The 43,956-nt window shown below is 54.3% G+C and carries 39 protein-coding genes and 3 pseudogenes; 26 read left to right on the top strand and 16 right to left on the bottom strand.

The window, feature by feature from the left end; translation table 11 throughout:
- Nucleotides 1-73: 73 nt before the first annotated feature.
- A pseudogene (locus AC2FHW_RS19195) lies at nucleotides 74-364 on the bottom strand (transposase); the annotation flags it as partial.
- Between the two features lie 466 nt (nucleotides 365-830).
- Nucleotides 831-1,412 carry a TetR-like C-terminal domain-containing protein gene (locus AC2FHW_RS19190; protein WP_142636060.1) on the bottom strand — a complete coding sequence of 194 codons (582 nt, stop codon included), beginning with the start codon at nucleotides 1,410-1,412 and terminating at the stop codon, nucleotides 831-833.
- A gap of 123 nt (nucleotides 1,413-1,535) precedes the next feature.
- Here AC2FHW_RS19190 and AC2FHW_RS19185 point away from each other — a divergent pair, with 123 nt between their 5' ends.
- Entirely contained in the window at nucleotides 1,536-2,126 is a 591-nt protein-coding gene (locus AC2FHW_RS19185) for a YceI family protein (protein ID WP_142636058.1), read from the top strand.
- A gap of 66 nt (nucleotides 2,127-2,192) precedes the next feature.
- Nucleotides 2,193-2,729 (top strand): luciferase domain-containing protein, encoded by a 537-nt coding sequence (locus tag AC2FHW_RS19180; protein WP_142636056.1) that lies wholly within the window; start codon nucleotides 2,193-2,195, stop codon nucleotides 2,727-2,729.
- A gap of 299 nt (nucleotides 2,730-3,028) precedes the next feature.
- Here the strand turns inward: AC2FHW_RS19180 and AC2FHW_RS19175 are convergent, their stop codons facing one another.
- From AC2FHW_RS19175 to AC2FHW_RS19160, 4 genes are all read right to left on the bottom strand, one after another.
- Complete coding sequence (locus AC2FHW_RS19175; protein WP_496822467.1) at nucleotides 3,029-3,976, bottom strand: ornithine cyclodeaminase family protein; 948 nt, start codon at nucleotides 3,974-3,976, stop codon at nucleotides 3,029-3,031.
- A 315-nt stretch (nucleotides 3,977-4,291) separates the two neighbouring features.
- Nucleotides 4,292-5,563, bottom strand: coding sequence for a sensor histidine kinase (locus AC2FHW_RS19170; protein ID WP_496822465.1), 1,272 nt, complete (start codon nucleotides 5,561-5,563; stop codon nucleotides 4,292-4,294).
- Nucleotides 5,564-5,619: 56 nt separating this feature from the next.
- On the bottom strand, nucleotides 5,620-6,279 hold the full coding sequence (locus AC2FHW_RS19165; protein ID WP_142636050.1) for a response regulator transcription factor: 660 nt from the start codon (nucleotides 6,277-6,279) through the stop codon (nucleotides 5,620-5,622).
- A 38-nt stretch (nucleotides 6,280-6,317) separates the two neighbouring features.
- Entirely contained in the window at nucleotides 6,318-6,845 is a 528-nt protein-coding gene (locus AC2FHW_RS19160) for a PepSY domain-containing protein (protein WP_271952518.1), read from the bottom strand.
- Between the two features lie 205 nt (nucleotides 6,846-7,050).
- Here AC2FHW_RS19160 and AC2FHW_RS19155 point away from each other — a divergent pair, with 205 nt between their 5' ends.
- Entirely contained in the window at nucleotides 7,051-8,049 is a 999-nt protein-coding gene (locus tag AC2FHW_RS19155) for a hypothetical protein (protein ID WP_271952517.1), read from the top strand.
- Between the two features lie 165 nt (nucleotides 8,050-8,214).
- Here the strand turns inward: AC2FHW_RS19155 and AC2FHW_RS19150 are convergent, their stop codons facing one another.
- Nucleotides 8,215-8,400, bottom strand: coding sequence for a hypothetical protein (locus tag AC2FHW_RS19150; RefSeq protein WP_142636042.1), 186 nt, complete (start codon nucleotides 8,398-8,400; stop codon nucleotides 8,215-8,217).
- Nucleotides 8,401-9,042: 642 nt separating this feature from the next.
- Here AC2FHW_RS19150 and AC2FHW_RS19145 point away from each other — a divergent pair.
- Nucleotides 9,043-9,281, top strand: a pseudogene (locus tag AC2FHW_RS19145) (transposase); the annotation flags it as partial.
- Here AC2FHW_RS19145 and AC2FHW_RS19140 read toward each other — a convergent pair.
- Nucleotides 9,234-9,386, bottom strand: coding sequence for a hypothetical protein (locus AC2FHW_RS19140; protein ID WP_185956674.1), 153 nt, complete (start codon nucleotides 9,384-9,386; stop codon nucleotides 9,234-9,236). The pseudogene AC2FHW_RS19145 and the gene AC2FHW_RS19140 overlap by 48 nt on opposite strands.
- A gap of 892 nt (nucleotides 9,387-10,278) precedes the next feature.
- Here AC2FHW_RS19140 and AC2FHW_RS19135 point away from each other — a divergent pair.
- The 7 genes from AC2FHW_RS19135 (at nucleotide 10,279) to AC2FHW_RS19105 (ending at nucleotide 19,436) form a co-directional block, all read left to right on the top strand.
- Nucleotides 10,279-10,725 carry a universal stress protein gene (locus AC2FHW_RS19135; RefSeq protein WP_271952515.1) on the top strand — a complete coding sequence of 149 codons (447 nt, stop codon included), beginning with the start codon at nucleotides 10,279-10,281 and terminating at the stop codon, nucleotides 10,723-10,725.
- Nucleotides 10,726-10,980: 255 nt separating this feature from the next.
- On the top strand, nucleotides 10,981-11,766 hold the full coding sequence (locus tag AC2FHW_RS19130) for a formate/nitrite transporter family protein (protein ID WP_271952513.1): 786 nt from the start codon (nucleotides 10,981-10,983) through the stop codon (nucleotides 11,764-11,766).
- 244 nt (nucleotides 11,767-12,010) lie between these two features.
- Nucleotides 12,011-12,388: a nuclear transport factor 2 family protein gene (locus AC2FHW_RS19125; RefSeq protein WP_271952511.1), complete on the top strand. Its 378-nt coding sequence runs from the start codon at nucleotides 12,011-12,013 to the stop codon at nucleotides 12,386-12,388.
- A 346-nt stretch (nucleotides 12,389-12,734) separates the two neighbouring features.
- Nucleotides 12,735-13,730, top strand: coding sequence for an HlyD family secretion protein (locus tag AC2FHW_RS19120; protein WP_271952509.1), 996 nt, complete (start codon nucleotides 12,735-12,737; stop codon nucleotides 13,728-13,730).
- Nucleotides 13,727-16,423: a ribosome-associated ATPase/putative transporter RbbA gene (gene rbbA / locus AC2FHW_RS19115; protein ID WP_496822463.1), complete on the top strand. Its 2,697-nt coding sequence runs from the start codon at nucleotides 13,727-13,729 to the stop codon at nucleotides 16,421-16,423. Before AC2FHW_RS19120 ends, rbbA begins: the two co-directional genes overlap by 4 nt.
- A complete protein-coding gene (locus AC2FHW_RS19110) occupies nucleotides 16,424-17,548 on the top strand; it encodes an ABC transporter permease (protein ID WP_496701415.1) in 1,125 nt (374 codons plus the stop codon).
- A 313-nt stretch (nucleotides 17,549-17,861) separates the two neighbouring features.
- Nucleotides 17,862-19,436 carry a trypsin-like peptidase domain-containing protein gene (locus tag AC2FHW_RS19105; RefSeq protein ID WP_496822461.1) on the top strand — a complete coding sequence of 525 codons (1,575 nt, stop codon included), beginning with the start codon at nucleotides 17,862-17,864 and terminating at the stop codon, nucleotides 19,434-19,436.
- 9 nt (nucleotides 19,437-19,445) lie between these two features.
- Here the strand turns inward: AC2FHW_RS19105 and AC2FHW_RS19100 are convergent, their stop codons facing one another.
- Entirely contained in the window at nucleotides 19,446-21,062 is a 1,617-nt protein-coding gene (locus AC2FHW_RS19100) for an MFS transporter (RefSeq protein ID WP_271952501.1), read from the bottom strand.
- Between the two features lie 48 nt (nucleotides 21,063-21,110).
- Nucleotides 21,111-22,331, bottom strand: coding sequence for an APC family permease (locus tag AC2FHW_RS19095; protein ID WP_142636022.1), 1,221 nt, complete (start codon nucleotides 22,329-22,331; stop codon nucleotides 21,111-21,113).
- Between the two features lie 156 nt (nucleotides 22,332-22,487).
- On the opposite strand from AC2FHW_RS19095, the gene AC2FHW_RS19090 reads away from it, so the two are divergent.
- The 4 genes from AC2FHW_RS19090 (at nucleotide 22,488) to AC2FHW_RS19075 (ending at nucleotide 24,193) form a co-directional block, all read left to right on the top strand.
- Nucleotides 22,488-22,703 carry a hypothetical protein gene (locus AC2FHW_RS19090; RefSeq protein WP_142636020.1) on the top strand — a complete coding sequence of 72 codons (216 nt, stop codon included), beginning with the start codon at nucleotides 22,488-22,490 and terminating at the stop codon, nucleotides 22,701-22,703.
- A gap of 31 nt (nucleotides 22,704-22,734) precedes the next feature.
- The gene (locus AC2FHW_RS19085) at nucleotides 22,735-23,142 is read left to right on the top strand and encodes a c-type cytochrome (RefSeq protein ID WP_142636019.1); all 408 of its coding nucleotides are present in this window, start codon (nucleotides 22,735-22,737) and stop codon (nucleotides 23,140-23,142) included.
- 133 nt (nucleotides 23,143-23,275) lie between these two features.
- On the top strand, nucleotides 23,276-23,725 hold the full coding sequence (locus AC2FHW_RS19080; RefSeq protein WP_271952496.1) for a phasin family protein: 450 nt from the start codon (nucleotides 23,276-23,278) through the stop codon (nucleotides 23,723-23,725).
- A gap of 60 nt (nucleotides 23,726-23,785) precedes the next feature.
- Complete coding sequence (locus AC2FHW_RS19075) at nucleotides 23,786-24,193, top strand: universal stress protein (RefSeq protein ID WP_271952494.1); 408 nt, start codon at nucleotides 23,786-23,788, stop codon at nucleotides 24,191-24,193.
- Between the two features lie 228 nt (nucleotides 24,194-24,421).
- On the opposite strand, the gene AC2FHW_RS19070 is transcribed toward AC2FHW_RS19075, so the two are convergent.
- Nucleotides 24,422-24,823, bottom strand: coding sequence for a GNAT family N-acetyltransferase (locus AC2FHW_RS19070; protein WP_271952528.1), 402 nt, complete (start codon nucleotides 24,821-24,823; stop codon nucleotides 24,422-24,424).
- A gap of 57 nt (nucleotides 24,824-24,880) precedes the next feature.
- Nucleotides 24,881-25,207 (bottom strand): annotated as a pseudogene (locus AC2FHW_RS19065) (DDE-type integrase/transposase/recombinase); the annotation flags it as partial.
- A gap of 76 nt (nucleotides 25,208-25,283) precedes the next feature.
- On the opposite strand from AC2FHW_RS19065, the gene AC2FHW_RS19060 reads away from it, so the two are divergent.
- A complete protein-coding gene (locus AC2FHW_RS19060; protein ID WP_271952492.1) occupies nucleotides 25,284-25,967 on the top strand; it encodes an IS6 family transposase in 684 nt (227 codons plus the stop codon).
- Nucleotides 25,968-26,196: 229 nt separating this feature from the next.
- Here AC2FHW_RS19060 and AC2FHW_RS19055 read toward each other — a convergent pair whose 3' ends face one another.
- Together AC2FHW_RS19055 and AC2FHW_RS19050 are read right to left on the bottom strand one after the other, a co-directional pair.
- A complete protein-coding gene (locus AC2FHW_RS19055; protein WP_496679692.1) occupies nucleotides 26,197-27,264 on the bottom strand; it encodes a ParB/RepB/Spo0J family partition protein in 1,068 nt (355 codons plus the stop codon).
- Nucleotides 27,257-28,642 carry an AAA family ATPase gene (locus AC2FHW_RS19050; RefSeq protein ID WP_496729687.1) on the bottom strand — a complete coding sequence of 462 codons (1,386 nt, stop codon included), beginning with the start codon at nucleotides 28,640-28,642 and terminating at the stop codon, nucleotides 27,257-27,259. Before AC2FHW_RS19050 ends, AC2FHW_RS19055 begins: the two co-directional genes overlap by 8 nt.
- Nucleotides 28,643-29,222: 580 nt before the next feature.
- Here AC2FHW_RS19050 and AC2FHW_RS19045 point away from each other — a divergent pair.
- Nucleotides 29,223-30,482: a replication initiation protein gene (locus AC2FHW_RS19045; RefSeq protein ID WP_496691398.1), complete on the top strand. Its 1,260-nt coding sequence runs from the start codon at nucleotides 29,223-29,225 to the stop codon at nucleotides 30,480-30,482.
- A gap of 39 nt (nucleotides 30,483-30,521) precedes the next feature.
- On the opposite strand, the gene AC2FHW_RS19040 is transcribed toward AC2FHW_RS19045, so the two are convergent.
- Both AC2FHW_RS19040 and AC2FHW_RS19035 read right to left on the bottom strand, forming a co-directional pair.
- On the bottom strand, nucleotides 30,522-32,828 hold the full coding sequence (locus AC2FHW_RS19040; RefSeq protein ID WP_496729689.1) for a Tex family protein: 2,307 nt from the start codon (nucleotides 32,826-32,828) through the stop codon (nucleotides 30,522-30,524).
- A gap of 64 nt (nucleotides 32,829-32,892) precedes the next feature.
- On the bottom strand, nucleotides 32,893-33,915 hold the full coding sequence (locus tag AC2FHW_RS19035) for an Ldh family oxidoreductase (RefSeq protein ID WP_271952485.1): 1,023 nt from the start codon (nucleotides 33,913-33,915) through the stop codon (nucleotides 32,893-32,895).
- A 370-nt stretch (nucleotides 33,916-34,285) separates the two neighbouring features.
- On the opposite strand from AC2FHW_RS19035, the gene AC2FHW_RS19030 reads away from it, so the two are divergent.
- The 9 genes from AC2FHW_RS19030 to AC2FHW_RS18990 all read left to right on the top strand — a co-directional run bounded on the left by AC2FHW_RS19030 (nucleotide 34,286) and on the right by AC2FHW_RS18990 (nucleotide 43,786).
- Nucleotides 34,286-34,918, top strand: a complete 633-nt coding sequence (locus tag AC2FHW_RS19030; RefSeq protein WP_271952483.1) for a helix-turn-helix transcriptional regulator — start codon at nucleotides 34,286-34,288, stop codon at nucleotides 34,916-34,918.
- A 210-nt stretch (nucleotides 34,919-35,128) separates the two neighbouring features.
- Nucleotides 35,129-35,755: a hypothetical protein gene (locus AC2FHW_RS19025; protein ID WP_142640307.1), complete on the top strand. Its 627-nt coding sequence runs from the start codon at nucleotides 35,129-35,131 to the stop codon at nucleotides 35,753-35,755.
- 73 nt (nucleotides 35,756-35,828) lie between these two features.
- The gene (locus AC2FHW_RS19020) at nucleotides 35,829-36,428 is read left to right on the top strand and encodes a hypothetical protein (RefSeq protein WP_271952480.1); all 600 of its coding nucleotides are present in this window, start codon (nucleotides 35,829-35,831) and stop codon (nucleotides 36,426-36,428) included.
- A gap of 23 nt (nucleotides 36,429-36,451) precedes the next feature.
- Nucleotides 36,452-37,045, top strand: a complete 594-nt coding sequence (locus AC2FHW_RS19015; RefSeq protein WP_271952478.1) for a hypothetical protein — start codon at nucleotides 36,452-36,454, stop codon at nucleotides 37,043-37,045.
- 36 nt (nucleotides 37,046-37,081) lie between these two features.
- A complete protein-coding gene (locus tag AC2FHW_RS19010) occupies nucleotides 37,082-38,389 on the top strand; it encodes a hypothetical protein (protein WP_271952476.1) in 1,308 nt (435 codons plus the stop codon).
- Nucleotides 38,390-38,430: 41 nt separating this feature from the next.
- Nucleotides 38,431-39,111, top strand: a complete 681-nt coding sequence (locus tag AC2FHW_RS19005) for a hypothetical protein (protein ID WP_496822458.1) — start codon at nucleotides 38,431-38,433, stop codon at nucleotides 39,109-39,111.
- Nucleotides 39,112-39,116: 5 nt separating this feature from the next.
- The gene (locus tag AC2FHW_RS19000; protein ID WP_496822457.1) at nucleotides 39,117-42,413 is read left to right on the top strand and encodes a hypothetical protein; all 3,297 of its coding nucleotides are present in this window, start codon (nucleotides 39,117-39,119) and stop codon (nucleotides 42,411-42,413) included.
- Nucleotides 42,410-43,048, top strand: coding sequence for a tail fiber protein (locus AC2FHW_RS18995; protein ID WP_496702479.1), 639 nt, complete (start codon nucleotides 42,410-42,412; stop codon nucleotides 43,046-43,048). The genes AC2FHW_RS19000 and AC2FHW_RS18995 overlap by 4 nt, the downstream gene beginning before the upstream one ends.
- Nucleotides 43,049-43,069: 21 nt before the next feature.
- A complete protein-coding gene (locus AC2FHW_RS18990) occupies nucleotides 43,070-43,786 on the top strand; it encodes a glycoside hydrolase family 25 protein (RefSeq protein WP_496814639.1) in 717 nt (238 codons plus the stop codon).
- Nucleotides 43,787-43,956 lie beyond the last annotated feature (170 nt).

Below are 43,956 nucleotides of genomic sequence, written 5' to 3'. Positions count from 1 at the left end.
AAAGGTATTCCTCTCGGCCATCGCTCTCGCTGCTACAGTCCTATTCTGGCTGTAAATCAATGAGTCTGGAGCCTAGATATGTGGCGTCGATCATGACCATCTTCTTTTCACCGTGCTCGGCAGCCAGACCAGCCATCATCCGTGCGAAGATGCCTTTCTCGCTCCAACGCATCCACCGGCTGTAGAGCGCCTTTTGAGGTCCGGATTCCCAGGGCACATCTCGCCAACGCAACCCATTGCGATTAATGAAGATAATCCCGCTCAACACCCTTCTATCATCGACCCGTTGCCTGCCGTGCTACTTCGGGAAGAAAGGGGAAAGCTTGGCCATATGCTCGTCTGTCAGCCAATAAAGGTCGCTCATGTCATCGCTCCATATTTGGAGCTGTGAATCACGCAGCGCAGCGAAAATCAATGCATCCTGAGCCTAACATAGATCCAAGCGAAAGCTTCCTTCGCACCAAAAGTCAATTCATGGCAAGCGTTGTTGAATGGCCGCTAACCGAGACTGTGAATGCGCTTTATCCGAGAGTAGCGAACGGCGGGTAGGCTCGCATCAACGAAACTGCAAATTCTTGTCTTGAAGGTCCGCTTTGGGCTGCTAGCGGCCTATGGTGTTTGCTGCGGAGAATGGCAACACTGAACCCAAGGTGTTCATGTTGCAATAGGAATGAGCGGCAGCGACAAATCAGGGTACAGACATCAACGTTGTGAGTAGCGGTACGTTTTGACCATGCGACGTGCTGATGTCACGCAGCGAACATAGCCTCACCGCGATCTTGGAGATCGTTAGGCTTCTTGGTCGCTTTGTCTGCAAATTCAGGCGATGTTCAATGTCCCGAATTGGTTTTCGCTATACTGCAAAGCAGATCAACATGTTGATCCAACCAATCTTCGTCCAGTGCCTCGTGACGTATGAGTTTGCGGAAATAAGGTGCAGCGACTGCTAGTTCTATGAGTTGGTCAACCGGGACGTCGGCGGTGATCTCACCGCGGCCTATTGCGGCTGCAAATACTGCTTCAACACTTGCGAACCTGTCTTTCATAAATTCAGTGATCACCAACCTCGCTTCTGCATCGTTGGACGCAGCAGCGACCACCTGAGGCGCAATTTGGCCCCATGGTGTGTCATTCAAGGCTCCCATCAGTACACCGAGTAGCCAGCGCAGGTCAGATCGTAGCGGGCCATCGGTTTTGGGCGGTATGTTCGGCGGTGTTGCGATGCGCCTGAACGCTGCATCACGCAGACTACGCGCATCTGGCCAGTGTCTGTAAAGTGTGCTGCGCGAAATGCCCGTTGCCTTCGATACTGAGCCATGAGTTACGTGCAGCACGCCCTCATCCATTAGTATCTTTTGCGCAGCATCAAGCGCGGTCTGTCGTGTGGCGATCAGCCTAGGATCTTCTTTCAATCACCCCTCCTATAGAACATTTTGTTGCATAGTAGAACATTTTGTCCTAAAAGTATGGCAAGCTAAAACTAAATCCCAAAATTCAATTTCGCAAACACGTCTTGTCAAAATGGGAGCGTATCAATGTTCAAAGTGGCAGCAACCCCGCTGGCGGTAATCTTATCGATGGGCGCGACAACCGCATTGTCCGAGAGTGGCACTTACGAGCTGGATCCTGGACACAGCCAGGTATTGTTTAGCTACGATCACATCGGGTTCTCAGAAACGTTTGGAATGTTCTCAGGTTTTAGCGGTGAGATAGAGTTCAACGAAGATGATCCGTCGGCCTCATCTGTCACAGTGTCTATGCCTGTAAAATCCATGATCACGGGCTGGGATGCCCGTTTGCAACACTTCATGTCCGATGACTTTTTTAGCGCGAGTGACGGTGACGTGGTCACATTCGCCTCAACCAACATTGAAGTGACCGGGGACAACACCGCGAATATTTCTGGCGACCTGACCATGAATGGCATCACCAAACCTGTTGTCCTGGAAACAACGCTTAACAAGTCAGCGCCATACCCGTTTGGCCCAAAAGAGGGCACGCCAACCTTGGGGCTGGCAGCCACGGCGACTATCGTGCGGTCTGAATTCGGACTTGGGGCGTTTGCACCTGCGGTGAGCGACGAAATAGAGCTCTTGATCAATATCGAAGCGTTAAAGGCTGAATGATGTGTGCAAGTGCGCTGATACTGCACGGAGTGCTCTTTCTTAACTTTTGACGGGGTCGCCAACAATATGGATATTTTCCCGAAAATATTTGCTGTTGTCGCAGTAGCGGCGGTCACGAGCCCTTTGGCATATGCGCAAGAGTACGCGTTCCCAGAGCGCACCTCGCCCCGCCCTGAAACGACAAGCGGCGTACCGCATACTCAGATAGGTGTCGAAATTGATGCCGATTTGGCCCGGCTATTGCTGGAGCGAGTTGCGCAATTCCCAGGGGTCACACTTGGCCCCACACGCATATCACTACCTGGCGCGACTGGCTTTCAGCTTGATCCCGACATGTTGTTGTCTCGACCGAGCTCTATCGTCGGTGGGTTTGAGTTTGCGCATTTGCATCCTGACGGCAGTTTGCACGCTTCGCTCGACCCAGCATTGGCGCGAAAAGCAATTGAGGCTGGCTGGGCCGTAGCTCACCCTTGGGCCGATCAACGCCCCGGATGGAGCGGCTTTGTCATGATCTATACTCCAACCACACCAGAAGAGTTGGAAGTCGTCATCGATCTGGTCGAAAGTTCGTACACCTTCATCACCGGCAACACCTTGGGTTAAACCTGTTTTTCCCGAAAGTGTGCGGTGGCGCCTGTTTTCTGTCAGAGAGCAGTTTCAGCCACCTTGTTTCTCGCAGTCATTTTTTTCTTAAATTGTCGCCGTGGCGAATGCTCGATACCTTCAAGCCATTCACACTAATGGTAGCTGCCGTCCGCTTGTTAGATTTTGCAAAGCTCGGAGTGGAAGTTCCGCTTCGGGCTGCGACCAACTAATTGAACTGATCGCAGAGAATGGCGTATCTGCGCCCAAAGCGACCATTCCGGTATCTAATTACAAAGTGGGTGTTCATGTCTTTGGCCTCACTTCACGGGTTTTTCGGTGAACCGGCGAACTGCGAGGACCGAAGCAGCATAATCCCCCAGTGAAATCCCTCTGAAAGCAAAAGCCGCCGGTTTATTGCGTGCTCGGACGTCGACTTTGCCAGCGACCAATTCCGTCAAGTCGCCAGCAATTTGCTCGTATGGCAACATCGGCTTGTCGCTTTCCAGCTCCTGCAAACGGTCGTCGACAATTACCGTTTTGAAACCAATCATGTGCGCCGGCACCCACGGGATGCACGCATCAGTTATGGTTGCGAAGGCAGTCGGCTTCAGCCATCGGGCATCCAAGAAGGGTTCAATGGAATAGTCCAACGTTATCGATGTCACTATCAGATCAGCATCACTCAAAGCCTCCTTGGCATTGGCGCATGTTTCAGCTTCGAGACCCATGCCCCTAGCATAACGACAAAGCTTGTCGGCATTCTCTTTACCACGCCCGAACACGCGGATTCGTTTCAAGGGAAACAGTTCTGAAAACGCAGCTAGATGGGAGTGAGCTTGCACGCCCGCGCCCACAAAAGCCACCGTCTCGGTATGAGGGTCAGCAAGCCGTCGCGCTGCCACCACTGACAGAGCCGCAGTTCTGATTGCCGTAATCCAATTCGCTCCCAAGACCGCGCGAAGTAGTCCGGTTTGCGCATCCATAACCATGATGGCACCGTTTATCGCGGGAAGACCCCTCGCCGGGTTTTCCGGACACATTGTAACCTGCTTGGTCACGATGAATCCATCATCTCCCATTGCCAATGTAGACATTGCGTAGCGCCCATCGCCGGGCAAGATGACTGTCTTGGGAGAAGTGTGAAGCTTTCCGTCTGCCTTGGCTATTAAAGCAGCCTCGATGGCATCGGCAACTTCCGAAGGTTGGATGCCTAAACCCCCGAGGTCGTCGTCAGACAGGTAAATTAAGGCGTTCTCAGAAGTCACAGAGTCCCTCACTTAAGCAATTTGGCTTTTTGACTGAATACATTGTCTTCGGCAGTTCTTCCTATCGGTTTACCTTCACAGAAGTATTTTGGCTGTAACTTTTGATCGCCCGATCCAATGCGCAAAAAAATGCGCCTTCATTTTTCTGAAAATGTGAACCTAGCCGAACGCCTGATTTGTCCATTAGGCCGACTTTGTGCGGTCTGAACCAACCCGATGACCTACTGAGATCGTCAGACGACAGGTTCGGGCCCATTGGTAGTTAAAGTTGCGAATTGTTCAAACGACACTTTGCAGATCAGATTCCGGGCGACTTCAGGTCGGGATCACAATCCGACACAACAACCCACCCAGCGATTCAGAGCGGTCCAGATCTAGTCTGGAATCGTAGGCTTTCAGTAAGTCGACCGCGATCGCCAGCCCAAGCCCGCTACCAACGACCGAGGTGTCCAGTCGTCCGCCGGATCGCAAGGCTTCGCGGTGGGCGTCTTCTGGAATTCCGGGACCGTCATCCTCGATACTGATTTCGATACATTTCTGCTTACGTTTCGCGGTCAGCCGTACCGCGCTTCGACACCATTTGACCGCATTGTCCAGAAGGTTGCCCAAAATCTCTTCTATGTCCTGCGTATCCATGCGCACCCAAAGACCCGGATCGCCATCGATCTGCAGCGATTTACCTTCGCGGTCCGCCATGGCCGAGAACAGCCGCGCCAGGCGCTCGATGGAGTTAGACAGATCGGTCCGCGAATGGGTCAGGTCAGCAGCGTTCAAAGCCCGCAGCCTGGCCAGAGATCGACCAAGTTGAGCATCGATCCTGTCCAGCGCCTCTTGTGCGGTATCTGTCACCGCTCCGGCGTTGGACAATGTCACAAGTTCATTGCGCAATATGGCTGTAGGAGTTTTCAATGCGTGTGCCAGATCTGCGGCCTGGCGGCGCGAACCCGAGACAATCTCGCGGTTCCGACGCAACAGCTGGTTCAGGTCCTCGACCAATGGCGAGACCTCTTCGGGGTAATCTGTTGGCCTAAGGTCTTCGTCTTGATCCCAGCGATGGGCCACATCCGTACGCAGCTTTCGCAATGGTCCCAGAACAACTGAAATCAGAAACAACGAGCCGGCTAAACCGATCAGGCCAACTAGGCCAAACACCGGCAGCAGGCTTTTCTGCGCCGCGCGCCGCTCGGCCACGAGTTGAGCCTGACTTTCGGCGACGCTGACGCCCCATACCGTGCCATCTTCATAAGTGATCTTCTGAAAAGCGCTGCGCAGCACTTCATTCTCCGGGCCGCTTGTGTCCCAGAGTGTGGGGAAATCGGGAATGCCGGGGGGTTCCGCGATGACCTCATCAAACAGCGAGCGAGAGGTGAAGACCACACCGTCGGCGCTGCTGACCTGCCAGTACCGTCCGGAATAGGGGGTGCCATAAGCCGGGTCAAATATCAGATCCCGTAGGGCATCCGGGTTTTCGGTTGTGACATTCAGCCCGACAACCAGCTGTGTGTGACGATCCAGCAGCGCAGAGTCGAACCGGTTGGACACCCGTGCATCAATGTATGAGAAAACCGCCAGTGTGCCTACGCCCACAGACACTGCCCCAGATGCAATTCCCCCCAGCAATGCCCGTTGTCGCAGCGATAACATCAGGCCGAATCGATCATATATCCACGACCCCGAACCGTTGTGATCAGGTCAGTGCCAAGCTTCTTGCGCAGACGGGTAACAAATACGGCGATAGTGTTCGAATCCCGGTCTCCATCGTATTCATAGATATGCTCTGAAAGTTCTGATCGTGAAATCATCCGACCAGAATTATGCGCCAGATAAGTCAGCACCGCGATTTCTTGAGCAGTCAGGTCAACCGGCACGCCATCGGCTGTCACCCGGCCGTTACGGGTATCCAGAATGACGTTTCCCATTTCAATCACGGGATTTAGCTGTCCACTTTGCCGTCGCAGGATGGCGCGAACACGCGCGGCCAGTTCGGGCATGTGGAACGGTTTGGTCATATAGTCATCTGCGCCCGCATCCAGGCCGTCGACCCTTTCGCTCCAGCCATCGCGGGCAGTCAGAATCAGCACCGGTGTTTTGACACCCTCGTTGCGCCATTCGCGCAGAATCGAAATGCCGTCGCGCTCTGGAAGGCCGAGGTCAAGGATGATCATGTCATATGGTTCGGTCGCACCCAGATGCAGGGCGTCGAGCCCACTATTGGCGACATCCACAACGCGGCCTTCTGCGTTCAGGAGTTTTTTGATCTGTTCGCAGAGGTGCGGTTCGTCTTCTGCCAGCAATACTCTCATACTTAGGGACTATAGGCGAGCGAATGGAAGTATAACCATTACTTTTTGCCCCCGCCGTTACCTCCGCCATTACCACCGGAGTTACCACCGCCGTTACCGCCGCCGTTGCCACCGGAATTACCACCTCCGTTACCACCGGAATTACCGCCACCATTGCCACCGGAGTTACCGCCGCTATTGCCTTTGTTTGCAGATTTCCCCTGCGAAGTGCCCTTGCCGGATTTACCCGGCGCAGCGCGGGCAGCTTCAAAAATCTGGCGGCCAACGACGGATCGGTTGGAGACAACAACACCCGTCTGAGCGTTGACGATGACACTGACGATTTTACCATCCGGTTTCTTGACGAGAATACGGTAATATAGCCTGTCAGCCTGAAAGGCGCGCGCGTCAACTGGCGTTCCACCAAAAGCCTTTTCAACGCCTTTGATTACTTTTTTCAAACGAATGGCACTGCCTGAGGTTGTCGCCTTGCGCAACTCGGATTGCGTCAACTCACGTGCAGAAGCCTGTCCCTCTCCGGGGTGGAGAAAGGCAAGTAGACAGGCAATGGCAATAAGCTTTTTCATCCTTGTCACTCATTACTGCGAAAACGCCGGCTCAATCTACCGATTTCTATGTGAACCTACGGTGAACAGCCAGTTACGCGTGGGTTCAACGATGATGGGTTTAGATTAGGGGTGTCGGACTCTGTTTTCGACACCCAGTTTTTGCGTCTGCTCGCCGCTGATTACCGTGACAGACAAGAATCGCACCTGACGAACGAGGACCATTATGAACACCAAACCGATCAACCTGCTAAAAGCCTCTGCTATTGCCATCGCCCTGCTGGGCTCGACCGCGATTGTCGGAGCTGTCGCGTTTCCTGATGCTGCTTATGCCAAAGGGGGAAACGGCGGCGGTAACGGAAACGGCGGCGGCAATGGCAACGGCGGTGGAAACGGCAATGGTGGTGGAAACGGTAATGGCGGATCTGGTGCGTCCATTAGCGATAGTGATAAAGCGGCCGGAAAATCTAACCGGAAATCTTCCAACGCGGGTAAGTCAAAGTCATCGGGAAAAAACAAGTTTTCCTTGAAAGACCTGTTTGGGGGCAAAAAGACCAAAGCCAAATCCACAGCCGTAAAGACCGTACGCAAAAGTCAACCAGTGGATCAGGTGACCAAAGCAATTCGCCCCGCCCCGAAACCGAAAGGGTACAAGATGGCGGATCTGCTGGGCGTGCACCCATCTGAACTAGGCGCACTGAACGCCGCCAACGCTAATGAGAATGCTCTCAAGAACGCCTCTCCTAATTCCCGTGTGGGCCGCATCGCCGCATTTCGTGACGCGGTTCTGGCCGGAGATGAATTGCGTGAGGAGCTTGCGGAAACACAGGCACAGCTGGATGGCATGACCCCGCCGGACCGCCCGGTCTCTGAGATCGAAGAAGACCTTGATGCGGCTCTGACAGATGTTCAGGAGAAGCAGGATCGCGTGAACGAGCTTGAGGACGCTCTTGCCGATGCCGGGGGCACAGATCCGGATATAGAAGCAGAGCTTAAGGACGCCAATGACGAACTTCAGGGAGCCCTCGATACGGCCGAAGACCTAGGCGCCGAACGGCAGGCTGCGGTCGACTACAACGATACGGTGGCAGAAGTCGATGCGCTGACTGAGGCTGTAGAAAATCAACCGCAGACCGAGCGTGAAGCGTTGGAGGCTGCCGCCAACAAGCCTGTGACGGATGAGGTCGAAGCTGCCGTAAAAACTCTGCTTGGTCTTGATAGCTGATAGCTGATTGCTGATTGTCCAATCAATCATCAGGTCAAATAGACCCGAGCCAGCAGGCATAACAACATCACAAATAAAAAAACCCGCTCCGATCCGGAGCGGGTTTCACTACATCCCAGACAACACCACGTGACTTGGGATATACGCAGACGTTCTGTTGAGAGATCAGACGCCCCGTTTTGCCTCTTCTAGTCGCTTATTGTTGATAATTTCAGACAGTGCATTTTCGATAGGAGGGAAGCGACCGTTGCTCGAATTCGTGATGTTTGACATTTCACCGCCTGAGACGGTGCGCGAGGATTGCATTGCTGTAGGAATGCTAGGCGCACCCTCATTGGCAGTATTGATCATGCTGTTCCCCTTCAGTGCATCCGGGCACGCATTGATCGGCCCTGAGTAAGGAAGTATGAACGATAACGGTTGAACACTCTGAGAATACATTGTTCACGTTCGGTTAATGTTGTTGCGTATGAGTGGACAAATTGGGAGGGGGCATTGACCGCCGTATAAGGAAATGCTTCCATTTTGATTTTATTTCCCGATGGCGGCTTTGTCTCGCATGGCCACTGTCCAAAGCTCCACACCACTGCATCTTGGATTAAAAGTCCGCTTCCGATGCTATTGCCGCCGTTTGTAGGGCTTGTTGATGCAAGCGCGGCGAAGGTCTGCCGTGTGGCCTTACTGCCAAGTAGCCTGTGGCACGTCGATTGGAGGCCATCGTTCTGGATGAACGTTGTCAACAAGATTGGGCGGCAGCTTTATTGGGATTCACGCGGCAATTCACTGGGAATACGCAGAGCAGGCAGAAAAAGCCCTGAAAAGGGCGTTGGATCGTGAAGAACACCACAAACGGAAGCAAAATCGCGAGTATCAATCTCATCTTAAATGACCTTCTGATAGTTAGACCGCTATGTTCTCACGAACACGGGCGTTGTTGCATATCTCTCGCAGCGAGGGATTCACAACGCGAATCCATAAGGTTAAACGGTGTGGATGAGTAAGCCATCTTCCGCCCGTTAACGCGTCACGAATTGGTCCGACTACAATGCTGCGCCTAAGGAGCGCGGGTCACTTCTTGTCTGGCTGGACAAGGACATGACCTGGCTCGCGGCGCACGAAGGTCGGCCTTGTCACAGCCGGTCTTTTCGAATGCGGCGATCCAATTCTACCTGTCGACCAAGGTGCTATTCAAGCTGCCACTGAGACAGACAGCGGGGGTGACCGCTGGCGTTGATCAGCTTCGTTTCGTAGCTAGTTTCTCTGACCACATCGTTGATAAAATGCGCAATCTTAGCCGTTTGGCCTTCTAGGGTACCGTAGGCAATCAGCACAGTCATTCCGATCCTCCTGCAAATCGGTTCGAAAAACGCACCAACTATGTCGAAACAGCTCGCTTCGGCCCTTGATCCCAATCAAAAGTGCCTGTCTTGCCAAGTTATTTGGGCGCGGGTGAGGCACCCATTGGCTGGCTTATGCGGTTTTGGAAAGCGCGAAAGCTACAGTTAACCAGAATGCACTGCGTATGGTCATTGCGCCGACCGTTCGCCATTCAAACGGCGTTCCACTAAGTGCCACTAGTATCAGAACAACGAACACCAATAGTGTAGATAAGCCAAGCAACCAGGCAATTCGTTGTGCCCAGATTGTGGATTTATAGAGCGCGAAAGCGCCTAGCAAATAGATAAATCCAGCCAGAAAATTGAACCAAAGCACGAATAGAACTGCATCTCCGACTGCAGCTCTGGCAGCAGTCCCCCCAAACAGGGCTGTTCCTCCTGAGAAAATGGTAAGGAGACCAAAGAGTAATGCGGCTATCGTAACTGGGCGAACCCAAGGCGGAGAGGAAGGCATCGTTGTATTCCCCAGAAATAAGATTGAATCTCATGTCGTGGGCAATCTGCCAACCTTGCCAAACGAACTGAAACGCACGTCCCTAATAGCAATTCTTCTCGCCATTTCCCTTGATCTTTATCATTGGGCTTAACTTGATACCCTTTGAAAAAATGCAGCGTCTGCGCGAGGTTTTTCGCAATAATTATGCGCTGTTGCCCCTTTGGGACGACCCGTTTGCAACTCCTAACATTCTTTAAAATTGGTTCAGTTACCGTGTATCTTCTAGAAATAGACGGACGACTACGTTCGAACCTGCAGTGAAAAGTGTTGATTTGAGTCAAAGTTAACTACTTCAAGCTCGCCCATACTAACCCCTCACTAAGGAGGGAGTGCAACATGTTCAAAAAGATCGTAGTTGGCTTGGATGGATCTGAGGCGTCAGAAGCAGCTCTGCGCGTTGCCTGTGATATTTCAAGCAAATATGGCTCCCAAATTCACCTTGTTCATACACCTCAGCCCCAAACCGTGGCGTTCGCAATGGGCGCATTGGCTGGCTATCACGCCGTCACGACAATGCCATCAGACGAAGAGGTGCAGCAGGCAGCAAACAAGATTATTTCTGCTGGTAGAGAGATCGCCGAAGAGTACAATCAGACGGTTTCGCAAACGTATACCCAACGCGGTGATCCCGTCGACCAGATCATCGCATGTGCCGAGCAATGCACAGCTGACCTGATTGTGACGGGTCGCCGTGGATTGGGAAGCATTGGTAGCCTAATTCAAGGGAGCACCTCTCTAGGCATCAGTCGGAATGCCACTTGTGCTGTTTTAACCGTTGCCTGAATTTCAAACTTGGCCCCAATCGGCGCTAAACGATGAGGATCGAAAAGTTCTGCGTTAAGATCTCGCGAAAGCGGAAGCTGAAGTAGATCTCAAGGGTACCTATGGCCATGACCGCGCGCCAAACTGTGTTAGGAGGAACTATCCGAACTCAGAGGGAACAGATAGGCCTCCGGTTTTATTTGCGCGTTAGTTCAAGGTCAGAAGACAGGATTAAACTTCCTGCTACGTAAACTCGTGCCAACTCTGGAGCGCCACATGAACCCCCCGGCCCTGTTCGATGCTCATAAACCCGCTGAAATTGCAACGTTAGTTGAGACTGCCGGGGTCGCAAAGGCAAAGCTGCCACTAGCACCCATGTTCATTCTTGCGATGCTGGCTGGAGCATTCATAGGGTTTGGCGCAGCGGCCTATACGATGGCGGTCACGGGGGCAGACAGCGCTTCAGGGCCGATCCGCGTTCTGGGAGGAGCAGTGTTTTCCCTGGGCCTTATCCTGGTGATCGCAGGTGGTGCGGAATTATTCACCGGCAATGTTCTGATGGTGATAGCAGCGGTCGATCGCAAGATACCGTTGCGGCTGCTGTTCCGAAGCTGGGGCATCGTCTACGTTGGTAACTTCGTGGGTGCCGTTGGGCTTGCATTGGCCTTCGCCCTGACCGGCTTGCTTGAGGGGCCGATGGGTAGCACTGCCATAAGGGTAGCCGATGCCAAAGCGGGGTTGGAACCAATGGAGGCTTTCGCCCGCGGCGCATTGTGCAACGGGCTGGTCTGCCTTGCCGTATGGCTGTCCTTCGCCGCCCGCAGCGTCGCTGGAAAAATTCTAGCGGTCTTGTGGCCCGTCTCTGCATTTGTGTTGCTGGGGCTCGAGCATTCGATTGCGAACATGTATTTCTTCCCGCAGGGCTGGGCAGCGGGAGCAACCGTGCCGGTTTTCGCAGCGGCGGCCAATCTGCTATGGGTCACTCTGGGTAACATTGTCGGCGGGGCGGGAGGAGTTGCCTTGGCCTATTGGTTTGCTTATCTTGGCGGACCCAAACGGTAAGATCTGTTTCTTCGATTTCAGCACCCGCCGGAGAGAAATGATCGGAAACAGTTGGTTCTGAAGGCGTTGTCTAATAACGCACTGGCTGAAGACGACGCCGGAAATTGGGCCGCTCATTTCCACTGTGCAAGTCGTCCTCTCGATCCTGATCTGAATCCTTCGCGAACATCTAATTTTATTGATCCCTGTCAAGATTGGCAAAGGTACGATGTGATACAGTTGAGGCTGAAATTGGGGGGCTATCATGGAAGAAATAGTCGAGATTGGACGAACATTCGTTCAGGCAATGCGTGATCGCAGAGGTCTTGCAAACGTTGGTGAAATGTATGCCGAAAACGCTCAATCTATTGAGGCGGTTGTACCTCCGGTTCGACAGTTTCGCGTCACCAAGGGCCGGGATGCTATAAAGGGAAAAAGAGAGGACTGGCTGGCAGCTCATGAAATCGTCGAATTCGACGTGGATGGCCCCTATGTTCATCCCCCAAACCGCTTCGGTGTACGATATAAGGTCAACGTAACGCAGAAGGCTACAGGGCAACACATGACCTTGAGCGAGATCGCAGTTTATTCGGTAGCAGATGGGAAAATTGTACTTGAAGAGTTCTTCATGTTGCCGAAGTAGGAACGACAGCCAGCAACGCTGACGCAGTGTTGGTCTTATCTGCACGTTGGAAGCGTGACTCGTAAGAGCTTTGACACGACAGATGCGCAACTGGGCATTTATTTCGACTACGGGATGCTTGCCCTTGCGCATCATTGCGACCAATTCGGCGCAGCCGTCATAGAGAGTCACACCCCGAAAGCCTCATTGGGCCGTGGATGTGGGCCAACAACCAGACCTGAGCCGCAAATTCGTACCCGATAAGCACTTGGACAATCATCAGGTAGAACCTGTTTGATCCAACTCAAGGCATCACGTCGAGAGCGAGCTAAATTAGAATAGAAAATTAACTAATGTGCGCGGGGCCATGAGAAAGAACGTACGCGCAATTCTGATCGCCATAGCGCTCCTACTTGCAGGTGCAGCTGTTTATTTTTTCGTCGCAGAAGACAGTGATGAATTGCCGGCTGGGTTTGTACAGGGCAATGGGCGGATCGAGGCTGAACAAGTAGAAATCGCTCCAACCTTTGCCGGGCGAGTTGCTCGGGTCATGGCAGCAGAGGGCAGCCTGGTTGCTTCGGGTGAACTGCTGGTTGAAATGGATACAGATGAATTATCTGCAGCCCTTGACCGTGCCAGTGCCGAGGTTGCGCTGGCGCGCCAAACCAAGGCCGAAGCCGAAGCCGTGGTCGTCCAGCGAGAAAGCCAGCAACGTCGCGCTTCGCAGGAGCTTGACCGGGCAAAGGCGTTGCTGGCCGGTCAGAATATCTCGATGACTGTCTTTGAGGATCGTGAAACCGCGTTTCAGGTTGCGGATGCCGTGCTGGGCGCGGCCAAGGCCCGGGTTGCAACGGCGGATAGCCAGATTGCCGCCGCAGAGGCCGAGGTGCGCCGGATTGCGGCACAAATAGAGGATGGTTCTCTCATCGCTCCCATGCCGGGGCGTATTCTGTATCGACTGGCCGAGCCCGGCGAGGTCGTTGGAGCGGGCGAACCGATCTTGACGTTACTCAGTTTGGAAAACGTCTATATGGAGGTCTTCCTGCCTGCACGCGAAGCGGGACTATTGCCCATCGGTGCCGAGGCGCGCATCGTGCTTGATGCGTTGCCGGAATTTGCCATCCCAGCAACCGTAACCTTCGTCTCTCCCGAAGCTCAATTCACTCCCAAGCAGGTAGAAACTTTGAGCGAACGGGAGCAGCTGGTTTTTCGCGTTCGGGTTCGCATTCCCAGGGATTTGGTTACGGCGCGGATTGAGCATGTGAAGACCGGCCTTCGCGGCATTGCAGTGATCCGACTTACTTCCGATGGCGCGTGGCCAGACGATCTGGATAGACGAATTCCACCCGAGCTGTTCGAATGAGCGCCGAGGGGGGCTCATCTGGTTTCTGCATCAACGGTGTCACACACACGTACCGACAGCATGTTGCGTTGGATAACCTTTCGCTGGTTCTGCCAACTGGCCAACTTATCGGATTGATCGGGCCGGACGGGGTTGGCAAGTCAACGCTGCTGGGATTGATTACCGGCGCAAAGCAACTTCAGTCCGGGGAAATTGATGTTCTCGGGGGATCGATAGGTGACCGCGCGCACCGTCACCGCGTGTGCCCGGCGATCGCATTTATGCCGCAGGGGTTGGGCCGCAACTTATACGCGGAACTGTCTGTGCGTGAGAATCTCGAGTTCTTTTCACGTCTTTTCGGACAGGGGCAACAGGAACGTGAAATCAGGATCGCGGCCTTGCTGTCAGCGACCGGACTTGCGCCCTTTTCGGACCGGCTTATGGGCAAACTTTCGGGCGGAATGAAGCAGAAACTTGGACTGTGTTGTGCGCTGATCCACGACCCTAAGTTTCTGGTACTGGACGAACCGACGACCGGAGTTGATCCACTGTCGCGGCGCCAATTCTGGGCGCTGATAGACGCGGTCCGAGAAGAAACGCCCGGTCTCTCCATACTGGTTTCAACGGCCTATATGGAGGAAGCCGAACAATTCGATTTTATAGTAGCGATGGATGCCGGTCGGGTGATATTTCACGGCCCCCCTGTCAAGCTGAAGGGTAAAGCCCGGGATCTTGAAACATCTTACAGGCAGCTACAGGCACGAGGAGAACCCCGGTTTGTGCCGAACAAGGTACCCATGCATCATCAAGGTGCAGACCCGGTGATCACGGCGCGTGGGTTGACCCGACGCTTTGGCGATTTTACTGCCGTCGACAACGTCGAATTCTCGATCCACCGAGGCGAAATATTTGGCTTCCTCGGATCAAACGGCTGCGGCAAGTCAACCACCATGAAAATGCTGACAGGTCTTCTGCCAGCAAGTGAGGGAGAGGCGCTGCTGTTCGGCAGACCGGTGGATGCGCGCGATCTTAGGATGCGCCGCGAGATCGGGTATATGAGCCAGGCATTCTCGCTTTATGGTGAGCTGACCGTTCAACAAAACCTCCAGTTGCACGCCCGCATCTTTGCGATCAAGGATCGTGTAGAACGCATTGATGAATTGGCCGAACGTTTCGGCCTGAAGGCACATATGGGCACGCTGGCGTCGGCGCTTCCGCTGGGTATCAAGCAGCGTCTTTCCCTTGCCGTCGCCGTGATCCACCGGCCTCGGGTATTGATCCTGGATGAGCCAACCTCGGGCGTGGACCCCGAGGCGCGCGACTCGTTTTGGGCGCTGTTAATCGAGCTGTCGCGAGACGATGATGTAACGATTTTCGTCTCGACACATTTCATGACCGAAGCGGAGCGCTGTGATCGCGTTTCTTTCATGCATGCAGGCCGGGTATTAGCTGAAGGTACACCAGATGAGTTGATCGCAACGGCACAGTCGGACAGTCTGGAAGGTGCGTTCATCGCTGTCCTGGAGGCCGTCGAGCCGCCCGCGCCGGTAGCAGCACCCAATGTTTCGGTTGATGCTGTCAACCCGGGCGCTGCCGGAAGTATCGGGCGCATACTGGCCTATGCACGGCGCGAAACAACCGAGGTTCTGCGCGATCGCGTCCGTTTGGCTTTTGCTTTCCTTGGCTCAGTGATCCTGATGTTGGTCTTTTGCTATGGGATCACTCTGGACATAGAAGACCTGGATTTCGCGGTACTCGACCTGTCTCAATCGCCTGAGAGTCGTACCTATATCGCCGAGATTTCTGGTTCGCGCTATTTCAACCCCACTGTGCCTCTGGCCAGTTTTGAAGACGGCCGCGAGCGGTTGGCCAAAGGAGACATCTCGCTGGTTGTCGAACTCCCACCCGATTTTGGTCGCAAGTTGCGCGCCGGCGAGCCAACTGAAGTCTTGGCAATTGTGGACGGTGCGATACCGTTCAAGGGTGAGACAATAGAGGGCTATGTGGCCGGGCTTCACAGTACGTTTCTGGAAGTAATGGCCCGCCAAAGTGGCGAGCAGTCGGTCGAAATCGCCCGCATCGAACCGCGCTTCCGATACAATCAAAGCTTTGAAAGTATCGCTGCAATGGCCCCTGCCATGCCTGCGATCCTGTTGATAATGCTGCCGGCCGTTTTGATGGCAGTTAGTGTCGCGCGGGAGAAAGAGTTGGGCACGATCACCAATTTCTACGCAACGCCAACGACGCGGCTCGAATTTCTGGTTGGCAAACAGATCCCCTACATTGTGATAGCGTTCGTCAATTTCCTACTTTTGGCAGCGATGACGATCTTCATTTTTGGCGTGCCCCTAAAAGGAAATCCGGTGCCCCTTGCAATTGGTGCTTTCCTATATGTTTGGGCAACCACATCTTATGGACTGCTTATTGCGACCATAACGTCGAGCCAGGTGGCCGCAACTTTTGCCACCGCTATCGCGTCGGTGGTGCCGACCATTCAATTCTCCGGGCTGCTACAACCGATCTCGACGTTGGAAGGCGGCGCTCAGACGATTGGATCGCTTTGGCCTTCATCCTATTTCCTGCATCTAAACGTCGGCGCGTTCACCAAAGGTCTTAGCTGGGATGCACTTGCCCCCGACCTTCTGGCCCTAGCCTGTTTCGGGCCCGCGCTAACCTTGATCGCTGCACTGTTACTCCGAGCGCAGGAGAAGTGAATGCAACGATTGTCCCGCATATTCTGGCTTGGTTTGAAAGAAATGATGAGCCTTCGGCGCGACTGGGTGATGATGGCGCTGCTTGTCTGGTCATTCACGCTGGCGCCCGTAATGGAGGCAACGGGCGTTTCAAACTCGGTCAACAATGCATCCATTGCATTTGCCGACGAGGATGGCTCGCCTCTTTCACGCTCGCTTGCCTCAGCGTTTTTTCCGCCTGAATTCCAACCCGTTGTCCAGATCGCACCGGGCACCGGGGCCGAAAAGATGGATGCAGGGCATTTCCTGTTCGTAGTCGCAGTGCCACCAGGGTTCGAGAAAGATGTTCGAGCCAGGCGCGCGCCAGAAGTTCAGGTTTTGATCGATGCGACAGCGATGGAGCAGGCCGGAATTGGAGCGAACTACATCATCAATATCTTGAGCGCCGAGATCCGGCGCTTTGCCGTCGGAGCAGAATTGTTAGACCCGCCGCCCATTGATATCATTGTGCGCAGCGCATTTAATCCAAATCGCGACACTGTTCGTTTCGCCGGTATCGTCGCGTTGATCGGTCAGATCATGTGGCTGACCACAATCCTTACCGGTGCTGCCATGATCCGTGAGCGCGAGCATGGAACAATCGAACACCTGCTGGCGATGCCGCTTACTCCATTTGACATTGCGGTCGCCAAGATCTGGGCAAACGCGGCGGTGGTTCTGGTAGCGACCGCCCTATCGCTGACCTTTGTTATGCAAGACTTCCTGGGGATCAGCATCGCGGGATCGAAGGTATTGTTTTTGATTGGCACAGCTCTCTTTCTCTTCACGGCGACGGCGCTTGGGGTGTTTCTTGCGACGATTGCGCGCTCAATGGCTCAATTCGCACTTTTGGTTATGCTGACGGTGCTTCCAATGTTGATGCTGTCAGGAGGAGAGACGCCAATCGAAGGGCAGCCCGGCTGGCTTCAGATTGGAACATCTATCCTCCCATCCCGCCACTACATGTCAGCCAGTCAGTCCATCATTTTCAAAGGTGCCGGGATCGAGACGGTCTGGGCAGAGTTTGTATGGATGGCGTGCTTGGGCGCGTTCCTTCTGGCAACAAGTCTGCTGCTTTTTAGACGCTCGGTTGCACAAGAGACCTAAATAAGTTTTTGCACCTGAGCCAAACTAGGCGGCTGACAGAACACCCGCTTGCGTAAGATCAAGGTCTCATCCAAGTAAGCAAATTTGAAGCACACGCACGTTCACCATGATCGGGTCAACATGTAAAGAAGGCCGGTCGGTCATTGGGCCTCTCCTGATAGCATCACCTACTTGCAATTAACTCGACGGTAATAATTAACCGCCGGAGAACCGCTCCCGGGCATACTCTGAATGTGTGCTTTATTGCCAAACGTGGAAGTTTCAAGGTTGCCCGTGATAGAGTGGGTATAGCGCTATTAAACAGAGATGGGCCATGCGGACACCGGACCAAGGCGACACAGGAGTTGATACAGGTAATGTCCGTGCATTCCTGGAGAGCTTGACCGGCCCGTCCCGCGGGACCGTAGTCTGGCTTGCCGACAACGCTGTGTCGGCCTCGGTCGGTCCGGACCGTACCTTGAGGCTGAGACCGAAAGAAGATGTGCCAGCTTATGACGAAGACATTGCGACTCTTCAGTGGTCAGATGACGGTTACACGTTAAACGCGTTGTCTGATCGGAATATCTGGGTCAACGGTCACAAGGTCGCTTCGGCTGACCTCAGGCACGGTGACATGATCGAATTCGGCGAAAAAGGCCCGATGTCCCGCTACAGGGTATGCGAACACTCATTCCCTGCACATCGCACGGTCGAGGATATCCTAAGCGACGCGTACGCATATGCGAGAACAAGCCGTCGACCCTTTCCAAGGAAAATTTCCGGTGCACTGCGCGACAGTGGGCGTCGGCTAACATCACAAACCACAATTCTCTTCAGGATCACCGTTATTGGCGCAATCCTTCTGATCGCCGTATTTGGGTATTTACTGTTTCAGAACGACAGGAAGCTGGCGGACAGCCTGGAACGAGAATCCCGAAAGATCGAAGCAGTTGCCGTTATGCTGGCACAGACCCGGGAAGACTCATTGACGCCAGAGGATTTGGGTGCACTCAAAGACGCATTCGAGAGTCAGGTGCTGTCCACTGAGCAGCGTCTTGGCACGCTGGAGGAACGCGCAGGCGCATCAACGCGGATTATCACAGCCTCTACGCGTTCCGTCGCGTTCGTCCAGGGCGCCTATGGATTGCGGCAGATCAAAAGCGGGAAATTGCTGCGGCATGTGGTTGGCCCCGATGGAAAGAATCTGCAAACGCCATTTGGACAACCGTGGCTCGAACCAGATGCGATGGGCGAACCTGCTGAGTTTCAGTTTACTGGAACCGGGTTTCTTCTACAGGACCCGCCTCTGTTGGTGACCAACCGTCATGTTGCCTTGCCCTGGACGACTGGCGACCGTGCACAAGCCCTTCAGGCCGCAGCGCTGGAGGCCGAGATGCTGAGTTTGCTGGTCTATTTGCCTGATCAAACTGTGCCAATTAAGGCTGTCTTGCATAAAGCAAGCGAAACCGCAGATCTGGCGCTTCTCTCTATCGACGCCACACGCGTTCGGGGTCTTGGGCTGTTACTTGCAGATGAGCCACCGCGAGCGGGAGAGGAAGTTTTCCTGCTTGGATATCCAACCGGCCTGAAGGCTCTTATCGCGCAGGCCGGTCCGGGCTTTCTGAAAACGCTAGAGAATAAAGGCGCCGTGGATTTCTGGACAATTGCGACCCATCTTTCGGAACAAAATAAAATCCGACCCCTGGCCAGCCGGGGAATCGTAGCCCAGACCAGTCCCGGCGCCCTTGTTTATGATGCAGAGACCACAACTGGAGGAAGCGGGGGACCTGCGTTGAACCGAAACGGTAAGGTGGTTGCGATCAACGCCGCGATCTTACCCGAGTTTGGTGGTTCGAATATTGGCGTTCCGGTGTCGCACCTCAAGACACTTCTCAATGAAAGCGATTGATCCGCGTATTCATTCGCCTGTCCGATATGGTGAATTTTGCACAAGAAAAACCATAATCAGTGGGACTATGACAGAGATCAGGCCCACGGTAATCAGCAAATTCCCCAAGTGGCTATAGTCAGCGATGGATGCAACTGTACCCGTTCTGGGTTCGGTCACGACACGAGTCACGACAAATACCTGGTTTAGGTATTTTGTGCCCAAGCTGCTTGCCGACAATGCCATGTTGGTGAAAGACGCCATGACAGCAAAAAAGGTCGCCTTGAGATGTGTCGGGGCGTTACGTGCGATCCAGGCCAGCATCGGGACCATCGCGATCTGACCCAGCGGTGACTCGACGGCTGTGTCGAGTATGGCGATGAATCTTGCATCCACAACCCCGCCTGTGTGCGCGGCCGTCCATTCATGCACTCCGTAGTACAAAGCAAGGTTAGGCAGGGCCAGCACTCCGGCGGCAATGGTGAGCAGTACCACCACCTGCGCGATGGAACGACTGGCCATAAACGGTCTGAGGATGATCAGGCCAAGCAGCGCTAGTAGTGAGGTCAGGAGCGCCAGAATTGCCAGAAACTGTTCGTCGAACCCAAGCTCGTCGATTTCGAACCAGGTCAATCCCGGACCAGGCAACGGGACCGCGCGAAAAACGAAAATGATTGTCGCCGTCCCGATCAGAACCTTGGCCTGTTTCGACTCCAGTTCCCTTAGCAGCCGTGACATGAGATAGAGAATGACCGTGAGCGAAACCGCAAAAACAGTCTCTTGCGCAAAGGCGAAATTTGCGGTTCCCAACACAACGCTGAGTACAACAAACGCGAGACCTCCCAGCAGTATTGGCCACCTTACTTCGGTGGCTTGATCCGGTTTGTGTGGAAGGTGCCCAAGACTAACGAGGCGACGCTGTATCAGAGCATGAAGAACCACTCCGCTGATCGACAGTAAGGGGACAACCAGAGCGACGAGATAGACCTGACCGTAGAGAACCAAACGATCGCTTTTATCCAGATCCTCCGCGCCCGAAAAAATCCAAATGTTAACCGCTGCGACTCCCGCAAACCCGGATATGATCGCAATCCTGCCCAGGGTCTGCATGGTAGTGTGGCGGGCACGAACTTCTTCATGCGTAAACGCGAACCCATCTTGGTTGGTTTGTGGTACCGCTTCGACCGTCATGGCATCTGCCACGACGTCCTGAATGGCATAACCAGAAGGTGCCAGGATCAAGGCAACGACATACCAATGCTCAAGCAGCATGACCCCGGCCATCTGGGCAGGCGCGGTCACAAGTCCATACATGATAAGCAACGAGGCCGTGATAAGAGACGCGCCAACCAATATCAGCAGCGATTTCCAACGCCAGAACAGATCCACCAGATGCCCAAGCGGCATTTTCAAAATCCAGGGCAATCCGGCCCAAAATGCCAAGCCCGCCACGAAAGCAGCAGATAGATTCAGATAGTCCTTGAGGAAAAACGCGCCAACGACGGATGTCAGTCCCGAAACTCCGGCCGCGAAGTACACCATTAACGGTGGCATGTAGGACCATTGTAATTGCGCGACCAGATCAACGAATGTCCGGTGCCACCAGTCAGAGAGCCGCCTTCCAAGTGTAGGTCGATCAGTGTTCATACGTCATTCGGATCCCGTTCTGGCAACCTAACGCCGTCGGATTTTCTCTCAAAGAAACCCGGCGCCAAAAAGCAGGGTGCTGGTCAGCACACCAAGGATTGGCACGACAAGAGGTACGTGGAAATGTTGTCGGGTTGAATCCGGTTTCAACTTCAAAAAGATCAGCGAGAAATTGACTAGCACAAACACCCCCAAGACGATCTGAGATGTGCGTTCTGCTAGGGTGCCGATCGGCAGTGTTTGGGTCAGTAGAAGGATTAGCGCCACAACCAGCAGGGTTGCGACGACTGGTGTCTGGGTTACCTGCGGGACACTCGCCAGTATTTTCGGCAGATGATCCCGGTCGGCAAGACCGTAGATTACCCGCGACGCCATTATCATCTGGATCAGGACGCCATTGACTGTTGCAACGACTGCGACTGCGGCAAACCCCTGTTTGATTACTTCGGGTGCATTTGAAAAAACCAAAGCAAGCGGGGCAGTCGACGTCGACAAGGTGTCGATAGGAACAACAAGCAGGACCGTAATTGAGGTCGCCAGATACAGACCCGTCGCCAGAACGAGCGTCAGCAGAATTGCCTTAGGAATTGTGCGAACTGGGTCTTTTACTTCTTCGGCGACGTTTGCCATGTCCTCGAATCCAACAAAGGCAAAGAAAGCCAGAAGCGACGCCGCAAAAATGCCCCGCCAAGCGTTGATCTCAAAACCTGGAAACGTCTCGCTGAACGCATAGCCTTGCGGATCCTGCACGGACATGCCCCAGCCAATCACAAACAGAAGCCCCGAAATCTCGATGATCGTGATCACTGCCGCCACAAATACTGATTGCGCGATGCCCCAGAGTGCAATCAGTCCCATAACCGACACGATGCCGATCGTAAGCAACGTGGTGCCAAGGTTGGTCAGGGTGTGAAGATAGGAGGCCGCTCCAATCGCAACGGCCGAAGCCGATATCACTCCCGAAGCAGCGACGGCGAGACCCACCAACACGGCAATCCAGTTTCTTTGAAACCCAGCTTCGACGTATGCCGCTTCTCCCGCGCTTACGGGATAACGGGTTGCGAGTTCGGCGTACGACAAAGCCGTCAGCGAAACGACGAGCGCTGCAATGAGAAACGAAACAGCGGCGTAAGGACCAGCGACCTCGGCGGTGGCACCGACAAGCACATAGATTCCCGCACCAACGGTGACACCTAGTCCGTAAAGCGTAAGCAACGGGGCAGTAAGCGCGCGTCGGAGTTTAGGTGTCGGTGGATCGGCCGTATGCATTGGCTTCACTCCTCAATGAACAAACGCCTGTGTACCGAGCTACAGCGCGGTTGAGTACACCAGTCACTAACGAGGGGCTCGCCACCATTCATTCCGAGCCCCTGCGGTGGAATTTCCACGCTTTTGCAATTCCGCTTATCACCATGTTTGATTTGGATGCAGGCGATGAACGGCAATCCCGCTGAAACATTCATGCTTTACTATGTAATGTACCTTTTTGAATTGATCTATGTCATTGGTCGCCAAGAACCGACCAGCCAAGCGGAACCGACTGCAGTGTACTTACTTTCGTCGCAGTTTTTCCCAGCTGGTACTCAAAGGCTGAATATGAGCGAGATCAATGAAGCGTTCGCTCAATACCGCGTAGTCTAAACGCGAAATGCTGACGTTCGAGGAGGAACAAATGCCAGTTTATCGCGGACTTCTTTTGTCAATATTTGCTGCAAGTGCTGCACTGGCGCAGGATATTGACCTTCAAAACGGGCACAATCTCTACAGAACCTATTGCTGGCAATGCCATGGTTTCGAGGCCACTGGAGATGGTCCAATGGCGGAGATGCTGGCAATAAGGACGCCTGATCTGACCAGGCTTGCGGCCCAAAACGACGGTGTTTTTCCGATTGAGGAGGTGGCGCGTCAAATTGATGGTCGCGCACCATTGCTCGCGCATGGCGGAGAAATGCCCATTTTTGGACCAGCTTTGGATTCGGACCAAAAAGTTGCGCTGACCATGCCTGACGGCCAGCCAATGTTCGCAGGTGTGCCGTTGGCAAATGTGATTTATTATCTTGAGTCCATACAAATCGAGTAGGTTGGTACAAATGCTGCCATTAGATTGTAGAGGACCACTGCCCACGTTTGTTGACGCCGGTTGATCTACATTAAGGTTATTTTCTACGGGATTTGGTAACATTCAACATTGGGAAGATGAGGAGGAATCTCCGATGCCTGAAGAGAAGCCAAAATCAAGTTACTCCAACCCACTTGTTGATGTTTTCAAGCAGATGCAGCCGACTACTACGGCCAATCCGTTTTTAGGCGCTCAGCTTGAGCAATTCTGGGACACGCAGGAGAAATCACTGAAAGAGGCAGAGGCCTTTGCTCAACATTGGTTTGAGAGGCGCCACGAGGCTGTTCGAACCGCGCTAGAAGCTGCGCGCTCGGCGTCTGCTGCAGACCCGACTGATCCGGCGAAAGCACTGCAATCCATAGCAGAGTGGCAGAAGCATTCAGCCGAACGCCTCGTGGCTGACGCTCAGGAATGGTTCGAAACAGTTGCCCGATGTGCAGCATTTGCAGCGGAAACCGAAGCCGAAGCTGTGGAAAAAACAATAGATGATGTTGCAAGCACAGCAAAGAAAGCGGGTAAGTCTTCGAAATCCGAACCGGTTTAGAGTGCCGTATCACCGCGGAGGCCGGAATGATCGTAGCTGGAGCAATCGAAGGTGACTAACATGTATAAGAACATTCTGATTCCAGTCGCGCTGGACAACGATCACGATACACAGGCCTCATTTGAAGCTGCTCGTTTGCTGGCGAGTGCCGATGCGGAATTCACAGTGCTCCATGTGCAGGAGCCGATCCCTGCATATGTGGCATCCCAGATACCTGAGGAAGTTCTGGCAAACACGCGAAAAGAGCTTCAGGAGGGCTTACATCGGAACGCTGCAGAGCTACCGGGGGCGAAACCGCGGCTTATCTCGGGGAGCGCTGGCCGAGCGATCGTTGATTTCGCAAATGAAAATGGCATCGATTGCATCGTGCTGGCCTCACACAAGCCGGGGATCGAGAACATTTTTATTGGGTCGACTGCGAACCGGGTCGTTCACCACGCCAATTGTTCTGTCCACGTGATCCGCTGAGTCGTTTTTAGGCAGGTGTCCAAGTCAAATGCCGGATGCCCAGCATGGGACACAAAGACGACGGAGTGAAATTGGCGCTGTGAGCACGCGCAGCATGAAAATCGTATTCACGCTATGGGCTCTCGGCAGACATTCGAGAGTTCACAATGAGGAGCGCCGATGTCTGCTATACGGGACAAACCAGACATTAAACAATCAATGCCCAATGTCTGGTTCTCGGTATTTGCGTCACTCGCGCCCTGAGGTGTCCCACCAATGCGCTTGCACGAACTGAGGGATCGCCATCGTCGTGCCGTTCAAGCACTCGACCGTTCCGGCTGTCAGCTCAAGGGCCATCCATGCTTCATGCGCCGTCAACAGATCAGGATAAGGCGTCTGTTTGTCAGTTGGGGCAAAACCATACCGGGGGTAGAAGTCGGGGACGCCCAGCACGAACACAGCATCCGTTCCAATGGACTTCAGGTGTTCGATACTGGTTTCCATCAGCTCCTTGCCGACTCCATGGCCTTGATACACCGGCGACACGCCGCAAGGTGCGAGCAGGTAGCATTTTGTGTCCGGATGGTCCTGGAAGACGAACGGCGTAAACAGCACGTTGCCTGCAATCTGCCCGTCCGGTTTGACACTGATCGAGGTTCTGTCGCAAACTTTTTAGATGGCAAAGCATCAGTGGATTTGGCGAGCAGTTTATCCCGCCAGTTGGATGAACTGCTGAAACGGACGGAGTCCGGGCGTGAATTGACCTTTGCGGATCATGTTGACCAGTTCTATGCCTGCCAGGACAGATGCGGCTGAAGCGAAGGATTTGAATCCCAGCATGGGTCTGATCCTTCGTTTGATAAATCGGTGATCCTGTTCAATGATGTTGTTGAGGTATTTCCGCCTGACCATATCGAATGGGATCGGACAACCAAAGCTCTTGAGCATCTTGTTGATCGCTTTGATGCCAGCTGTATTGGCACCACTTTAGTCGATGACGATCTTGCGTGGCAATCCGTTCACCTCAAGGGTTCTGTCGCAAACTTTGCTCCCAACTGTCATTCCGACTGCGGTTCTGATAGTGCGCGCTCGGATAAGACATGAGCAAACGGTGACGATCTCATTCAAAGGCGCGCATTTCCCAAAGGACGTGATCCTACACGCGGTCTTCTTTTACCTGCGTTACGGTGTTTCCTATCGAGACCTGGAAGAAATCATGGCCGAACGGGGCGTCGACTTGGATCATGCGACGCTGAACCGATGGGTGGGCAAATATGCCGGGCTCGTGGCTGAAGCCGCGCGATATCGAAAGCATGCTGTGGATCGTTCTTGGCGCATGGATGAGACGTATGTGAAAGTGAAGGGTGAGTGGGTGTATCTCTATCGCGCGATCGACAAGTTCGGCAATACGCTTGATTTCATGCTTTCCAAGCGCAGAAACAAAGTTGCGGCAACGAAGTTTTTTGCCCGCGCGCTCGAAGTCAACGGTCTGCCGCATAAGATTGTTATCGACAAAAGCGGGGCCAACACTGCCGGCATCAAAGCCATAAACAAGATGCTGAAAGGCTTTGGCTGCCCAATACCGATTGAGATGGTTAGGCGGAAGTACCTCAATAATATCATCGAACAAGACCATAGATTCATCAAACGACGGATCAGGCCCATGCTCGGTTTCAAATCCTTCGCATCAGCCGCATCTATCCTGGCAGGCATAGAATTGGTCAACATGATCCGCAAAGATCAATTCACGCCCGGACTCCGCCCGTTTCAGCAGTTCGCCGAGCTGGCACGCTAATCTGCCCACCAATTTCAAAGATGCTTAGCCATCCAAAAAGTTTGCGACAGAACCGTTTGCGACACATCCCTAGCGAGCACCTCCAAAGGATCTTGAATTCACAATGATCATTTATTCCACATTTTGATCATTACCATGACAGTAGTAGAACTCGCCTCTGCGAACCAATCCAGTCAGCTCTTTGATTTGTTTGGCGACGAGATCGATCTATCCCGGTCTCGTCAAAGGGCTAGCCCAGATGGTTGCCAATCTGGTCGATCAGTTTTTGAGCCTCATCAACTGAAATTTCCCGCCCGCGTATCCTGAGGCGGAGTTCCCCAGATGTCACCTCGGCCTGAATTGTGCCGCCTGTGGGAAGGACAACCGGTGTCAATCGTTGCACCTGCTGCGGGCGCCCGCCGCGCGATTTAGCTTTTTCCACGTCCGGCACGCCCTTGATCGCAGCTTCAAGCAGACCCCATTCGGATTTGGAATCCAACGGGCCGGCGCCAGCCAATGCCTGACGCAATCTGGTTTGTGCCCCGTCCCGCAATGCCGAAGCAAGCTTGAGTCCGGCCTTTTCTGACAACGACACAGGATGCTGCAGCAAATCCCCCAACGCTTCATGCACCATAGCAAAGCTACGGACCTTGGACCGTTTGGCTTTGGACGCTGCGGCAAAAAGCACATCGACAGCGGCCTCGGTTGAAGCAAAAACCCCCTGCCCTGCCGCCAGAACCGCGACGCGCCCGCGTTCATAAGGGCTGAGGTTCGAGCGCAGCTCATTCTCTTCCACCATCGAGACGTAAGCGCCCTGCCCTGTTCCAGCCTCACGGACAAATGCAGGAATCTCGGTGAACCGAGCATCACTTTGGGACAGCCGCTTGAAGGCTTCCAGGCGCCGATAGCCCGAGATCAGGCCAAAACTGTCACCGACCCGGCTCACCTCGATTGGCGTTCTCAAGCCGTGAACGCGCAACGATTCCAACAGTTCCGCCATGGCTTCTTCGTCTTCAACCATCCGGTCACGGCGGATAAAATCAGGATCAATCTGATCCAGCGGTATTTTTTCCGCAATCAAACCGGCGGTCTGTGCATCGCGCCATCGAGCTGCATCACCTTGGTCCTGGGCCAAAGCGACCCTGTCTGTCACGGACGCCATGCCGCCCAAAGTGGCGGCCTCCGCCGCAACCTGAGCTATTGGAGGTGCTGACGAGCTTGCTTCAAACGGGCTGATCGACGGTTTCGCGGCGAAACCCGCTTCAAGCTGTTCGAGCTCTGTTGTATCCGGTGCGGTCAGTCTTCTGCGTTTAGCCATCTGCTTCTCCTCCCATCTGAGCGTCGCGCCACCAGCAACCGATCAGAACCTCTTTGAATTCTGCGTAAGTCCGGTCAAATGTTTCCCGACCCCGAACATATGTGTCGCGGTTAAAATCACGGTAGTCGGCTTCGTAGATCCCATTCACCTGCTCACCAGCCTGCCCGACCAAAGCAGTATAGTCCTGCCGGTAGGCATTCATGAAATCCCCGAAATAGGCCTGAATTACGTTCGCCATGTCTGTTTGCTGACTGGCATCAAACCGGGTGATGATTGCGCGTACAACATCCCATTCGAACTTGAGCTCAGGCAAGCCAGCTGCGCGTTGTGCCGTGTTTTCACCATCCTCGATACTGGCGAAGGTCGTATAGAGCATGTCAAAGAACCGACCCGTTGAATCAAACTCCAGAAACGAAGCTCCAAGCGGAACCAAAAGGATATCTGCAGCAGCCAGTGCATTGATCGTAAGGTACCCAAGTGCAGGAGGCGTATCGAGAAAGACGATGTCATAATCGTTGAGGATACCTTCATCCTCGAGGAAATTGGTCAGGCCGTCCCACAAAGGCCAACTTCTCAGCCCCATCCTCCACACTGGGATCTGGAACTCGGCCCAGTAAAGGTTCAACTGCGCACCTATCAGATCAATATTTGGCCAATGGGTGTTCTGAATTACATCGCCAGGAGTCGTTGTAAGCGCCTCTTGCAAGGTCTCATCCAAAGGAATTTCAGGTTGACCTGCCGCATTGCGCACGCGGTTTTCCTCCTGCACCGCCCGAGCATAGTCCTTTGCGATCAAGGGGAACACAGTTTGCCATTCATCTGCGACGGACCCGCCAAGGATCGACGTCATGGATCCTTGGCTGTCGAGGTCGATTACCAGAACTTTGTACCCGTCCAAGGCGGCGGACATGGCCAGATGGGCGGCGGTCGAGGTTTTTCCAACACCGCCTTTGAAATTTGCAACGGAAACAACCTTTGCCGGAAGCCCTTCAGGCCGGTAGGGAAGATACTCCTTCGTGCTGACGCCTTCAGCCGCAAAATGCTGGCGCAAGGTCAGGACCTCTTCCAAAGTGAACCATTTTGAACCAGCTTCTCCTTCGCCTTGAGGAAGATCAGGATTTGCTTTGAGGACACGGCGGAGATGCGCAGGTGCAACCGGAATTAGATACTTAGTTATTTCCCAGATTGAAAACCTACGTAGCCGCTTTTCCCCATCAGGGGCATAACCTCGGCGGGCAAGATCCTCACGGCCTTTGGCGCAGAATGCCGCTGCTTTCGCGAATCGAGAGGTGCCTATAGGATCAGGTAACTTCCCGGCCGCTATTGCGGGATCAAGATTCAGATATGGCGGTAGCGGAGGTTGGTTTGATTTGTTCACTGTCGTTGCCTCAGAAGATGTTCGCCTTAGCGGCGTATATTTAGGAATGTAGCGAACATTATCTTCTAAAGCTATCCTGCTATCGGAAGTTTTCCACAGTTTTTGCGCGCAAGGCTGGGTTTCGCCACGAAACTCTAGAAAAATGAGAGAGCACGCCAACAAAGAGTTTATTATTTATAGAGTCTTTAAGAGATTTAGATTAAGAATATGATAATTATAACAACAAGTTAGATCATATTAGGGACCCATTTACAGTTCCTGGGGTATCCGATTCCGGGATCAAAGGTGCCCAGATACGGGACCAAAGGAACCATTCGACAGGAACAAGGGCACCGATTCGCAGGGACGTGGATCTTCGACGCTATTAGACACTTACAAAGCCGTTTCCAGTACGTTCGATCCTGTCTGAGTCGTTCTTATGACGGGCTCGCGATGAAAGGTCTGGGGATAAGTTTAGGTATATCTGTTTAGGGTACCCGTTTTCGGGATGAGCCTGATCCTGTATTTGGGCACCTAATAGAAGTTGATTGATAGGTACCTTTCATGGCAGAAATGCAAAAAAGAGCAGTCAGGCAGAATCATGCCGGAAACACAAATAGACATGGATCACCTATCCGGAGCCTTGCGAAGGGAAACGGTGAAAAAGAACGTCGCCGCGATTCACATCAGCGGTAAGTTGACATTGCTTCAGCGAAAGCTGTCGAATGTCCTGCTTCTCAATGCCTATGATGCGCTGACATCTGCACAGACCCATACCATCGATGCACGAACTCTGGCGATGATGGTCGGCTATAACTCGAACGATTTTGATACCTTGCGTGCAAGCCTGCGCGCCCTGGCCGAGACTGTCGCTGAATGGGACATGTTGGATGAGCAGGGGCGTCAGGAATGGGGTGTTTCCTCTCTGCTGAGTTTTGCCAAGCTCAAGAATGGTGTTTGTGAATATGCCTACTCACCGGCGCTGGCGCAGAAGCTGTATGATCCCAAAATCTATGCGCTGATCAACGTTCAGATTCAGCGCAACTTTAGTTCTGGGCACGGATTGGCACTGTATGAAAACTGCTATCGCTTTGTGCGCATCGGGTCGACAGGTTGGTGGGCCTTGGACGTTTTTCGAAAGCTCATGGGGGTAGATGGCAGCGACTATTATACCAGCTTCAAACATCTCAACGCCAAGATCATCAAACCGGCGGTTGCCGAGGTGAACAAAAGCTCGGACATTCTGATCGAACCCGAGTTCCAAAAGAAAGGCCGGACGGTCACCGATATTCGCTTTCGGATTAAGGGAAACCCGCAAAAGGCGATGTTCGAAATTGATGACAGTGACGGTGCTCGGAATATGCAGGTGTACACGAAGCTACGTGATCAAGGGGTCTCGGATCGTTTGGCCCGACAGTGGATTTCCGAACATGGTGAAGACTACGTCGCGCAGAAACTTGATTACGTAAGGCAAAAGGGCGGAGTGAAATCCACATTGGGCTATCTGTCGGCTGCATTGCGCGATGACTATCAGCCACCTGAACCGGAACAGCCAGCGAAGCCCAGCCCCGAAGCACTGGAAGAAGCGCAGGCGAGGCAGGCCCAAGTGGCGGTTGAAGACAAAGCCTATGCCGAACGGGTAGCCGAGCGGGAGGAGCGGGCGCGGAAACTCTCGATCGTAGAAGAGCTGGTTTCGCGGCGAAACCCGACACAGAGGGACGCAGATAAAAGACTGTTTCTTGCCGGTCTAGACAACGACCTGGACCGCGAGCATTTCCGAGCGCATGCGTGGCGCTCGGGGCTGAACGCAACCGCAATCTTCGAATTCTGGCAAGAGCTAGAGCCAGACGCTTTCGACTGATCGCGGTAAGGGCAGGGGGGTGCACACCCTATTAGCAGATTATTGTTTTTTGAACGCAGATTTCAGTGCATCTGCAAGTGCCCCCTGCTGCGCATTATTGCCGTTTTTTGCGCGTTGTGATTCTTTTTGTTTTGTATGGCTTTGCCGCGATTGGTCGCTGCCTTGAACGCGCTTTTGCCGGGTTTCAATGCCACCATCCTTGCGCATCGTCAGACCGATGCGTTTTCGCGGCGCATCCACCTCGACGACCCGTACCTTAACTACCTGGCCGGTTTTGACGACATCATGGGGATCTTTGACAAACCGATCTGCTAGTTGGCTGATATGCACCAACCCGTCCTGATGAACACCGATATCAACAAAAGCGCCGAATGCCGCGACATTGGTAACTGTGCCCTCCAGGGTCATTCCAGGTTTCAAATCGCTGATCTCTTCCACGCCATCAGTGAACGAGGCAGTTTTGAAATGTGGCCGGGGATCACGACCGGGTTTTTCAAGCTCGGAGAATATGTCCTGAACCGTGGGCAGGCCAAAACTGTCGTTAACAAACTGTTCGGCGCGCAGGCCTTTCAGGGCACCTTCATCCCCCAGGATTTGCCGAATATCCAGCCCACATGCGGCGACAACGCGTCGGGCCACGGAATAAGCCTCGGGGTGCACGGAAGACGCATCAAGGGGCTCGGCCCCATCGCGTATTCTCAAAAAGCCTGCGCATTGTTCGAACGCGCGGGGACCTAGGCGCGCCACCTTCAGCAACTCTGAACGAGATTGAAAGGCACCATTCATGTCGCGGTGCAACACGATGGATTCTGCCAGTCCCGGGCCCAACCCGGACACATGCGACAGCAATGGGGCAGAAGCAGTATTCAGATCAACCCCGACAGCGTTCACAACGTCTTCAATGACAGATGCCAATGATTGCGAAAGCTTATATTGATCCACATCGTGCTGATATTGCCCGACCCCGATGGATTTGGGTTCGATCTTGACCAGTTCCGCCAAGGGGTCCTGTAAACGACGGGCGATTGAAACCGCTCCGCGAAGGGAAACGTCCAGATCCGGGAACTCTCGGGCGGCCAGTTCGGATGCGGAATAGACTGACGCTCCGGCTTCCGAGACCACGACTTTGGTGGGAGGAGTGACGGTTTTGGGCAAATCTCTGAGCGTGTCGCCGACCAGCTTTTCGGTTTCGCGGCTGGCTGTTCCGTTGCCGATTGCAACAAGCTCAATGCCGTGCTGGGCGATCAGGCGCAGGATTGTGGCCTGTGCGCCTCGAAGGTCATTCTTGGGTTGGAACGGGTAAATTGTTTCAGTTGCAACCACTTTGCCAGTAGCATCGACAACCGCTGCTTTGACACCTGTTCGTATTCCAGGGTCCAGCCCCAAGGTTGGGCGGGCGCCAGCTGGCGCAGAGAAAAGTAAGTCTTTGAGATTGCGAGAGAAAACAGAAATCGCCTCGTCCTGGGCACGGCTGCGGAGGTCGGCCATCAGGTCAACCATCATCGTCAGCGAGAGCTTTACCCTCCAGGTCCAACCGGCCACCTTGCGTAACCAAGTATCGGCAGTTGAATCCGTGCGGGTTAGCAGATGTGATGCGACGATCGCTTCCGCCCGAGCCGCGCCGGTCTCGGGGTCCGGCGCGATGTCCAATGTCACGATGCCCTCTTTTGACGCGCGAAGCATCGCCAAAGCCCGATGAGACGGCGTTTTGGCCCACAGCTCGGAGTGGTCGAAATAGTCACTGAATTTCGCGCCATCCTGTTGTTTGCCATCAATCACCTTCGATGTCAGCAGCGCCTCGCGCTGCATGAAGCTGCGCAGTTCGCCTAACAGGGTAGCGTTCTCGGTTAGTCGTTCGGTGACAATGTCGCGGGCACCGTTCAGGGCATCCTTGCTGGTCGGAACAGCCTCGGACAGGTAGGATTGGGCAAGGGTATCGGGATCGACAGACCGGTCTGCAAGAATTGCGTTAGCCAGAGGTTCCAACCCGTTCTCGCGTGCGATCATTGCCTTGGTGCGCCGCTTGGGTTTGTAGGGCAGGTAGATGTCTTCCAGCTGTGCTTTAGTGTCAGCCAGCGCAATGGATTTTGCAAGATCGTCTGTCAGCTTGCCTTGATCCTTGATCGAATTCAGGATGGTTGCGCGCCGGGCGTCCAATTCGCGCAGATAGGTCAGGCGATCTGACAGGGTGCGCAGTTGGGTATCGTCCAAACCGCCTGTCGCTTCTTTGCGGTAACGCGCAACAAAGGGCACAGTCGCGCCTTCGTCCAACAATTTTACTGCGGCCCCTACCTGATCGGGTCGGGCGTTGATCTCGGTGGCGATGGTGCGGGCGATGCGGTCCAATAGGGCCTCCTGACAGTCGTTCGGAGAGACTTCTTAGCCAGCTGCTTTGCTGAGGGGAAGGGGGCTAAATCTGTTGGGCCAACTCTTGCAGATCGTCATAGAGGGTTTTGGCAATCTCTACATATCCGCGTTCCGTGTTACGGGCCCGGGCGGCAAACCGGCGTTGTGATGGCAGGCGCGCGCCCTGATCGGTGATGTCAGCGAACAGGCGTTCTGCCCTTGCATCGTTCGGGTCTATGCGGCCACCGCTGAAATGCCCCGGATCGAAGGCCAGAAGGATTTCACCATGATAGGGGGCGCCGCCTGAGTTGCCGGCAAACTCCATGCTTTCCAGGCTGGTCAGGTCGTCGATCAGCGGACCGGCCAAGAGTTCGATCATGATGGACAGGGCCGAACCCTTGTAGCTGCCGAAGGTTAACATCGCACCCTCCATCGCAGCCTGCGGGTCGTTGGTTGGGTTGCCGTCCTTATCGATTGCTACGCCATCGGGTAGGGGCTTGCCTGCGCGGCGATAGAGTTCGATTTCGCCACGGGCAAAGGCGCTTGTTGCGAAGTCAAAGGTGAAGGGATCCTTGCCCTGTCGCGGCCAGCTGAATGCCAGCGGGTTGGTGCCCAACGAACCGCGGGTGCCGCCGGCTGGGGCAACCCAGGAATGGCTTGGTACCATCGCCATCGCCGCAAGGCCGGCAGCAGATAGCCGCTCCACTTCGGGCCAGAGCGCAGAGAAATGAAAACAGCGATTGATGGCCATGGCTGCAATACCAAGGGTTCGGGTTTTCTCGATCAGAATTGGAAGTGCCTCATGAAATGCCAGCAGGGACATACCTCCGCGAGCATCGACCCGAACGATGGCGTTATCCGATTGGGTAATGGCTGGCGCGACATTTCCGTCAATCTTGCCTGCCTTCATGGTGTCATTGCACATGAACAGTCGGAACAGGCCGTGCGACTGGCAATCATCAATTTGACAGGTGACCAGCATATCCGCGATGGCCGCTGCATGGTCCGGCCCGTATCCGGATCCGGACAGAATGGTCAGGCTTAGGTTTCGTATCTCATCCAGTGTCAGCTTGACCGCTTCGCTCATCTGCCATGTCTCCCATTGCGTTGGCAGAAGAAGGCATAGCTTGGTCTGGCTGGCAAGGAGAACCCTTTGCAATTTGCCACTCATTTATGGTTAATGCCGTATTGGATTGGTCTAATAATGCAATATGTGAATAAGTTAACAGAAGTTCCCAGACCTTTTGTACTCAATCGAAAGTTGTGGTGGCGGCTCAGCGACTCAAGTTGATTTTTCAGATCAGCAGAGGTCGCACTCTGCGTGGCGCCCTACAAAATTTTCAGAAGTTTTTTGGATGGGGAATTTTATGCATAGTCCTTATGATCGTGACCGAGTGATCTGCTTGGAGTTTACACCGCGCCTTTTGTCCGAATTTCGCAGCATAGTTGAAAGGTCTATGGGATACCGCGTGTCGAACGATGCAGAAAGCACAGGCATTTCTCACCATGAAAGAGCAATCGTTGTACGTCAGTGCCTGAAGCGTTTTGTGCCGGCCAATGCCCCAAAACCTGCCGGGTCGCATAAGCGCCAGCACAGTTTTGCACTGATCAACCTGGGTTTGTCGACGGCGCGTGCCGAAGTATATTCGCAAGGATACAGCGACTATATTGCCTATCCATTTGTCACCAGCGAAATCCAGCACAGATTCAGTGCGGCGCGAGCATTGATGAAACAGAATGTCTCTGCCGAGTACTTTTCAAAAGATACGTTGGTCAATGCTGCTTGTAATTTCCTTTCTACCGAGCCCGAATTTACAGGCGGCATTGACGCCTTGGCGCAAGTGGTCGGGTCAAACCGGAACACCTTGTCCAAGCGGTTCAAGGAAGAGTTCGGCGTTGGCCCCATGGCTTGGTTTCGGCGCTACAGGTTGAACTATGCAGCGGCCCTGGTTCTTGAGGGGCAGCACAGCATTCAGGACATCGCCTTCAAGGTTGGCTACGAGGATGCGAATAACTTTTCGACCGCGTTCAAACGGGAATTCGACGTCTCGCCGTCAGAGTATCGGCGCTATCGCAATTCGATGAACTAAGCATCACCCAAAACACGTCCTGGATGAGCATGCTCCTGCGCGTGCGAGGCTGGCCAAAGTGTGCACCGGTTACCGCAGGCAGGGGTCTAACAGTGCAAAGATCAAAGGAAATGATGATTCCTGCAAAGATCGAATTACAGAGTTCTCAGCTAGCATTGATTCACGATTTCGTCGTTCTCGACAAGAACCGCTAATGGAAGGAATCTGAAATTGGTTACCGAAAATATTCAACTCAGATTGGTCAATCACTCGGATGATGCCAATAATTCATCGATCGTTATTTTCCAGCAAAACGTGGCCGAAGATTTCGGCGAACTCGCTATCGCGTGGAAAGTCATCAAAAACCTGGGGCGTCTGGATTATCACCCCTTCAAATACCCGCTGAAGTTTCAGGTTTCGGCCTCGGACAGCTATGGGAACTATACGCCGCAGATGACGGCCTATGACGGTCAGGCCTACGAAATGGTCAAAGACACCAGCGGGGATATCTTGCGCCTGGCCAAGACCCCGGCAACGTCGCCGAATGAGGTCGAGCTGCGCAACAACCTGACCATGGGATCGATCAACGCGAATATCTATCGCGAAGGCAAACTTCTGGCCGCCAAGACCAACCTTGCGCCGGGGCAGAAGGGCGTCTTTCAGTTCCACCCGACCATCTATATCGGCGTGGTGTCGCAGATCGAAGAGGGCCAGGTCATGGACTCGGCGATCATCAGTCAGATCAACACCGAGATCAATCTGTTCGGCATCCAAAGCGCTGATATCGTGATGTCGGGCGGCGGGCCTGGCAAAAACTCTACCCCCTTTGATTTCCAGCTGGCAAACATCAATGCGTAAACGCGCCCTGCGGCGGATTACTAGCCGCAGGATGCACACCGCTTGACGGAGCTATGGAAAGAGGAGGTGTGTCATGACCAAAACTGCCGACACAACAATCGCCCTAAAACGCAAACGGTCTGAGGGCGACGAAGACAGCGATCAGAAGGCTGCCGCTGATACCCCGACGCCGGTAAAGCCCGCGAATCCCAAAAAGCCGGATTCGAAACCCAAGGATGACGCGGACAAGAAAGACAGTTTGAAGCCCATCAAACAGGTTTGGCAATCTGGCGATTTCCATAAGACCGGGCGCAACAAGCCCCCCTATAACGGGCTTCAGATTTCGGTCCAGTACAAGGTGGACGATGCCGGGAAATTTGAGGACGTAACCGTCACCTTCACTGACTACACATATTCTAAGGACGGGGTTTCATCCAAAATTCAGGCTCTTGCGGTCAGTGATGGCTGGGTTGAAGTTCCCAAACCGGCCAAACCCAAGTCCAGCAGTGATACCAAAGCGTCAACGTCCAAGGGCGATAAGGGAAAAACAGATTTCACAGTGGTCGGCCACGTCAAAATCAGTGGCGAGCCGGATGGAAAGTTCTTGAGGTTGCGTCTGAAATCCGGCCTGGAGCCGGGGTTTCAACAGCTTGGTTTTATCATGAGGCTGTCGCCGCCGCCGTCGAGTTCATAACACAGATTCGTCAGGGTGGCGCGATGACAACCCAACTCGTATTTGAGAACCGATCATTAAACCCCAATGTGCGCAGGGTTGGCCTGTTCTGGGACTGTTTGGATCACGACCAGCACATCAGGCCGTTAACCTGGCAGGTTGTTCTGCAATGCCCGTATCGCTGGTACCGAAGCTTTCAGATTGATCTGACCCTGTCGGTCAGGTTCGTCACCTGCGAGGGCAATATCTCGCCCGATGTTCTGGTGGATCGCAAAGTTGTCTGTGGCGAGGCAACGATCGAACCCCGGCGCAAAGGCGACGGGATTGACCTGACCATCACGGTTCCAAAAGGGCATCGGTTGCACAAGGTGCAGGTCGTGCGCTGCGGCTTTCCCCTGACCGAAACCCGCCTGCCTTTGCAGGGAGAATGCGTGCTCCGGGCTCCGGACCGGCTGAACTTTGCGGCCGATATGACAACGCGGCAGGGTTTTCGGATCGACCGCCGGGAAATAGGTCCGGGTGTGGCCAGTTTTGATCTGCACCAGGTCCAGGCAATGCGCGTCGCCATGTATGGCGGCACGCCGGGTCCGAATTCCGATCCGATCAATTTTGTTGGTTACGAGATTCAATATTCATGACGCCCCAAGCGGGCGAAACTTTGGAGGAGTGAATTGATGGCTTACAGACGTACATCCGGAATCCTGACCAACGGCGGTGCTGATCCCAAGCTTGAAGCGGACTATATCGTTGCCGCCGCCATCGTAGGTCATTCGATCGAACAGATCCGCGCCAATGTCGATGTGCAGTTTTCAATGGAACCTTCTGACGAGATGCCCAGGTCCGACAAATGGTCCCGCGAATGGGATCAGCTTCAGCAAGCCGCCCAGAAAATCGGACAGCTGGCCGCTTTGGAAATCGACATGCAGGGTCATTCTGTTAGGGCAGGGACGGCCGTCGATCATAAAACCGGCGCTGTGATCGTTGGGGTTTATGGTTTGGCCGGGCATGAGCCTCCGACCGAGGGCGATATCCGCCACCCCGAACACCACCTCAGTGACAAGGGGCAGGTGCTATATGATGAGATCAAGCAAAGGGATCGCGACCCCGCTTATCAGTATATCGGGCTGGGGGCCTATACCGGGTTTGTCGATAACGGAAATGTCGAAGGCGACACCGATCCGGTCGGTCCGATGCCAAGCGCGCGGTTCCATATCCCTGATCTGGATGCGGGCGATCATGACGACAATATTTTCGAGGGATGGTACCCTCGGTGGTTGCCGCCCGAGGATTCTGCCCTGTGGAACCCGCGCGTTCGTCGCGATACCCATGACCATGACTGCGTTGGTTGGGGCATCATTGGCGGCGATCTGGCGCAGGATGCTCCGAAGGAAGGGGAACCCGATCACGGGGCGACAAACCGGTCGGACCAGATCACCAATATTATGCGCTTTGATCAGGGTATGAATTTCGTCGATGAAAGCGGGGACGAAGGCGTTAAGGGCTATACCCACGGTATGATCCAGGCGATCTACAAGGCCTATCATCTGGGCCCGCATTGCACGCCTTATGAAATTACGGTTGGTGACTGTACCACCAAGCTGGCCTCGTGTTTTGGCTGTACGATGTTCATGACCGCCAATGGCTATCCGCCCACCTCGACCCATCTGGGGCGCGCCGAAAGCTGGGTGCCACTTTACGAGCCCTACAAGCCGTCGACCTCACCTAAAGCCGAGCGGATCGTGATCAACGACCTGAACGCCAGCTTTGCTGCCTATTGCGACAAGGTTCTGCGTACTGGGATGCGCGCGCTGAGCGTCGACAATATCGCGGATGCCTATGACCACTGCCCGGCTGCGCTGGAGCATGTTCTGGGCGGGCATTATTCTGCGGATAACCGGGTTGCGGTCTCTCTGTTTCTGGATGCCCTGACTGTTCATGACCGCGAGCTGAGCCGCGTCCGTCGCGTATTGGGTTTGGACTAAGTCACCAACAGCCCGAATTAACATATCGGAGGAGAAGACACATGGCCTTTCAGGTTTATGCACTCGTACATACCCGCTCTGGTCGGTTTCTGATGTTTCGTCGACCTATCCTGACCTTTTTCCAGCGCGGAAATGGGGGGCAAATTTTCCCCGAAGGTCAGAAACTGCATGGCGGCGGGCGCTATGCTCTGCCATACGCTCAGGTTGATCCTGAAATCGCGATTGAGCTTTGGGAGGATGATAATTTCATTGCCGAAGCCGGCCAGCAAATTCTGATTGATTGTTGCGGTGCGCTGATCGAGTTCCTTCCCCCAGAAGCGGCAGACAAGGGGCCTGTGTCAATCGAGGGCGAGCATGAGATATTGCTCGCCCCGGCGACCGAAGTCGTGACCCGTTTCGATGAAGATGGCACGCGATCCGCAGTTTATTTCGCCGAAGTGTCCGACGCGGATCTGGACCGCATTCGCGACTATATGGTTGAGGTGTTGGCCGAGGCTCGCGCGGCGATGTTGGCCGTGATTCAGGACAACCTGTATGAATACTCCGAGATCGAGGCATTCTTTCCGCACGCGCCTTTTGACAATATCCATACCGGTGTTGATGTCTGGCAACTGGATATCGAGCGTCTGGAAATCAGTGGCCTGAAATCCAGCAAGCTGACCAAGGGTTCACTGCAGGCGATCAGCGAGCTTGAGGTCGTGTTGGCGGTGGAAGACGCTTAACGGGCATGACCAGCCAGGACCCTAAACTCATTTGGATGGATGCGCCGTTCGAGGATCTGCGTAACCAGTTGGTGGCCAATTTCGAAACCCATCCGCATGGTGCCGATCCCCCGGAATTCGTGACCGTCCAGTTCTTTTTCACCAAGACACCGGGCAAGGCCGTGCGCGGCCCTGTTCTGAGGTACAAGGAAAGAACGCCGCTGAATGTGCTGTTCGAAACCGGTGAGCGGTTGACCGGTACCCTGACCTGGCAAAGCGGGTTGAGTACGCCGTTGTCTCAGCAGGTCCTTGGGGCTTTGGCTCTGCAAGAACCCGAGACCGGTCGTGTCTGGCGCTTTCAGGGTTTCATGTCTGAATTTGGCAAGCCAAGCCATATTCCATCGCCCGATTCCGGAGCAGGGGGCGGGGCCGATGATGGTGGGAACTCTGGCACCGGGCAAAACGGTTCCGGTGGACATGACGGGCATGACCCAGATCAGCCAAACCACACTCACGGCGGTGATGGTGATAATCCATTTAGCGATGACCCGGATTCTGACGGGCTGAGCCCGGTCACTCAGGGCGCTAACCTGCGCTGGGATGAGCTGTTCCCCTTCATCTATATGAAACATTGGCCGTCGATAGCGCCGGGCGCGCTGGATGCGGGTTTCATGGAGGTTCCGCAAAAGATCCTGGCGAACAGCGTGTTCCTGCAAAGCCTTGTTTCAAAATCCGGGGACAGGTCAGGGCAGGAGGCTTTGGCGGTTACTTACGTGGATCCAAGCTCGAACACCGACAATACACCAGGTGGGAATAGTTCGCCCCATCCGGCATCGGATGCGGGGCAATCCGGCAAGGCTCAGCCTGCGGCCGAACCGGGCAAACCCAAAGGGTTCATCTCCTCGATTGAATCGCTTGGCCCGCCATTCAGTTCATATCCTGAATTGTGGCCGGCTCTGCGAGAGCTGCCTGATTTTTCGCTGGCCCAGATCACAGATCTGATCAAGGCCCGTCTGGGCGGATGGGCCGCATTCAAGGTTCTGGCAAATGCACCGGATGCGCAAAAGGAACTGGCCCGCATCTGGGAAAGCATCGTTGCGCTGAACCTTTTGGCTGGCTGGCAAAAAGACGAACTTGCAGTTCTGATTCAGGTGTTGACTACCCATCACGTTCTGACCCGTGCGCTGGCTGCAACCGAAGGAGGGCATGCCAGCTTGATGACCGATCCGGTCACCGGACAACAGATCAAAGCTTGGATGCATGCGACGCTGGTTTTGCCTGGCTCCATATTCGAGCCGAAAAAACCTGCGCCGGTTGCAGCAAAGGATACAGATCATCAGATCCCTCTGAAATTGACAAAGCCCGGCTGGGTGCGCGCCTATTCATACGGGCTTGCTCGTTCGATCCGGTATCAGCCGCTTGGGTATGAATTGGGCGACGTGCAGCGTATCGAAAATGTCCTGCGCGGTGAAATGCGCGAGACGCGAAACCGGAGATTGCAGCGCCGCGAAAGCCATGAGGCACATTCCGATGTGACCACCAAAATTGCCCGGCGGGACGAGGATACCTCGGTTTCGGACCTGATCAATCAGGTGCAAAAGACGTTGGCCGACCATGTCTCGACCACGCATGTCAACTCTTACGACACCCAGTACGGAATGCCGACAGATGGCAATAAGATGAGTGTTACTGGGAATTGGTGGGTGCAAGAGCAGCCAGCCGGAGGCTTCGCGAAAAACGACCTGAAATTTGCCCGCGACATCGTCGAGAAAACGGTGCGAAACCTGTCACGCGAAATGCGCCATACGCGCGAGTTATCCGAAGTTGAAGAAACCGAATACTCGGATGTGACGCGCTTTGACAATCGGCGGAACGGCACGGATATCCGCGGCATCTATCGTTGGGTGAACAGAAGCTTTCGCTTGCGCACGAAAAGTCTGGGCGAGGTTTTGATTTTTGAGATCATGGTCCCCAGCCCGGGTGAGAATCTTGTCCGGCATATTCGCCGGTCCTGGCAGCTTGATCTGCGCCCACCGAAATCTCCAGGCGAGTTTGGGATAAGCGGATTTCAGGATTTGACCGATGAGACTGGCAAGACAGACGATGGCAAGATATTTTATCTCGATGCGTTTCAGGAATTTGGCGTGGAAGAGACCCGTATGGCCCCGCCATTCAAGCTTGTGGTCAGCCAAACGGTGCAAAGCCATACGCCAGTGGCCGAAGGCGCCGTCCTGATCCCCAGAGGCTTTGAGCCCATCAAAGCAACAGCCTCGGTGATGAGTGTCGGAACCCCCGCAGAAACCCATGTCATCGTCGGGTCGGTCGCCCTGCAACCTCAGCAAGCGGGGGGCAAATCCGCCCCGCCCGGTTCAAACGGCCATGCGGACAAGTCACCGCAGCCACTGCGCCTGCCTGTCAGCCAAGCCTCGGGCGCGCAGGTGCTGAGCGCCCAGCTGGATAAAGGGTTCGGAACCGGAACCTCTCCGGCGGATGAAGGCCATCCGCTTGGGTTCACCATTCTGTGCAGCCTCAAGCAAACCGCAGCCACACAATCGTCCGAGCCCAACTCTCCGCCGGATATGCCGGTTCCCGATCCTGCACCAATGCATCTGCAATCCGAATTGACCGGTTTCTTTGCGGCAACTCTTGAAGTGACGTGCCAACGGTCGGCGCAGACTTATTCCGATTGGCAATTCGAAACCTATAGGCTGATCAAGGAAGCGTATGCGCGGCAGCTAGAGGGATACCGTCGCAAACTGGAACAACAGGTGGCTGCGATTGAGGCTCAGAACCCTGCGTTCCTGAACAAGGCGGTGACGACGGAAATCCTGTCCGCGGCTCAGGAGCAAATCTTGACCCTCAGCGGGTCCGAGAAAGATGCCGTGGCCCCGGATTATGCCAAGCCGCGTATCCGGCACTATCTGCAACAAACGGTCGGGTGGTCCGACATCGCCACATTCATGGATATCGAGGACGAAGTCAGCGATCTGACAGGCGACCCCGCGGATCTTGCCCTGCGTGAGACCGTACCCGACCTGCGGTTCCGGGATTTTCTGCGCGCTGACCGTGTGCGCATTCTGGCACCGGTCGACAGAAAGCACGCGCGCAGTTTCCTGTATTTCCTGCGCACCGGTCGGATCTGGCCGGATGCAGACCATCTTGCCCCTTGCTTGCCCGAAGACGCCGAGATTGTGGCCCGGATAAAATCGGAACATACACAAGACGATGAAGGCAATGCGCAATCCTGGACGGTTCAGGTGCCCACTCATATGTGCATGCTGAGTGCGGATAGTGATCTGCCAGGTCAGGCGGATTCAGAATGAGACCGCCAGGCTTTCCGACCCCGCCCCGACCAAATGCTCCTGGCGGACCGCTTGAGCCGCAACAAGGCTGGGGTCCGTCTCCGGGCCGGGTATTGGGGATGCCGGTTGGCGCGGTGATCGCTTTTTCCGGGGAGCTTCTGGGACAATCCAAAAAGCTGGCGGGCGGGACCACTGATCTGCAACATTATGGCTGGAAGGTTTGCGACGGCTCACCTCTGTTGATTTCCGCTTATCCGGAATTGTTTGCCGCCATCGGATATCTGTTTGGTAAAGGCAAGGACGGAGAGTTTCGACTGCCTGATTACCAGGGCTATTTTCTGCGCGGGGTCGACCCGGGCGGGAAAGTCGATAAGGATCAGGACCAGAGGTACCGAACCGACAAAAAGAACCAGAAATATACCGGGGTAGGGTCGCTGCAACTATCTGCGCTCCAGCAACACCAACATGTGCTGGAACAAAGCGACAGCACGGTTTCAAACGGAGTGTTAGGCCCGGAACCGGTTATCGCCCCCACACCCCAATCCAATTCGGGCAACGTCGTTAAAGGGTCGGCCCTGACCAGCGAGACCGAGACCCGCGCAATCAACATCTCGGTCTATTGGCTGATCAAATGTCGGTTGGATGCGGTGTTATGACAGATAGAAAAGGCCGATCTGATGGCATGTAGGCTGGGCAGAATTGTAAGGTCGTTTCGCAAACCATCGGGTCAGATTCCCAAAGCGGCGCCAGATAAGGCGCAGGCAAAAGGGATAGATGTTAGTGATCATCAGCGGGATATCAACTGGCCGCAAGTCGCAGCCTCGGGTGTTTCTTTTGCGCTGATAAAGGCGACCGAAAGCGTCAGCATCAAGGATGCGTATTTTCAGCCAAATGTACTGGGCGCGAATGAGGTGGGTATCCTGTGCGGCGCCTACCACCTGCTTCACATCAGCCACCCGGCCAAGCCACAGGTCACGAATTTTGTCGATGCAGTGCAGGCTGTTCTTTCGAAAGGCCCGGTTGGAAAACCCGGCCTTCTGCACCTGCCATTTACACTCGATCTTGAAGGCGTCCCGACGGCACAGGGGGCGACCTATCGAAGCCTCGCGCTGGAATGGCTTACCAGCGTTCAGAGGGCTTTCGGAACGGTTCCGATGGTATATGCCAATCTGAACACCTGGGAGACCGAGCTGACCTCGGGTTTCGGGAACTACCCGGTCTGGCTGGCAGAATACGCAGCCAGACCCGCACCGAATGCTCCGCAATGGGAGTTTTGGCAGCACTCTACGAACGAGCGAGTGTCCGGTATTGCCCCAGAGGTTGATTTGGACGTGTATTGCGGATCGGTTCAGCAACTGAAGGCGCAGTACGGGGTGCAAAGCCGAAACTTATAATTGTCACAGTTCGATTCACCAAAATGATCAGTTGCTAACTTGGGCAAACCCAAAAAACGGTAGTGCAACTCCGCAAAGAATTTGAGTGATCCCGTTGAGCAGCCTCATCTGACTGGTTCAATTTGATTGTTAGTGCATCATTGGCCTGTGATCCATTGAGATGATGGTTT

This window comes from Ruegeria sp. YTSA108, assembly GCF_059610185.1.
The sequence above is the reverse complement of the archived record's forward strand: the minus strand, read 5'-3'. Positions and strand labels throughout refer to the sequence as shown.

Bases quoted from the DNA above. Each gene is read 5' to 3' on its own strand.
- AC2FHW_RS19185 (WP_142636058.1), top strand. From the start codon at position 1,536: ATGTTCAAAGTGGCAGCAACCCCGCTGGCGGTAATCTTATCGATGGGC.
- AC2FHW_RS19180 (WP_142636056.1), top strand. From the start codon at position 2,193: ATGGATATTTTCCCGAAAATATTTGCTGTTGTCGCAGTAGCGGCGGTC.
- AC2FHW_RS19165 (WP_142636050.1), bottom strand. From the start codon at position 6,279: ATGAGAGTATTGCTGGCAGAAGACGAACCGCACCTCTGCGAACAGATC.
- AC2FHW_RS19160 (WP_271952518.1), bottom strand. From the start codon at position 6,845: ATGAAAAAGCTTATTGCCATTGCCTGTCTACTTGCCTTTCTCCACCCC.
- AC2FHW_RS19155 (WP_271952517.1), top strand. From the start codon at position 7,051: ATGAACACCAAACCGATCAACCTGCTAAAAGCCTCTGCTATTGCCATC.
- AC2FHW_RS19150 (WP_142636042.1), bottom strand. From the start codon at position 8,400: ATGATCAATACTGCCAATGAGGGTGCGCCTAGCATTCCTACAGCAATG.
- AC2FHW_RS19140 (WP_185956674.1), bottom strand. From the start codon at position 9,386: ATGACTGTGCTGATTGCCTACGGTACCCTAGAAGGCCAAACGGCTAAG.
- AC2FHW_RS19135 (WP_271952515.1), top strand. From the start codon at position 10,279: ATGTTCAAAAAGATCGTAGTTGGCTTGGATGGATCTGAGGCGTCAGAA.
- AC2FHW_RS19130 (WP_271952513.1), top strand. From the start codon at position 10,981: ATGAACCCCCCGGCCCTGTTCGATGCTCATAAACCCGCTGAAATTGCA.
- AC2FHW_RS19125 (WP_271952511.1), top strand. From the start codon at position 12,011: ATGGAAGAAATAGTCGAGATTGGACGAACATTCGTTCAGGCAATGCGT.
- AC2FHW_RS19120 (WP_271952509.1), top strand. From the start codon at position 12,735: ATGAGAAAGAACGTACGCGCAATTCTGATCGCCATAGCGCTCCTACTT.
- rbbA (WP_496822463.1), top strand. From the start codon at position 13,727: ATGAGCGCCGAGGGGGGCTCATCTGGTTTCTGCATCAACGGTGTCACA.
- AC2FHW_RS19110 (WP_496701415.1), top strand. From the start codon at position 16,424: ATGCAACGATTGTCCCGCATATTCTGGCTTGGTTTGAAAGAAATGATG.
- AC2FHW_RS19105 (WP_496822461.1), top strand. From the start codon at position 17,862: ATGCGGACACCGGACCAAGGCGACACAGGAGTTGATACAGGTAATGTC.
- AC2FHW_RS19100 (WP_271952501.1), bottom strand. From the start codon at position 21,062: ATGAACACTGATCGACCTACACTTGGAAGGCGGCTCTCTGACTGGTGG.
- AC2FHW_RS19095 (WP_142636022.1), bottom strand. From the start codon at position 22,331: ATGCATACGGCCGATCCACCGACACCTAAACTCCGACGCGCGCTTACT.
- AC2FHW_RS19090 (WP_142636020.1), top strand. From the start codon at position 22,488: ATGCAGGCGATGAACGGCAATCCCGCTGAAACATTCATGCTTTACTAT.
- AC2FHW_RS19085 (WP_142636019.1), top strand. From the start codon at position 22,735: ATGCCAGTTTATCGCGGACTTCTTTTGTCAATATTTGCTGCAAGTGCT.
- AC2FHW_RS19080 (WP_271952496.1), top strand. From the start codon at position 23,276: ATGCCTGAAGAGAAGCCAAAATCAAGTTACTCCAACCCACTTGTTGAT.
- AC2FHW_RS19075 (WP_271952494.1), top strand. From the start codon at position 23,786: ATGTATAAGAACATTCTGATTCCAGTCGCGCTGGACAACGATCACGAT.
- AC2FHW_RS19055 (WP_496679692.1), bottom strand. From the start codon at position 27,264: ATGGCTAAACGCAGAAGACTGACCGCACCGGATACAACAGAGCTCGAA.
- AC2FHW_RS19045 (WP_496691398.1), top strand. From the start codon at position 29,223: ATGCCGGAAACACAAATAGACATGGATCACCTATCCGGAGCCTTGCGA.
- AC2FHW_RS19035 (WP_271952485.1), bottom strand. From the start codon at position 33,915: ATGAGCGAAGCGGTCAAGCTGACACTGGATGAGATACGAAACCTAAGC.
- AC2FHW_RS19030 (WP_271952483.1), top strand. From the start codon at position 34,286: ATGGGATACCGCGTGTCGAACGATGCAGAAAGCACAGGCATTTCTCAC.
- AC2FHW_RS19020 (WP_271952480.1), top strand. From the start codon at position 35,829: ATGACCAAAACTGCCGACACAACAATCGCCCTAAAACGCAAACGGTCT.
- AC2FHW_RS19015 (WP_271952478.1), top strand. From the start codon at position 36,452: ATGACAACCCAACTCGTATTTGAGAACCGATCATTAAACCCCAATGTG.
- AC2FHW_RS19010 (WP_271952476.1), top strand. From the start codon at position 37,082: ATGGCTTACAGACGTACATCCGGAATCCTGACCAACGGCGGTGCTGAT.
- AC2FHW_RS19005 (WP_496822458.1), top strand. From the start codon at position 38,431: ATGGCCTTTCAGGTTTATGCACTCGTACATACCCGCTCTGGTCGGTTT.
- AC2FHW_RS19000 (WP_496822457.1), top strand. From the start codon at position 39,117: ATGACCAGCCAGGACCCTAAACTCATTTGGATGGATGCGCCGTTCGAG.
- AC2FHW_RS18995 (WP_496702479.1), top strand. From the start codon at position 42,410: ATGAGACCGCCAGGCTTTCCGACCCCGCCCCGACCAAATGCTCCTGGC.
- AC2FHW_RS18990 (WP_496814639.1), top strand. From the start codon at position 43,070: ATGGCATGTAGGCTGGGCAGAATTGTAAGGTCGTTTCGCAAACCATCG.